This window comes from Pseudomonas sp. JAI111, from assembly GCF_024809425.1.
Taxonomy (GTDB): domain Bacteria; phylum Pseudomonadota; class Gammaproteobacteria; order Pseudomonadales; family Pseudomonadaceae; genus Aquipseudomonas.
In genome coordinates this window covers 960678-1018348 of record NZ_JANUCB010000001.1, presented here as the reverse complement: position 1 = coordinate 1018348, position 57671 = coordinate 960678, and the positions used below count along the sequence as shown (strand labels likewise).

Genomic DNA, 57671 nt, shown 5'->3' with positions numbered 1-57671 from the left:
ATGCGTGCCCTCCATCAGCCCTGCGAAATTACTCAGCATCACACTCGCGGATGCCAAGGATTCACACGCGTTGACCAGCAGGGTTTCGTCGTTTGCATCGGGGGCGACGAGGTAGAGTGTGCTGGGTTTTCGGGGGAGGTCTTGGGAGATGACCGGTTTGAGGTAGTAATCGAGGGCGCGGTCGGCGGCTTCGTTGAGCTTTTTGGGATCGGTGGATTCGTAGGGGGAAACGTCGTCGGTTTCGGGTGGGTTCGGGGTGATCTTGGGCATGGTAAAACTCCTACAAAAAATGGAGCCACCAAGACCTGTCGCTAAACAAGTAAAGGTGGCGGCTGCACGCAGGTTAGCGAACCGGGTGTAGGCGCCCGGCAGACCCGAAGGTCTCCCGCGCACAGCCGCCATAACATCAATCGCAGATATCAATAATCTGCGAGAGAGTTGGGAGCGCTGTTGCGCCTACATAGGTTCGGGTCGCTAAACCCGATCGCTGATTTGTCAGCGACCGGGAAACAATAGAGCCCGGCCTTTAGGCGCACAAGCCGGCGGATTCTGGCGCAGTCGTAGGCAACGACGCAAGGATGTGTAGTCTGAGTGAGTATCTGGAGATGTCTTTTAAACATCACCGTTTAATTATCACTCCAGTGATAAATAGATACGTCCCCTAAGCTGAGTTCTGAGGGTGGATACCGTGTGACCTGAAACGAAAAAAACCGCCATTCCTGTTCAGGGAATGGCGGGTTTTTTGTTGTTCGTTCGATCGTTCCCACGCTCTGCGTGGGAATGCAGCAAGGGACGCTCTGCGTCCCAAAAGCGGACGCGGAGCGTCCGGGGGAGGCATTCCCACGCGGAACGTAAGAACGATCGAACTTATACGCGTCTCATTTTGAAGTAGTCGAACACAATGAGATCCATTACAGGGGTGATGATTTCGATGCTCCAGATGTAGTTATGCCCGGCAGTCGAATATGTAATCAGCTGAGGATTAAAGTTGTTGGGAAGATTCATGTGGTGGAGGAGATTACCTTGTTCATCCCGGTAGATAACCGAAAGGTTGTTGAATTGCGCGAATCGGCAGTAGAAACTGACAAAGGAGTAACTCCAGTTGAATTGGATGTGCATGTGTTGCGTAGTGCCACTTGCCTGCCAATGCATCTCCAGCACCTGCCGGTAGCACTGATCCGGTATTTGAGGATAAGGACCTGTGATGACATTGGCTAATGGAGTGATCCCCATATAGCCGTTCCCTGCGCGGAATGTAATGGTCATGCTGTCCAGCACGATTTGCCCACCGGGTGCGATGAGTTGCGTAGGGCGATGATCAAAGTCTTCCGACAAGATGGGTTTCAATGCGCGAATGGTATATCGGCGCAAGGTAAAGGTAATGGCTTTGTTGATGTCGGCGCTTTTATCAAATGCCACCAGGAACTTGGCTTCCAGGATACTGCCGTCGGCAAGTTGTCTGTAAAAACTCTCGGGAATAGTTAAATCGAAGCGCCCTTGGTTAATCCAGACCTGGTGAACGGCATTCTTCGGAAAACTCAGCAGTGTTGTAGCGATGTCCTCCCCGCTGGCGTTCTTGCCACTCAGAATTAGCCATACAGGTTGAAACAGGGCAATCAGCGGCCACACCAGGCAACGGATCGTAGCCGGGCCCGTCAGATTGGTGACATCCAGTTCAGGTCCTACTCCGCTATTCTCGGCCTGGAGAATGGTCGGGGCCGGCAGACGGCTGTCAAAGTCGGCAATGGCCAACACCATCAGTGACAGTGGCTTGGAAGGTGATGAAACGCCCCTTCTGATCACGTTGTAGATGACGGTCACTGTCAGGCCCAGACAGTGGGCGACTACCGAAACCGGAATGCTGATGGCCAGGCCGGCACTGACCAGAGTGGCCGGCGACGTATAGGAGCCTTCAGGTGAGGTGCCGGTTGGCGCGATCCAGCTTACGGTGATCTGATCGCCATCGACAAATGTATTGGCCGGCACTTGGCAGGTCAGTGTGTACTGAGCCGCAAATGGCTCCAGTGTTTTGCCGTTCGACGCTTCCTTCACGGTAGGGGCCAGCAGCGTCAACGCGGCCCGGATGGTATATTCCCGGCGCGGAAAGCCGACCATCCTGGTCTTGTCTGCCACGCCGTTGAAGTTCACCCCGAATCTAACCGTCATGACGCTTTGATCCGCCAGGGTCTTCAACCACGCGATGGGTGCCTGCGTGATTAACGCTGAAGGCGGATATTTATGCGCTTGGCCGGTCCATAGCACGTACTCGGTGGCATTGCCGTTTGGCAGGAAGCCGTCATAGCGCAGCCAGACACCCTGTCCATACGCTTGCAAGAACCACTGGTCCACGCTGAATTTTTCATTGCCCGCCAGTTTGGAAGCATCCAGTTCCTTAGTCATTACGCCGGCGATTGTGGGTGTTGGCAGGTCGCTGCTTTCCTGAGGGATGAGTTGCACCGACAGATTCAAATCGCCCGAGACGTACGTTTTTCCGCCTTGAGTAATGGTGTAGAACACCCTCACGACGGTGCCCAGGCAGAACGCCACTACCGAGTTTGGAATGCGGATAATCAGACCGGCACTCACCAAGGTGGCTGGCGAGGTATGGGAACCACCGGACGGCGTTCCGGCTGCTGCGATCCAGGACACGGTTAGCCGGGCATCCGGTTTGAAGGCGGGGTTGGTCGGCACCACAATGGTCAGTGTATTTCGAGCCTTGAACGGAATAAGGATCTTGTCGTCGGCCTCGTTCACGCGAGGTGGCAGGGGCGTTCCGATCACTTCCTCGCCAAACATCAATTGCAGCAAATTGGAAAACACCTCCACTTCTCCCGGGTTAGTCACCGTGCATTGCACGGTCAACGGGGTGTTGGCATAGGGGGCGATGTATTTGGCGGGCACATGAAAGATGACGGGCTGGGTCGGGTCGGTGACGATCAATTTAAAAATGAACAGGGCTTTAATCCCGTCCTGATCCGTGGTTTGCCAGTTGAGATTGACAATTGCGCCTATTTTCAATGGCCAGTATTTGGCGACCTGCACCGTGGCGGTGGCGGTGTCGACCGGTAGCTTGTTGTCCACCAGCGGATCGACAATCGGCAAGCCCAAGGGCAGGGATGAGCCGCTGAACGTGGCGTCGGCGGGTTTCGAGAACTGGGTCTTGCCGGCTCTGATCAGTTGGTAGGACGCCCGCGCCGAACCTCCAATCAGGTTGCGCACCCATTCATTCTCAACCGCAAAGTTCATGCTCCTGCTGGCGGCAGTGAGGGTGCGACGGAAAGTCTGGATAACCGGGTCGCCGCCTTTGGTGAGCCCTTCCAGCACTAGCTCGATCAGATCTTTCGCTGCAAATACCCCGGTGATCAGGACATTCAGGGGGCCGTCCATAAGCCCGTCGTGATTCACCACATTGTCCAGATCAGCCTGTTCAAAAATCGGCGCGGTCAGCAACACCGTGCCGGGTTTGGCCGTGAGAAAGAGCGCATCCGACCAGCCGCTGGTGTTTTGCACCCTGTCGATCACTTCCCAACGCACCACCAGACTGTTGGTGGGCATCAGGCTGGCGAGCATTTGCGGTGTCAGTTCAAAAACAATGTCACCCAACACGGTGACGGTGTGTTCCAGAAGCAGTGTTCCAAAGGCAAGCACTACCACGTCACCGATGGACTGGTTGAAGTACGCCAGCACGGTCACGAACATGCCTTCGTCGATCACGGTCTGATCGATGATGCTTTCCGAGGCGACGGGCAATTTCAGGCCCTGATTGAACGGCTTGCCCCCGTCCGTGTCCGCTTCGCCCGGCGCCGGGTACTTGTAAAACAGCGGAACGGGTGGCGATCCCTCGGTGCCGTTCCCGCTCACGCGCGTAACATCGAACCACAGGGGCAGGTTGTTGGCCTGGAAGGGCAGAAACCTGCTTTCCATGACATTAGAGGCAATGTAGAAGGGAATGTTTTTCGCGTTGCCGTTTGCATCGAAATGCGCTTCGGTAACCGAGAACTCTGCGACGGGAGCGTTTTTTGTTTCGATGTACACCTTGATGTCGTCGCCGATGGCCATGCTCTCATAGGCCAGGATATAGACCAGCAATCCGTCACGATCACATGTGCACCATGTTGATGTTGATTCCCAACGCACCGTCGCTCTGCAGTTTGTAGCCAGGCGGGTAGGGAGGGGCGACCGCTAGCACGCCGATGCCGCGTTCGGGCGGGAAGACGACGACTTGTCCATTGGCGGCGGGGTCAGCGTTTGTCATGGGGCTGTTCATGAATGCGTACCTTCCAGAGAGGCGCCCGGCCTCCCGATTGGGCGGCACCGATATGGAAGGATTAGAGCGTCGCCGCGGATGTTTGCCTACTGTCAGATCTGACAGGTACTCCCTGCTTTAAGACGAACGGTAATCCCCCTCACATCGGCTCCGGCGGCCCGATCAACCTCCCCATCACTCCAAACAATCCCAGCTCTCGAATCACCTCCAGTTCCCCTTTGGTCTCGACCATCTCCGCAATCAATGGCAAATCGATGCTGTTGGTTGCCCTATAGATCGCATCGATGAACAGCCGCTTGTCAGGCTGCTCGTCGATGTGACGGATGTACGCCCCATCTATTTTCAAATACGCCAGGCCCAGCTGGGTCAGATTGCCGATCTGGCTGAAGCTGCCACCGAAATGCTGCAATCCGATGCGATACCCGGTGTTGAGCAGGCTATGGCTCAGGCGCTGCAATTCTTCCGGCGGCGGCAGTTGGCGTTCGTCAATTTCCAGGATCAGCAGGGGGGCCAGTTCGGGCAGCGATTCGAGCATGTCGATGATCTGTCGCAGTTGCACCGGGTCGCGCAGCGTGTTGCCCGACAGGCTTAACGCCAGCGGCCATCGATTGACGACGAGGTATTCGAGGGTGGCTTCGAGCATCGCCAGATCGAAGCGCGCCGACCAGCCAAGACGCTCGATCCACGGCAGAAAATGCCCGGCGGGTATCGCCTTGCCCTGTGGGTCGAGCAGGCGCGCAAGGACTTTGTGGTGCAGCACCTGGCTGGTGTCGGCGCATTGCACCACGGGTTGGAAATACAATTGCATCTTGCCTTCGGTCAGCGCGTCGTCGATCCAGGTGCGCCAGTCGTGTTGAGCGTGGTTTGGCGTGGTATCTGTGTGAGCCAGGTGTATCCATGGGCGTTCTGGATGTTGCTGGGCCTGGGTCAGTGCCTGATCGAGGCGCAGGAACACGTCGCTGGCCGGTTCGCCGGGGTGATAGGCGACCACGCCCAGATGCGCCACGGGCATGCAGTCGCTGGCGCCGGTCAGGCGCAGGTTTTCCAGGGTGGCGCTGATTTCCGAGGCCAGGCGAGCCGCGTCCGTGCTGTCCAGACCGGGTGCCAGCACGCAGAATTCACCGCCCCGATTGCGCGCTGCCAGCCAGGTGCGCCGGGCTGGAACCTGAGTCAGACGCTTGAGCAATTCGCCGACGGTCCTGATCAGCGCATCGGTGCGCTGACCACCGAGGCGTTGGTTGAGTCCGATCAGATCGTTGATCCGCAGCATCAGCAGATGGCCGTCGCTGCTCTGTTCGCCGACCAGTAAATGATCGGCCAGTTGCTCATCCAGCAAGCGCCGGTTGGCCAGTCCAGTGAGGCCGTCCTGATAGGACTCGGCACGCAGTTTTTCACTGCGCGCGGCCTCTTCGGCGAACAGCGCCTTGAGCTTTTCGACCATCTGGTTCATCGCCAGCACCACGCGTTTCAATTCGGGTGTGCGTGGCAATTTGGGCAGGCTCAGGAACTCGCGTTTGCTGATGGCTTGGGCTTGTTTGACCATTTTGTCCAGCGGGCGTAATTGCCGACGTAGCAGCCAGCCACCGAACACGGCGCTGAGCAATCCGCAGATCAGCAACCAGATCAGGCTACCGAGTGTGCTGTCCCAGAGTTTGGCCAAGGCAAACTGCGGATTGCTCAGCACTTCGACTCGCGCCACCTGTTCCCAGCCACGCATGACCAGTGCATCGCCGCCTTCCGGGCGCAGGTTGACCAGGCTCACGAACCAACCGGGGACGCCCTCGATGTGCGTCGCTGCGTTGCGCTCGACCAGCACCTCTCCATCGACGATGTTGACGACGCGGATGCTGCGGAAATAGCCACTGTCGAAGATCGAGCTGACCATCAATTCAGTCATTGCCGGATCGTCGATCTGCTCCGTCAGCGACAAGCCCAGTGCGGTGGCCGCGTCCTGGGCGTGGGAGCGCAACTGGCCGAGCATTTGTTCGCGCGAGCTTTCCAGGCTGACAAAAAAACTGCCGCTGAACGCCACCAGCAAGAACAGACAAATGGCGATGAACAACTGTTTGCGCAGTGACATACAACGCTCCTTGCGATGGCCGCTAGCCTTCGCCCACGGCGAACCCTTCAGCCTGCATCTTTTTCAGCACGTCTTGCCAGCGCGACAGCTTTTTCGAGTCGCTGCTGCGCTTGCCGCCATTGGCCCCGGGTAAATACAGGCCTTCTGCGTTGAAGGCGTACACCGGCAACAGGTCTTTGCGTTGGGAAGCGGGGCGGATGTCGCCGATCAGGTTGTCCAGCACCAGCGGTTCGGCCGCAGGGTTGCTGTAGAAGGTCAGGACCATGTGCGCCTGGTTCTGGGTCAGGGCCTTGACGTAGGTGATGCGCAGCTTTTCGCTGGGAATCCCGAGTTGGCGCAAACTGAAATATTTCGCCAGGGCGTAGTCTTCGCAGTCGCCTGCACCCTTGATCAGTGATTCTTCCGGCGTGGCCCAGTAATCGGTCTGACGCCAGATGCGGGTGTCGTCCTGGAAACTCAGTTGTTGATTGAAAAAGCGATTGACCGCGTCCAGTTGCTCGCGCTCGGGCTGGTTGGCTTCGCTTTTGAGCATTTGACTCCAGGCCTCGATTCTTCCTTGGGCAGCGCCGAGCGGGCCGTAGCGCTTTTCGGCGGTCTGCAGAATCTGTGAAAACTCCCAGTTGGCCCAGACACTGCCCAGTCCCGTCAGTAGAAAACCCGCCAGCAGCAGCCATCCGCCGAGCCGAAATCGGAGCGCTGGCCATCCTGGACTACGCCGGCGACGGGACATGTCTGGCTGCTGCTCGGGTGCAGATGACTGAAGTCTAGGCGCAGTTCTTTAAAAAGGTGGGGTGATCGTCGGGTCAGTCCGCGGATCAGGGCTCAGGATTTGCGCAGGGTTTTCTGTCTGAGGATATAGATCGTGACCAGCACCGCGCTGGTCAGCATGAATCCACGGGCCCACGGCAGTGGCACCAGATAGCAGGAAAACAGGATGCTCACCCACATCAGCCCGATGGCGTAGACCTTGCCCTTGAGCGGAATGCCGTTGCCGTCGAGGTAGTCGCGAATCCACGGGCCAAGCTGCGGGTGCTCGACCAGCCACTGGTAAAAACGTGGCGAACTGCGGGCGAAGCAGGCGGCCGCCAGCAGCAGGAACGGGGTGGTGGGCAACACCGGCAGGAAAATCCCGATCACCCCCAACGCTACGCTCAGCCAGCCGATGGCCAGCAGCACGTAACGCAACATCAGGGAGCGGTTGCCTATGGGGTTGTCCATAGGCAAAACCTTAGTGGTGACGTGGCTTGAGGATCGCCGGTTTTTCGTCTGGCGCCTGGCACAGCAGGTACAGCGCGGTCAGCGCTTCCGGGATCTGTACGATCATGTCGTCCATGAGGTTGGGGTCTTTGGCGATGTCTTCGAACTCAGGCTGTTCGTCGAACAGGCCCGAACCGACCATGATCGGCAGCAGCATTTCGCTGACTTCGTCTTCGGCGGTTTCGAACCAGGCCGCTTCGCGCAGGAACACGCCTTCCATGAAGCCGATGCACCAGCCGCGCAGGTCGGAATCGTCCGGATCCTCGCCCAGGTCCAGCTCGCACGGCAGCTCGAATTCTTCATCGGAGGCCAGTTGGCGAGCGATGTGCGCCTTGAGCGCGAGCAGGGTGGATTCGATGGCTTCACGCTCGGTGTCGTCGGCGTAATGCGGCTCTTCGGCGAAAAGGGCGTCGATCCATTCACGATCCGGAACCACTTCGGAGCAGATCGACAGCGCGGTGAGGTAGCCGTGGGCGGCCACATAGTCCAGCGCCTCGTCATGCAGTTCGTCGGCGTCGAGGAAGACTTGCAAACGGGTTAGTTGCTCAGCGAAGGACATTAAAGGGCTACCTTGGGAATTAACAGATGCGGGAATTCTAGGCCTTCTTGAGCACACAGGCCAGCCGCGCGGCATATTTGCACCCCGGAACACCACAATCCCTGTGGGAGCGGGCTTGCTCGCGAAGGCGTCGTGTCAGGCAGCATTGATGTCGACTGACACTCCGCCTTCGCGAGCAAGCCCGCTCCCACAGGTTTTGCATTGCGTTAGCGTCACGTGTCTTCTCAGCGGCACCCTTTGAGGAGGAGGCCTCGGGTATACTCGCGCGTTTTGTGATGCCCTGCTGGCGTCGCGGCTGAAATATGAAGCGTCATGCAACGCGCACTTACGATTTGTCGGTGCAGCTTTCGTGGTTCTGAACCAGCCTTGCAGGGATGTTTCGGTGATTTTTGGAGTTTTTATGCTCGAGCAGGCTCAACGCGTCCTCAAGGACATCTTCGGCTACGACAGTTTCCGTGGCCGTCAGGGTGCAATCATTGAGCGCGTGGCCAGTGGCGGCGACGCCTTGGTACTGATGCCTACCGGTGGCGGCAAATCCCTGTGTTTCCAGGTGCCCGCGCTGCTGCGCGAAGGCCTGGCCGTGGTGGTGTCGCCGTTGATCGCATTGATGGACGATCAGGTTGCCACCCTCGAAGAACTGGGTGTCGCTGCCGCCGCACTGAACTCAACGCTCAGCGCCGAGCAGCAGCGCGACCTCGCCGCGCGGATCAAGCGCGGCGAAGTGAAGATGCTGTATCTGGCGCCCGAGCGACTGGTCCAGCCACGGATGCTGGCCTTCCTGCAAAGTCTTGAAATCTCCCTGTTCGCCATCGACGAAGCGCACTGCGTGTCCCAATGGGGCCACGATTTCCGTCGCGAATACCTGCAACTGGGCCAGTTGGCGGAGTTGTTCCCCAACGTTCCGCGCATAGCCTTGACGGCGACTGCGGACAAACGCACACGTGAAGAAATCGTCGACCGGCTGCATCTGCACAATGCCGAGCGCTTTCTGTCGAGCTTTGACCGCCCCAACATTTTCTACCGCATCGTGCCCAAGGAGCAGCCACGCAAGCAGTTGCTGGCGTTCCTCGCCGAGCGCCGCAGCGATGCCGGCATCGTCTATTGCCTGTCGCGCAAGAAAGTCGACGAAGTGGCAGTGTTTCTCAGTGAACAAGGCTTCCCGGCACTGCCGTATCACGCCGGTTTGCCCAACGACACCCGCGCCCATCACCAGAAGCGCTTCCTCAACGAGGAAGGCCTGATCATGGTCGCCACCGTGGCGTTTGGCATGGGCATCGACAAGCCCAACGTGCGCTTTGTCGCTCACCTCGACTTGCCGAAATCCCTTGAGGCGTACTACCAGGAAACCGGTCGCGGCGGCCGTGATGGCCTACCGGCGGATGCCTGGATGGCCTACGGCCTGCAAGACGTGGTGATGCTCAAGCAGATGCTGCAAAACTCCGAAGGCGATGAGCGTCACAAGCGTCTGGAGCAGCACAAGCTCGACGCCATGCTCTCGCTGTGCGAAGAAACCCGCTGCCGTCGCCAGACCCTGCTGGCCTACTTCGACGAAGACATGCCCGAGCCGTGCGGCCATTGCGACAACTGCGTCGACGGCGTGCAGACCTGGGACGCCACCGAGCCGGCCCGCCAGGCGCTTTCGGCGATCTACCGCACCGGCCAGCGTTACGGCGTCGGGCATCTGGTGGATGTATTGCTGGGCAAGGACAACGAAAAGATCCGCAGCTTCGGCCATCAGCATCTTTCGGTTTATGGTGTCGGCAAAGCGCTGGGCGAGAGCGAATGGCGCTCCCTGTTCCGCCAACTGGTGGCCCGTGGCCTGGCCGACATCGACCTCGAAGGATACGGCGGCCTGCGTCTGAGCGACACCTGCCGGCCATTGCTCAAGGGCGAAGTGACCCTGGAGTTGCGCCGCGACCTCAAACCGCAAACCACTGCCAAAAGCAGCAAGAGCCAGGCAAGCCAACTGGTGCGCGGCGAAGAGCGCGAACAGTGGGAAGCCTTGCGCGCCTTGCGTCGCAAGCTCGCCGAAGAACATGGCGTGCCGCCTTACGTCATTTTTCCCGACTCGACCTTGCTGGAAATGCTCCGCAGCCAGCCGACCTCGCTGGCGGAAATGGCCACCGTCAGTGGCGTCGGCGCGCGCAAGCTGGAGCGTTACGGCGAAGCCTTCCTCGAAGTGTTGGGTGGACAGGTCGAGGCGCCGAAAGTGGTGGCCGACGTACGCCACGAGCTGATCACCCTGGCCCGGGCCGGCATGACGCCGCTGCAAATAGCCGGTCAGCTGCAATGCTCGGAAAAGAATGTCTACACCATGCTCGCCGAGGCCATCGGCAAACAGCAGTTGTCGCTGGAACAGGCGCTGGATCTGCCGGAAGAATTGATGGGCGAAGTCCAGGACGCATTCCTCGACGGCGAGGGCGAGTTGCCGCCGGTCTCGGAGATCGCTGCGTTGTTTGCGGGGAGAGTGCCGGAAGGGGTGTTGTACTGCGTACGGGCGGCGCTGCAATCTGAATTTGAGGTTTAAGTGACCGGTCAGGGTGGTGTAACGATTCACTACAGACCAGTCCTTGCCTCGAGCCAATGGTCATGCTTAGCTGACTAATAATTAGTTTTCTCTATTTCAGTCTGATCATGAGTGTTTTATGCCGTTAACCGATCAACACCGTTTTGGCATGCAACTGGCCCAGATGTCGCGTGGCTGGCGTGCCGAACTGGACCGCCGTCTGGCAGGCCTCGGATTGTCCCAGGCTCGCTGGCTGGTGCTGCTGCACCTGGCGCGTTTCGACGAAGCGCCAACCCAACGTGAACTGGCGCAAAGCGTCGGCGTCGAAGGGCCGACCCTGGCCCGATTACTTGATAGCCTGGAAAGCCAGGGACTGGTCCAGCGCCAATCGGTACTGGAAGACCGTCGGGCGAAGAAGATCGTCCTGTGTGCCCCGGCCCGTCCCCTGATCGAACAAATTGAAACCATTGCCAATCAACTGCGCCGCGAACTGTTCGAAGGCGTGGATGAGGCGGAGTTGAAGATCTGCATGCGCGTTCACGGGCACATTCTGGCGAACCTGGAAAAGTCTTGAGGCATAACCGCGTGTCAGCTTTTTGAGATACCCCGTTGAGCGGACTATAAAGAACTACTAGGCAATATCGTGTTCGTACCGGATGTGCGAACACGTACAGGTTGGTTCTGGTTATCTAAGGGATGCACATGCTCGAGAGTTGGCACGTTGTTTTGCGGTGTTGCGCCAGGCTGCTTCTGGTCGGTGGTGCTGTCACTTACTCGGCATTGGCCCCTGCGCTGGGATTGGGTGAGATCACCCTTCATTCCGCGTTGAATCAGCCGTTGCGTGCCGACATTGCCTTGGTGGATGTCGGCAGTCTGGAGGAGGGCGAGCTCTCCGTCAGCCTGGCGACGGCGGATGAGTTCAGCCGCGCCGGCGTCGACCGGGTGTTCTTCCTCAACGATTTGAAGTTCACACCGGTGTTGCGGGGCAACCGCAGCCTGATCCGGGTGACCTCCAGCAAACCGGTCAACGAACCCTTCCTGAATTTCGTGGTGCAGCTTAATCAGCCCAACGGGCGTTTGCTGCGCGAGTACACGGTACTGATCGATCCACCGGGTTCACCCGGGATCGTGCCGGACGACGATGTACCCGTCGCCAATCAACCAAACTCTCCCTTCCCGAGCGTCAAACCGGCCACTGCGTCAGCACCGGCGGCGAAGAAGTCCGCGACGGCGCCCAAGGTCGATCCACTTGTCGCGGCCCCTGTGAGCGATCCCGTTGCCGAGCAACTGGCCGCCAGCATTTTGCAAAACCAGCAACTGCAAAAGACCGTCGATGAGTTGAGCGCGAAGCTCAAGGCTCAGGACGAGCAGGCCGCTGGCCAGAAAAAACAGGTGTCCGAACTGCAAACCCAACTGGCTGAGATCAAGCAGGCTCCGCCTGCAGCACCAGTCGCGATAGCGCCTGCTGCCCCGGTCGTTGTTGAAGAGACCGACAGCCAGTGGCCGCTGATCATCGGCTTGCTGGGGTTGATAGCGTTGGTGTTGCTGGGGCTGTTCGTTCGCCGCCGACAACAGCGCGGTCAGGTATTGGCGCCGGATCCAGCCGCTTTACCGCCACGCCAGGAGCCGGTGCTCGATCGAGCGGCTGCTGCGGTGGAAAACGCTCCACCGCCCGCAACATCTCCCGAACCTCATGAAGAAACGGCGGCGGGTGATGTGCTGGAAGGCGTTGGCATCTACCTGGCCTATGGCCGATATTCCGAAGCCGCCGGTTTGTTGCGAGACGCCTTGGCCAAGCAACCACAGCGCACGGACCTGGCGGTGCAACTGTTGGAGGTCCTCGGCAAGCAAGGTGATGTTCGCGCCTATGAGGTGCAGGAAAACAGCTTGCGTGACGCCGGGTTCGACCCTCAGGAACTTCAGGACATGCGCGCCCGTCATCCGAAACTGAGTGCGATGCCGGTGCTGGTGCCGGTGCTCGTGCCTGCGGCGGCGGCAAACATCGTTGCGGTGAAACCCGAAAGCGCGCCCGCCGACGAATTCCGGTTGAACCTGGACGACCTGTCGATGGATGCGAATTGGGATCTGGTCAGCCCCTTCGAAACAACCAAACCTGCCAATGCACCGCCCAAGGCCGCTGAGCCCGCGTTCGCTTCAAATCTGCACGTATTGCCCGATGTGTTCGAGATGCCCGACGAGATCACCCTGGACGAACCCGAACTCGAATGGGTGCCCGAACCTGACTCACAGTCACTGGATGACGACTTTCTCGACACGTTCAGCGACAGCGGACAATCGCTGGAGCTGGAACCCCTCAACCTTGAACCCCTGAACCTTGAACCGCCCAGGCCGACCAGCGCCGGCAAGCTGGAACAAGCCCAGAACTGCATCGACGACGGTGATCTGGACAGCGCCATCGAACTGCTCAACGAGTTGCTTAAAGACGGTGATGAGCCGCTCAAGCAGACCGCCCGGAGTCTGTTGGCCGGAATCCGCTGAGCAACTAAACTGGCGGCGCACTCAGGTTCAGGAATTCGGCTCATCATGACCACGCAAAAACCGGAAATCGTCATCACCTACTGCACGCAATGCCAATGGCTGTTGCGCGCGGCCTGGCTGGCGCAAGAACTGCTCAGCACCTTTGGCGATGACTTGGGCAAGGTTTCGCTGGTGCCCGGCACTGGCGGTGTCTTCCACATTTTCTGTGACGAGGTGCAGCTCTGGGAGCGCAAGGCTGATGGTGGTTTCCCGGAAGCCAAGGTGCTCAAGCAGCGGGTCCGCGATCAGATCGATCCTGATCGCGACCTGGGCCACAACGACCGGACTCAGTGAGAGGCGGCCTCGGCCACCACGGTTTTTTTACTGGAGCCGCCTGACAATCTGCTGGAAACCACAATTGCGACGATGATCAATGCTCCGCCGATCAGCATGCGCAGCGTCGGGTTTTCATCGAACAACAGCCACGCCACGGTGATCCCGTAGACCGGCTCCAGGGCGAACACCACGGCGGCGGTGCGCGCCTTGATGACCGCCAGGCTGGCGACGAACAAACTGTGGGCAACCCCGGTGCAGAATACGCCGAGCAGACCGATCCACAGCCAGTCGATAGTGCGCACGTCGCTCAATAGCGGTGCTGCCACTGGTAGCAGGCACAGGGCAACCACCACGTTTTGACACAGCGCGGCCTGCACCGCCGGGATTCGTCCGGAGCTGGCGCGGTTGGTCAGTGACAGCAGGGCGAACAGCAAGCCTGAACCGACGGCCCAGAGCAGGCCCACGGTGGCACCACTCGCCAGATCGAAATCAGGCGTGACCAGCACCAGCCCGACACTCACCAGCACGACCAGGAGGATTTCGTTGGCGCGAATCCGCTCACGGAAAATCAGCCCTTCGAGAATCACGGTAAACGCCGGGAAGCTGGCGAACCCCAGAGTCGCAATCGCCACGCCCGCGACTTTCACCGCAATGAAAAAACTCACCCAATGCCCCGCCAGGAGCAAGCCGCTGAGCAGCAGGCGGCGCCAGTCCTGCGCTTCGAGTTTCTGCCAGCGTGTGTTGCTGGCGAACCGTGCGAAGAATGCCAATGCCAGCACGGCAAACGCGGCCCGACCAAAAACGATGACCGAGGGGGAGGCGGCAGCGAGTTTGCCGAACACACCAGTCAGGCCAAACATCAGTGCGCCGATATGCAGGGCGCCAAGGGCGGTACGCGGAGTCATTGCAATCCTTGATAACGGTAGTGAGCCAAGCCGACAGACATCGGCAGCTGCTCATTATTTAATCGTGCAATGCCGGCCATGTCTGTCGCCAGACTATCGTCCTTTGTTGCCAGACTCGCGGCGCAGTTCGCCCGGCGTCGCACCGAACTCGCGCAACACCGCCGCAGCGAATGCGCTCTGGGAACTGTAACCGACCCGACTGGCGATCTCGCCGACAGGCAGCGGCGAGTCACGCAGCAATCCCACCGCTATATGCAGCCGTCGACTGCGAATGTAGTCCATCGGCGTCTGCCCGCATTCCGCGACAAACCGCGCGTGCAACCGAGCGCTCGACAAGCCGGCGATGCGCGCCAGATCGGCGACCTGCAGCGGATAAGCCGCATACTGATCGATGTGCGCATTCAGGGCGGCATACGGCAAGCGTCGACCGCCCACGACGTCTGGCTTGGCGTTGTTGAGGCTGGCCAATAACAGCACCGCGCCTTGCTGGGCAATCAACGGATCACTGACCTGACTGGCCGCAAGCCAGCTCACCAACTGACTTTGACCGGCGTCCAGCGGCAGGCGACCGGCGTTGTCGAGCAGGCGTCGACTGGCCTCGGCGTGATCGCCCAAGGACTGCGAAATCCATTGGTCGCTCGGCACATCCAGCACCAGGCAGCGACTGCCATTGCTGCTGCCGCAGGCGTGATGGAAGCCGGACGGCACCACCACGAAACTCTGTTGCACCACTTGGCTGCCACGCCCGCCGACTTCAAAGTCCAGCGCGCCCGAGAGCCCGAACACCAGTTGTGCGTGGTCGTGGCTGTGGACGATCAGGTCTTCGGTGTACTGGCGTAGCGTGAGGATCGGTCTCATCGCAGGTCTCCCGGGCAAGATGCGGTCAGTCTACACCGCCAGGGTGCTGTCACAGGACTGACTCGGCACTGTCATGGGCCATTAACCCGACCGGCGCAAGCTTGCCAAAATCTGTCCTGAGGGTTTACCCATGACCAGCGCCGAGCTCGCCAAACCCAGCCGTAAGCAACGTGTGCGGACCTTGTGGATTTCCGATGTGCACCTGGGCACCCGGGATTGCCAGGCCGAACACCTGTCGCAGTTTCTGAAGGGTTATCATGCCGACAAGATCTACCTGGTCGGCGACATCATCGATGGCTGGAAACTGCGCAGCGGCATGTACTGGCCACAGGCGCACACCAATGTGATCCGCCGGCTGCTGACCATGAGCAAGCGCGGCACCGAGGTGATCTACGTCACCGGCAACCACGACGAATTCCTGCGCCGTTATTCGAAGCTGATGCTGGGCAACATCCAACTGGTGGACGAGGCGGTGCACGTGACCGCCGATGGCCGCCATCTGCTGGTGATCCACGGCGATCAGTTTGACGTCATCACCCGCTATCACCGCTGGCTGGCCTTTCTTGGCGACTCGGCCTACGAATTCACCCTGACCCTCAACCGCTGGCTTAATCACTGGCGCGCCCGTTATGGCTATGGCTACTGGTCACTGTCGGCCTACCTCAAGCACAAGGTGAAAACGGCGGTCAGTTTCATCAGCGATTTTGAAGAGGCCATTGCCCACGAATGCGTGAAGCGCGAATTGCACGGCGTGGTGTGCGGGCATATTCATCATGCCGAAATCCGCAAGGTCGGCGGGGTGGATTACCTCAATTGCGGGGATTGGGTGGAGTCGTGCACGGCGTTGATCGAGCATTGGGACGGGTCGATCGAGTTGTATCGGTTGGCGGATGCACAGGCGCGGGAGGCTGAATTGAAGGCGCTGAAGATTGCCGAACCGGCTTGAAATTTGCGGTGACCGGGCTGGCCCCATCGCGAGCAGGCTCACTCCCACATTTGAACTGAGGCGGTCACAAATAGTGTGTCCACTGGAAATCCAATGTGGGAGTGAGCCTGCTCGCGATGGACCGCGCAGCGGTCCCGCTGGATCTATCAGGCGGGCGAATGCTGCTCCATCGCCGCCTTGTAGATCGAATGTTTAGGCTGCGCAAACAAGCGCTCCATCATCGGCTCGAAGAAACTCAGCGGTAACGTCTCATACGCCGGATCAAACGCCGCCGCATCGTACTTGGCGCAGAACTCAATGGTTGCCTGATACTGCGGATGTTCGCTGAATTGCTCGCGCAGGTGCCGGTCCATCCCCAGATGATGGAAGAAGTAATAGCCCTGGAAGATCCCATGCTTCTCCACCATCCACAGGTTCTCGGCGCTGACGAACGGCTTGAGGATCGCCGCGGCAATGTCCGGATGGTTGTAGGAGCCCAGCGTGTCCCCGATGTCGTGCAGCAGCGCACAGACCACATATTCTTCATCGCGGCCGTCGCGCCAGGCACGGCTGGCGGTTTGCAGGGAATGGGTCAGGCGATCCACCGGGAAGCCGCCAAAATCACCCTCCAGTAATTTCAGGTGCGCCACGATCCGTGTCGGCAGCTGCCTCGCATAGGCACTGAAGTCCGCGGCGATGATCGCCCAGTCTTCCTGCGTGCCATCCTGCATGTGGGTGAAACGAGCGCTGGCATTCATCAGCTATCCTCTTGTTCTAAGCGAATGGGACATTTTGAGTGTAGGACTTGGATCCAATTCTGCACTGGCCACGCAGGACGCTTTTATGACTAGGGGAGCCTAGAGCGGCACCCGACCCAGCACCATGTCGCGGTACATGACGAAGTCACCGAGCAGGCTGTAAAGCGGGTGCTGGAAGGTCGCCGGGCGGTTCTTCTCGAAGAAGAAATGGCCAACCCAAGCGAAGCTGTAACCGGCTAACGGCAAGGCGAGCAACAACAGCCACGCGCCTTTGCCAATGGCCAACGCCAGAATGAAAATGACCAGGCTGGTACCGACAAAATGCAATCGTCGACAGGTGCTGTTGCTGTGTTCGCTGAGGTAGTACGGGTAAAACTCAGCGAAACTGTTGAAACGTCTGATGTTTTCCACGACTGCGATCTCTGTGGTTGTTGTTCTGATTGCAAGTTGTTCTGCGGGTAGCTTATTTGAGTCTAGAGTGATCAATGGCGTCAGCCAGTGACAATAGGCGCCACTTTAGTATCCTTCGAAAACTTGCCGCGTTAGACGGCTCACCAATCAGTAAGTAAACGCCATGAGCGAACGTACGACTTCTGCAAGCTGGGCGATGGGGATTGTCAAAGCACTGGAGATGGACGGCCTGGATTGCCGGGTGCTGTTCAAGCAGCTGGGGCTCGACTACGCGGCACTGGATGACCCCGATGCGCGCTTCCCGCAAGACTCCATGACACGACTGTGGCAGCGCGCGGTCGAGCTGTCCGGCAACCCCGCGATCGGCCTGAACATGGGCAAAGTGGTGCGCCCGGCGTCCTTTCATGTCGCCGGTTACGCGCTGATGTCCAGCCGGACCCTGGCCGAAGGCTTTCAACGACTGGTGCGCTATCAGCGGATCATTGCCGAAAGTGCTGACCTGAGCTTCCGGCTTCTGGATGAAGGGTATGCGCTGATTCTGACGGTCCATGGCGACCACCTGCCACCGACCCGACAAAGTGCCGAAGCCTCGCTGGCCTGTGCGCTGGCGCTGTGCGGCTGGTTGACCGGGCGCACGCTGCAACCGCGCAAAGTGCTGGTGCAGGGCGATCAGCCGAGCAATCTCGAACCCTATAAACAAGCATTCCATGCGCCCTTGGTGTTCAACGCGCCATATGACGCCTTGATCTTCGAGCGCGCCGACATGGAGGCGCCGCTACCGACCGCCAACGAGGCGATGGCGCTGCTGCACGACCGGTTTGCCGGTGAGTATCTGGCGCGGTTTTCCGAGAGCCGGGTGACCCACAAGGCGCGGCAGGTGCTGTGCCGTTTGCTGCCTCAGGGCGAGCCCAAACGCGATACCGTGGCGCAGACGCTGCACTTGTCGCAACGGACCCTGCAGCGACGCTTGCAGGAAGAAGGCACGAGTTTTCAGACATTGCTGGATGACACGCGACGGGAACTGGCCGAGCAATACCTGGCGCAGCCCACCATGACCCTGCTGGAAATTGCCTACCTGTTGGGGTTTGCCGACCCGAGCAATTTCTTCCGCGCCTTCCGCCGCTGGTTCGATGCCACGCCCGGCGAGTACCGGGCGCGGCTGATGGAAGCGCCCGCGCCTGTCAGTGGCGCCAGAACGCAGGAATACACAGAACAAACACCGTAATGATCTCCAGTCGTCCCAGCAGCATGCCGAACGAGAGAATCCACTTGGCGGCGTCCGGCAGGGTGGCGAAGTTGCCCGCCGGGCCGATGGTCTCGCCCAGGCCCGGACCGACGCCGGAGACGGTACTGGCCGCGCCGGTCAGGGCGGTCATCCAGTCCACGCCGAGCAGCGACAGCAGCAATGCGATCACGCAAATGGTGATGGCGAAGAAGAACGAAAACGTCAGGATCGAACGCACGATTTCTTCGTCGAGACGGTGACCGTTGTACTTCTGCTTGATCACCGCGCGCGGGTGAATCAGCTGATTTAGGTTGGCCTTGAGCAGGATATAGGCGACCTGGAAGCGGAAAATCTTGATCCCGCCGGCTGTCGAGCCCGAGCAGCCGCCGACAAAACCCAGATAGAAAAACAGCATCAGCGAGAAATTGCCCCAGAGGCTGTAGTCCCCCAGTGCAAAACCGGTGGTCGTCACCACCGACGTCACGTTCAGGGCCACATGGCGCAGGGCATCGAGCCAGTGCAGTTTGGTGGTCCACCAATACCAGGTGCCGAGCACCAGCCAGGTCACCAGCAACATGCCGAGCAAACCTTGAACTTGCTGGTCCTTGATCAGTGCCCGACGGTTACCGCGCAAGGTGGCCACGTACAGGGTGAACGGCAGGCTGCCGAGGATCATGATGACGATCGCCACCCAGTGCACCGCCGGTTGTGTCCACTTCGCCAGCGACTGGTCGGACGTGGAGAATCCGCCGGTGGAAATGGCTGACATCGCGTGGTTGATCGCATCGAACAGGCTCATCCCGGCCCACCAGAACGCCAGGCTGCCGAAGATGGTAATGCCGACGTAGGCCGCCACGATCAGACGCGCCACCATGTGCGAGCGGGGCATGATTTTTTCGGAACGGTCCGACGACTCTGTCTGAAACAGCCGCATGCCACCGATGCGCAGCAACGGCAGAATCGCGACCGCCATGCCGATGAAGCCGATGCCGCCGATCCAGTGCAGCAGCGAGCGCCACATCAGGATGCCGGGGGACATGGTGTCCAGGCCGGTCAATACCGTGGAGCCCGTAGCGGTGATGCCGGACATGCTTTCGAAGAACGAGTCGGTGTAGCTGATGCGCTGAGTCAGCAGAAATGGCAGCGCAGCGAAGATGCACACCACCACCCAACTGCTGACGGTCAGCAAGTACATGTCTCGCGGACGCAGGTGTACGTGTTCGGGGCGACCGGGGATGACCAGCGCGAGGCCGGCGACAAAGGTGATCATGCTCGCCCAGAGGAACGATGGCAGGTCACTGGTGCGTTCGAAAATCACCAGAGTGGCCATGGGCACGACCATGGCGATGGCCAGCGTGATCAGGAAGATGCCGATGATGAAACCAATAGTCCGTAAGGTCGGCAACGCCATGAAGTCCGCTCTGGCTGATAATGGGAAAGGCGCCATTCTACCCGTGGGGCCTGCTATGTAAACCGGCACTCCTGAGGTGGTTACCGCTAGAATAGCCAAACATTTTTTACAGGAGGTGGCCGATGCAGGCTCTCGACGCTTTGCTCAACCGTGTTTCCGTTCCACGACTGATCGACCCGGCACCCACCGCAGAACAACGCGAAGTGCTGTTCGCCGCCGCGATGCGCGCACCCGACCACGGCCACTTGCAGCCTTGGCGCTTCCTGACAGTCGAAGGCGCGGCGCGTGAGCAGATGGGCGAGTTGCTGGCTGAGGCGGCGAAGCTGCAGGACAGCGACGTGTCGGAAGCGGCGCTGGACAAGGCGCGTAATGGTCCATTGCGCGCGCCGTTGGTGGTCGTGGTGATCGCGCGGTTGCAGGATCACATCAAGTATCCGAAGTCCGAGCAATTGCTGGCAGCTGGATGCGCGGCCCACGGGATTTTGCTGGCCGCGTATGCGCAAGGCATTGGCGCGGTGTGGCGCACAGGTGATCTGGCCTATTCGGCGCATGTCGCCAAAGGGTTGGGGTTGGCGGAGGGTGAACAGGTCATCGCGTTTCTCTATCTCGGCACGCCGCAGAAAGAACCGCGTGTGGCGGAGAAGGTTGATCTGGCCGAATTCGTCAGCGCTTGGCCTGGTCAGTAAAGATCGTTCCCCACGCTCTGCGTGGGAATGCAGCCCGGGACGCTCTGCGTCCCATTGGAACGCGGAGCGTCCCTTGAGGCATTCCCACGCGGAGCGTGGGAACGATCATCAGCGCGTTCTCTATCTCCGTCAGTTAAGAGGTGACTCCGGGCACCAACGGTAATTCCAGGCTGGCGATAAACCCGCCATCCGGGTGGTTGGCCAGCACCAGGGCCCCGCCATGTCGTTCTGCCGCCCGGCGCGCAATCGCCAACCCGAGGCCATGTCCGGGTGCTGTTTGCCCGGGAGCCCGGTAGAACGGTTCGCCCAGCTGACTCAAGTGCCCGGCATCGACCCCCGGCCCATGGTCACGCACGCTGACCACGATCCGCTCGCCCTGACGCACCGCCTGCATTTCAATCGCCTGACCCACCGGGTTGAATCGCTGAGCGTTGCGCAGCAGGTTATCCACGGCGCGTTCAATCATCGTCGGCCAACCCTTGAGGTTCAGCTGCGGTTCGGCCTCGAGGTGGACGTTCTGCTCCGGCGAACCCAACTGAGCATCCTTTTGCAGAGTGTTGAGCAGGGCATTGAGATCAACGTCTTCAGCGCTGGCGTTGTCTGCATCGACTCGCGCCAACACCAGAATTTCACTGATCAACGCTTCCAGCCGATCGCACTCGCGCGTCAGGCGCGGCGCAAGTTTTTCCCGTTCCTCGGGCGTTGCCCGTTCGGCCAGTGCCAGCGCGATGCGCAGTCGGGCGAGGGGGGAGCGCAATTCGTGGGACACATCGCGCAGCAATTGCCGCTGGCTGCTGATCAGACTTTGCAGGCGCGCACCCATGCGGTTGAAATCGTTGGCCAGCACGCCGAATTCATCGCGGCGGTTGGCCAGTTTTACCAGGCTGTTCTGCTGATACGTGGTTTGCCCCAGATCATGCACCGCGCCGCGCAAGCGACTCAGCGGACGCGTAATGGACAGGGTGACGAACAGGCTGAAAAGGGTCAGCACTACCAGGGCGATACCCAATGCGCTCAACGGCCAGAGCAGGCTTTCGCGGTGCCAGGCGTCCAGTTCAGGGTGTGGGATACGGTAGATCAGCAGGTAGGTGTCGCCGGTTTTGTCGCTGGTGTATTCGGCGGTCAGACGCCGCCATGGCAGGCGCCGATCGTCATTGTTCTGCCGTGCTTCGAAGGCTGCGGCACGACGGGGGAACGTGCCGCGCACCACTGGATCGCCGCTTTCGTTGAGCACTTGAACGTCGATGTGATATTGGCGTTTGCGCTGTTCCAGAATGTCCTGGGCCGCTTCCTCGCCCTGGGATTCGTAGGTTTGCGTCCACTGTTCGGCCAGGTTATTGAGGCCCGGGTGGCGACTGAGTATCCACGCGTCCTGGTTAAGCATGTGCCCCAGCAGAATGGACAGCCCCGCAACCAGGGCGATGGCCAGCCAGAAGCTGGCCAGAATACGCCAGAACAATGAGCGCACAGGAAATCCTCGAACAATCACAAACCAGTGTGGGAGTGAGCCTGCTCGCGATGGCTGTGTATCAGTCAACAAATATTTGCCTGACACACCGCCATCGCGAGCAGGCTCGCTCCCACATTAAAAATTGAGTGGCAAAAGACCCGACGGGTTTAGCCGTCGGGTCCGGAGTTAACGCATTATTGCGCTTTTGGCTGTTGCTGCTGTTGCTGCTGTTGCTGTTGCTGCGCTTTCCAGGCCTTGAACTCAGCCCATTCGGCGCGACGCTCAGCCTGTTTTTTCTGGATTTCGTCGAATTTCTTCTGTTGATCCGGTTTCAGCAGGGCACGCACGTCGGCTTCGGCTTTCTTGTGGTTGGCGGCCATTTCGTCTTTCATGGCTTTCTGGTCGGCTGGCGAGAGTTTTTCCAGGTATTTTTCGACCAGTTGCTTACGCTCGTGCATCTGCTCGCCCATGATCTTGCGGATCTGGTCGCGCTGTTCGCGGCTCAGGTCGAGCTGGCTATACGGGCCTTTGCCGTGCATGCCGTGCATCTGACCGCCGTGGTGCGAACCGTCCATCGGGCCACCCATCGGGCCGGCACCTTCAGGCGCAGCCATGGCAATGGTCGGCAGGGCGGCAGCGAACATCAGAGCGATAAGAGTCTTGCGCATGGTGTATCTCCTTGTCTCGTTCCCGGTACGTTCCGGATGAGTACAGATTACGAGGATCAAGGTAAGCGGCGGTCAGCGCAGCGTAAAGCTTGAGTAAAGACGATTTTGTACTGACCTGACAAATCTTACAGACTGTAGTAATAACCGCGACTACGCAGGGCAACGATGCGTGGACGGCCATCGGGGTGCGGACCGATCTTTTTGCGCAGGTTGCTGACGTGCATGTCCAGGCTGCGGTCGTACAGGGTCAATTTGCGACCGAGGGCGATTTGCGCCAGTTCCTGCTTGTCCAGCGGCTCGCCAGGTTGCTTGAGCAAAGCTTCGAGCAGGCGGCTTTCGGAAACGGTGAGGGTGAATTCCTGTTCGTCGATGCTGACCACACCGCGCACCGGGCTGAAACACAGGTCGCCCAGTTCGAGCTGGCTCGACGCGGCCGCCGGATGGCTGCGGCGCAATACGGCGCGCAGACGGGCTGTCAGTTCCCGCGGGTCGCACGGCTTGGCCAGGTAATCGTCGGCGCCCAGTTCCAGGCCGAGAATGCGATCCAGTGGTTCGCCTCGGGCCGAGAGCATCAGCACCGGCAAGTCGGGATGGTCGCTGCGCAGTTGCTTGAGCAGCTCAAGGCCGCTGCCATCGGGCAGCATCACGTCCAGCACCACGGCTGCCGGAGACGTTTCGGCCAGCGCCCGGCGGGCACTCTGGCCGTCGTGACAGGCGCGGACCTGAAAGCCTTCCTGGCTCAGCCAACTGCTCAGGAGCTCACACAGCTCCTGGTCATCATCAATTAATAACAGCTCGCTCATGACTCACTCAATTTAGCCATTGCCTACGTTTTCTCGTGGCACCGCTGGCGAAGATACCGCAGAGCAGCGCCAAAAGCGCAACTGCGGCGCCAATGACGAACCACTGCTGTTGATCGGTCAGCAGGCGTGGCATCGGGTTGCTGGCCTGGGTTTCCTTGAGTTGCAGCTTGAGGCGCTGATTCTCTTGGCGCAACCGGGTCAGTTGAGCGCTTTCACGTTCGTTATCGGTATTTTGCAGTTGTTTGCTCAGTTCTTCTCGTTGCTGTTCGCTAGCTTTCAAGCGTTGTTGCAACTCGGTGATCTGACTGCCGGCGCTCAATGACAACGGCGTCGAACCGGCGCCCTCGGCGCGTTCCTCACCGTGGACAGGGGCCACAATCGACAACGTCATCAACATCAGACACAACGGACCTTTGCGCATCGCCACTCCTGATTCCAATACGAGTATTGGGCAGGTTGTCGGCCGTCAAACGAGAATAATGAGCGTTGAGAGCGCGATGAACCGTCAAGGTTCACCGCGAGGCAGGACTTTATGGCAGGACTTGCTTGAACGGCTTGACCGAAACGTTGGCGTAGACGCCTGCGGCGACGTAAGGATCCGCATCGGCCCAGGCTTGTGCCGCGCTCAGGGAGTCGAACTCGGCGACGATCAGGCTGCCGGTGAAACCCGCGGCGCCCGGATCATTGCTGTCGACCGCCGGGTGCGGACCGGCCAACACGATACGCCCTTCGCCCTTGAGCACTTGCAAGCGCTCAAGGTGTGCAGGCCGTGCGGCCAGGCGGGCTTGGAGGGAGTCGGCAACGTCTGTGGCAATGATTGCGTAAAGCATGTCAGTCCTCGGTTTTTGGCGTTGTGGTATCGGTGTCATGCAGGTGGCGGGACAGGTAAATGCCCTGGCCGACCAGGAACAGCAACGTCATGCCCAGGCTGCCGAAGACCTTGAAGTCGACCCAGTAGCTCTGGAACGTGAACGCGACGAACAGGTTGGCGGCACCGCAAAACAGGAAAAACCCGATCCAGGCGATGTTCAAGCGCGTCCAGATCGGGTCCGGCAGCGTCAGTGCGTGGCCCATGATGCGCTTGATCAGCAGTTGGTCGCCGATGAAGTGGCTGCCAATGAAGGCCAGAGCGAACAGCCAGTTGACCACCGGCGCCTTCCATTTAAGGAAGGTCTCGCTGTGGAATGCCAAGGTCAGGCTACCGAACACCAGGCAGGCGATGAGGGTCAGCCACTGGCTCTTCTCCAGCTTGCGCTGCTTGATGAACAGCGCGCCGTAAACCACCAGGGAACTGATGATCAGCATCGCGGTGGCGCTGTAAATACCGCCTACAGTCACTTCATGGCCGGCGACGTCGACGACCCGTGGATCGATCTTGAAGACGATGAAAAACAGCAGAAGCGGGATGAAATCGATGAATTGTTTCACAGTGGCAGCCAGAAGCAGGATGTGGCGGCATAATAACAAACATATGGGCGCGCGATAGCGTCAGCTGATTTGAGGTAACACATCCCCGTGAATGTCGATTTGCACTGCCATAGCACCGCTTCCGATGGCGCACTCGCGCCGGCAGTTCTGGTTGCGCGTGCGTACGAGAAAGGCGTGCGAGTCCTGGCCTTGACCGATCACGACACCCTCGAAGGCCTCGATGAGGCCCGCACCGCTGCGTCCGAACTGGGAATGCAACTGGTCAATGGCGTGGAATTGTCCTGCACTTGGGGTGGGGCGACCATTCATGTGCTGGGCTACGGGTTTGATGTCAATGCCGCACCGTTGGTCGAGGCCATCGCCAAATTGCACGATGGCCGCTGGCTAAGGTCCGAAGAAATAAGCCGCAAGCTGGCGCTGAAAGGCATGCCGGGAGCGCTGGACGGTGCCCGGGCCATGCAGCAGGAGCTGGGTGACAGCGGCAATGCCCCGGCCCGACCGCATTTCGCCGACTGGATGGTGCGTGAAGGTTTCGTCAAGGATCGCGCCGAAGCGTTCCGCAAATGGCTGGGCGCCGGCAAGCTGGGCGACGTCAAGCAACACTGGCCGACCCTTGAAGACACGGTTGAAACCCTCAGGGCCGCGCAAGCCTGGGTCAGCCTGGCGCATCCGTGGCACTACGATTTCACACGCAGCAAGCGTCGCCGGCTGATTTCTGACTATATTCAAGCAGGGGGCCACGCTATCGAAGTGGTCAATGGCCATCAGCCCGCCGAACAAGTGGGCAGCCTGGCGATTCTCGCCCGTGAGTTCGGTCTGCTGGTCAGCGCCGGCAGTGATTTTCATGGCCCTGGAGGCTGGTCCGAGATCGGTGAATATCGCCCGCTCCCGGAGGATCTGCCACCACTGTGGTGTCGATTCAAACATGACCCAATTATTGCCGTCGTCTGAACAGGTAGAGAATGTGAGTCAATTTTTCCAGATTCATCCGGAAAACCCGCAAGCGCGCCTGATCAAGCAGGCTGTCGAGATCATCCGCAAAGGCGGGGTGGTGATTTATCCCACAGACTCGTCCTACGCCATTGGTTGCCAGATCGGCGACAAGAACGCCGTGGAGCGCGTGCGCCGGTTGCGCGGGCTGGACGACAAGCACAACTTCGCGCTGATTTGCAGCGACCTGTCGCAGCTGGGGCTGTTCGCCAAGATCGACACCGGCCTGTTCCGCTTGCTCAAGGCGCACCTGCCGGGGCCGTACACCTTCATTCTGAACGCCACCCGCGAAGTCCCGCGCCTGTTGCTGCATCCGAAAAAACGCACCATCGGCCTGCGGGTGCCAAGCCATCCGATAGCCCTGGCGCTGCTTGAAGAGCTCGGTGAGCCGCTGATGAGCGTGAGCCTGATCCTGCCCGGCGAAACCGAACCGATGACCGATCCTTACGAAATGCGCCAGGTGCTCGAGCATCAGGTCGACCTGATCATCGATGGCGGTTTCGGCGGGATCAAGGCGTCCACCGTGATCAACCTCGCCGACGGCGAGCCGGAAGTGATCCGCGTGGGTTGCGGCGACCCTGCGCCGTTCATGGCCGAGGCGTAGATGTCCGCAGTAGAACCCGTTGACAGTCAGGCCGGCGCCCAGCAGGAGCTGCCCTTCGCCATGGTCTATGGCCAGGCGGTCATGGAAATGCCGCTGGACCTGTACATCCCGCCGGACGCACTCGAGGTTTTTCTCGAAGCCTTCGAAGGTCCCCTCGACCTGCTGCTGTACCTGATCCGCAAACAGAACATCAACATCCTCGACATCCCGGTGGCGGAAATCACCCGTCAGTACATGGGGTATGTCGAGTTGATGCAGTCGGTGCGCCTGGAGCTGGCCGCCGAGTACCTGGTGATGGCCGCGATGCTGGCCGAGATCAAGTCGCGGATGTTGCTGCCGCGTGCCGAAACCATCGAAGACGAAGAAGAGGACCCGCGTGCCGAGCTGATCCGGCGCTTGCAGGAGTACGAACGCTTCAAGGCTGCCGCCGAAGGCATCGATGGCCTGAGCCGGGTCGGGCGCGACGTGGTCGTGCCCAAGCTCGATGCCCCCGAAGCCCGGGCGCGCAAACTGTTGCCGGACGTGCGCCTGTCAGAGCTGTTGTTGTCCATGGCCGAAGTCCTGCGCCGTGGCGACATGTTCGAAAGTCACCAGGTCAGCCGCGAGGCGCTGTCGACCCGCGAGCGCATGAGCGACGTGCTGGATCGGCTCAAGGGCGGCGGTTTCGTGCCCTTCGTCGAGCTGTTCACCGCTGAAGAAGGACGCCTGGGGGTCGTGGTGACGTTTATGGCGATCCTTGAACTGGTCAAGGAATCTTTGGTCGAGCTGGTGCAGAATGAGCCGTTCGCGGCGATCCACGTGCGAGCCCGAGCCGAATAACGAGTTGAATCATGAACCTGACTGAACCCCGCGAGCTGGCGCCACTGCTTGAAGCCTTTCTGTTGGCCTCGGGAAAACCGCAATCGCTGGAACGCCTCTTCGAACTCTTCGAAGAGGGCGAGCGACCGGAGCCGCCGGTCTTCAAGAAAGCCCTGACGATTCTGGCCAAGTCCTGCGACGGTCGCGCCTTCGAGCTGAAGGAAGTGGCCTCCGGCTATCGCCTGCAGATTCGCGAAAAGTTTTCGCCTTGGGTCGGACGACTGTGGGAAGAACGCCCGCAGCGGTATTCGCGCGCCATGCTCGAAACCATCGCCCTGATCGCCTATCGACAGCCGATCACCCGGGGCGAAATCGAAGACGTGCGGGGCGTGGCGGTCAACAGTCACATCGTCAAAACCTTGCTGGAGCGCGAGTGGATCCGCATCGTCGGTTACCGTGACGTGCCCGGCAAACCGGCGATGTTCGCTACCACCAAGGCTTTTCTCGATCACTTCAACCTGAAAAACCTCGACGATTTGCCGCCACTGGCTGACTTGCGTGAGCTGGAGCCTGATCCGGTGCTCGACTTCGACGACGCGCCAGTCCCGGCCAGCTTGCAGGAACTGGCCGACGCCAGTGCCGAGCCGGAAGAGCCCAAGGAAGAAACCAGTTTCCATACGCTGTTGCTGGAACTGGACACCATGGAGGAGGGGCTCAAGACCGACTTCGACGACATTTTGCGCGATGGCGCGTTGACTGAGACTGAAGAAGTGCTGGAGCGGCCGGAGCCGGAAATTGAAGTTGAACTTCATCCTGAGCCTGAAGCCACAGTCGAAGAGGAGCCGGAAGAAGAGCGGGAAGACGACGTCCTCGGTGTCGCCGAAGCGCGAGAGAAACTCCTGGCTGCTGTCGCCGCTCTCGAACAATCGAAACCCGAGCCCGAATTGAGCGACGAAGAAGCCGAAGCCCGGGCCTTGGCCGAAGCAATCGAAGCCGAACGCCGCGAATTCGACGACTGACCTCAACCCTGAGAACAATAGAAATCCCTGTGGGAGCGGGCTTGCTCGCGAATGCGGTGGGTCAGGCAACAAAGATGTCGACTGACCCACCGCATTCGCGAGCAAGCCCGCTCCCACAAGGGGTTTGTGTTGTCTGGAGTATTTGATGAGTTCTACCAAAGACCCCTGCATCAGTCTCTGCAAATTCAACGACGACATCTGCCTCGGCTGTGGCCGCAGCAAGCGCGAGATCAGGGCCTGGAAGAAACTCGACAAGGCTGACAAGCGCACAGTGCTCGCGGAGTCGGCGCTCAGGTTGAACAAACTCGGCGGCGCCGTTCGGCGTAAAAGCAAATAAGCAGGCAATCATCAGCTAGTCTCTGATGCGCAAACGCTCCCATGAGCGTATGATTCGCGACCCTTCGGCGATCCCTACGCCCAAGCTCTTCAAAAAAGTAACAGTTTTACATCGCTTCAGGACGCTCAATCATGGGCCGCCTGAACAGACCACACCGGGAGGTGCCCAGATGAGTATCAACGACCAGAAAGACGACCAGGAAATCGGCCCAGCAGGCGAAAAGCTGCAGAAAGTCCTCGCCCGTATCGGCGTCGGCTCGCGCCGTGACGTAGAAGCCTGGATCAGTCATGGCCGCATCAAGGTCAACGGCAAAGACGCCACACTTGGCCTGCGCGTCGACCTGCATGACGCCATCACCATTGATGGCAAGGTGATCAAGCGCGAAGAAGCCGCCGAGTCGGTACGCCGCGTGATCATGTACAACAAGCCCGACGGTGAAATCTGCACCCGTGACGACCCGGAAGGCCGTCCGACCGTGTTCGACAAAATGCCGAAGCCGAAAGAAGGCCGCTGGATCAACATCGGTCGCCTGGACATCAACACCACCGGTCTGCTGATGTTCACCACCGACGGTGAGTTGGCTAACCGCCTGATGCACCCGTCCTACGAAATGGACCGTGAATACGCGGTACGTGTACGTGGTGAAGTCGATGATGAGATGATCGAGCGTCTGAAAGCAGGCGTCGTCCTCGAAGACGGCCCGGCCAAGTTCACCGACATCAAGCAGGCTCCGGGCGGCGAAGGTTTCAACCACTGGTATCACTGCGTGGTGATGGAAGGTCGCAACCGCGAAGTCCGTCGCCTGTGGGAATCCCAGGGCCTGGTGGTCAGCCGTCTGAAGCGCGTGCGTTTCGGTCCGGTGTTCCTCAACTCCGACCTGCCGATGGGTCGCTGGCGCGAAATGAGCCAGTACGAAGTCGACATCCTGAGTGCTGAAGTGGGCCTGACCCCGGTGGCCATGCCGCAGATGAACGCCAAGAGCAAAGACAAGCTTGAGCGTATGCAGCGCAAATCGTCCCGTCCGGTCGGCAAGACCGAGCGCGTGCGTACGTTGCGCCCAGCTGCTGGCGCCCCGGCTGCCGGTCCACGTGCTCCACGTGAGCCGAAGATCGAAGGCGAGCGTCCGGCCCGCAAGCCAGTGGCACCGCGTGCCGATGGCGAGCGCGGTCCACGCACGCCGCGTCCGGCCAATGGCCGCACTGAACGTGGCGAAGGCCGCGGTGCGCCAAGCGGTGGTCGCAGTGATCGCGGTGCTCCAGCAGGTCGCGGTACGCCTGTGGCAGACCGTCCTTCGGACACCAAGCGCCCGGCCAAGCCAGCGCCGAAGAAACGCCCAGGCATCGTTCTGGTCGACAAGGACGCGCCATCGGGCAAGCGTCGCGGTGCACCAGCCGGTTCGGGCCAGCGCCCGGGCTTTGGTCGTCGCAAGCCTGAGTAATCGGTAAGCGCCCATAAAAAAACGCCAACCTTCGGGTTGGCGTTTTTTTTGTCTGTCTTTAAGTAAGGTGGTGACTGTTCTGGCCTCATCGCGAGCAAGCTCGCTCCCACAGTGGATCGCATTTCCATGAGACAACGCGGTCACTTGTGGGAGCGAGCTTGCTCGCGATGAGGCCCGTAGTGACACCGCCTGCTTTGTGGTTAAAACACAAATCGCCCATCAAACACCGGCTCATCATCCAGCGCCAACACGCCGCTGGAAAAAATCAGGTCCAGATGATGGCTGCCCTTGGCCCCGCCACCCAACCCCAGATGCAACCCGCAATGGCGCTCTTCAAACCCGGCATTGCGCGCGTATAGCGCCTTCACGCCTTCGTTGGTGCCAATCCCCAGCTCCTCGATCCGCCGATTCGATGGGTTGGCATCCAGGTATTTGTTGAAGTCATGTTCCAGCCCCGGCACGTCCGTGGCGATCTTGCTGATGGTCGAGTTCTCGATCCACAACTCCAGCGGTGATTCCAATACGCCGTATTTGCGGGCAAACGGGATGGTGCTGAGGAACGTCCCCATAAACTTTACCCGGCCATTAATGGCTTCGCTGTGCGTCGCGATTTCACCGGGGGCCAGGTCAAAGTTGCCGACACCGTTGATGTCGGTCCACTTCTTGATGCTGCTCAGCGGTGTTTCAAACCACGAGCCAAGATCATCTTTGAAACTCAGGGTTGTCGCCTGCGACATGCGCTGGATCAAGTGGCTGTTCAACCCGGCAATACGTTGCGGCGTGACACTGAAAGTGTCGTAGAAGTAATCGCCGTAATCCTTGAACAGCAGCGACTTCTTCCAGTTCTCGGCCATGACGCCTTGCAGCGCGCGGACAAACTCCGGGCCTTCGGGCCGTGGATTGGCAAGGGTGGAAGAGTCATAGAAGAAAATGTACAGGTCGCTGTCGACAATCGCCTGGGCCAGCGTTTCTGTCGGTTCGAGGTCCAGGCGCAGGGTGCTGAAACAAAATGGCTGTCTGCCAGTGGCCTGTTCGACGATGGCACCGGTCAGCGCCTCGTAATCAGCCGTATGGCCCAGCAAGACCTTCGCCGGATGAAGGCCGGCAAGGGCAGGGTGATGTTCGAGGTAGTAAAGGAAATGCGAAATGGCGCGTTGCTTATCCATGTAGTCCTCCCTGACAAACCGAGAAAAGTGGCGGGCACAACCGGCCGGATTATGCCCGCCAGGATGGCTTACAAAGGCCACATCGCCGTGCCGAACGGAACAACCGCGTCGGCTTGCATCATTTCAACGGCGGCTTCATGGGTCGGTGCTTCAAACCAATCGTCCAGTTGCAGTTCAGTGTCCAAGTCTTTTTCAAGTGCTTGCATTGTGAATCTCCTAGATGACTTTTTCGGTAAGTGCAGCGACGCATTTTTCAGTCATTGAATAACGCGCCAACTTGCCGGTTGATGCGTTTCGGCAAGTCGCTGAAAACCTAGTTCAGGGCTTTTTAAATTGCAAAAAAATAATTAAATAAGATTTATTTGAACTTTTTATTCTGTTTTTAGGCGGCGAATTTATTAATAGAAAACAAAAAACTAACTCGACCTTTTCCGTCAGAAGCGTCCCACCGTCAATTTGCAGTCGTCCGGCGAAGGGATCTGATGTGGAATATTTACGTTACGGCTTGTAAAGAAATGCTGACGAAAATGCCCTTCAAACCCCTTGGATTGACGGACACGGCAAGCCTGTAAGGAAAACCTGCCGTCCTGACACCGTTTAACTCGCTTGCAGGGCTCTGGGCGGCTTGTTTCAGGCGCTCCGGAAGGGTGAGATGCGCCCCATGCCTGCCGTGCAGGTGCATAACAAGAAGGAGGCGCAATGAACGCCGTGACTCATCTTCATCTCTCCCCGTGGGGCGATTTAATCGTTGCTCCCGTCGATGACCTGCAAAGGTCTGATCCTATTTATGCAGCCGCCCGAGACGCTCGGGGCGGACACAGGCAATCCCGGCAAATGACACGCTGATCCAGTGGTGTCTGGCAGCAGGGGGTTACAGGTGTACAATGCGCCGCGTTTTACCTGTGACCTCCTGCGCAAATGCGCAAATTTCGAGGCTATCCGCCTTGTTCACTCCGTCGCGTCACGAGCGTGTCGGGTTCGATTTCGTCACAGATAAAAACAAACAGGTGACGCATGACCGTAGTAAATACGCTGAACTCCTGGTGCTTGCGCTGGGGTTTGATCGGCGCTGCTTGAAAGTGCAATTGAGCAGCAACGTCTACTGAACATCATCAAACCTTGCGTGAGACCCTTTTCATGAGTGGACAAAACTCGCATTCAGGCGAGCTGAAACGCGGCCTGAAAAATCGCCATATTCAATTGATCGCCCTCGGTGGCGCGATCGGTACAGGGTTGTTCCTCGGCTCGGCCGGCGTGCTCAAATCCGCCGGTCCGTCGATGATCCTCGGCTATGCCATCTGCGGCTTCATCGCGTTCATGATCATGCGCCAGCTCGGCGAAATGATCGTCGAAGAGCCCGTGGCCGGATCCTTCAGCCACTTCGCGCACAAATACTGGGGCGGTTTCGCCGGCTTCCTGTCGGGCTGGAACTGCTGGATCCTGTACATTCTGGTGGGCATGTCGGAGCTGACTGCCGTCGGCAAATACATCCACTATTGGGCGCCGGACATTCCGACCTGGGTTTCCGCCGCCGGCTTCTTCGTCTTGATCAACCTGATCAACCTGGCCAACGTCAAAGTCTTTGGCGAGGCCGAGTTCTGGTTCGCGATCATCAAGGTCGTGGCGATCGTCGGCATGATCGCGTTGGGCAGCTACTTGCTGGTCAGCGGCCACGGCGGCCCGCAAGCCTCGGTGAGTAACCTGTGGTCTCACGGCGGCTTCTTCCCGAACGGCGTGAGCGGTCTGGTGATGGCGATGGCGATCATCATGTTCTCCTTCGGTGGCCTGGAAATGCTCGGTTTCACCGCCGCCGAAGCTGACAAACCGAAAACCGTGATCCCCAAAGCCATTAACCAGGTGATCTACCGGATCCTGATTTTCTACATCGGTGCGTTGGTCATTCTGTTGTCGCTGACCCCTTGGGACAGCCTGCTGGCTACCTTGAACGCGTCTGGCGACTCCTACAGCGGTAGCCCGTTCGTTCAGGTGTTCTCGATGCTCGGCAGCAACACCGCCGCGCACATCCTCAACTTCGTGGTGCTGACCGCTGCGTTGTCGGTCTACAACAGCGGCACCTACTGCAACAGCCGCATGCTGCTGGGCATGGCCGAGCAGGGCGATGCGCCAAAAGTGTTGTCGAAAATCGACAAGCGCGGCGTGCCGGTGCGTTCGATCCTCGCGTCGGCGGCGGTGACGCTGATCGCGGTGTTGCTCAACTACCTGATTCCGCAAAACGCGCTGGAACTGTTGATGTCGCTGGTGGTTGCGACCCTGGTGATCAACTGGGCGATGATCAGCTTCTCGCACTTCAAGTTCCGCCAGCACATGGACAAGACCAAGCAGACGCCGCTGTTCAAGGCCCTGTGGTACCCGTACGGGAACTACATCTGCCTGGCGTTCGTGGTGTTCATTCTTTGCGTGATGCTGCTGATCCCGGGGATTCAGATCTCGGTGTACGCGATCCCGGTGTGGGTGGCGTTCATGTGGGTTTGCTACGGCATCAAGAACAAACGCAGTGCGCAACATGCCCTGCACGCGGCAAACGTGAAGTAAGCGCAGCACGCAGAAACAACAAACCCGGCCATGTGCCGGGTTTGTTGTTTTATGGGTTTACACAAATCCCCTGTGGGAGCGGGCTTGCTCGCGAAGGCGGTGTGTCAGTCGACATCAACATCGCCTGATTCACCGCCTTCGCGAGCAAGCCCGCTCCCACAAGGGATCTTCGGCGTACCGGGGATCTGATTCGCGGTATCCTGCACGTTCTGAATACGGACGCTTTTCCATGCTGGTGATTTCCAACAATGTGCATCTGCCGGATGCCGAGATCGAGTTGACGGCCATTCGCGCCCAGGGGGCTGGTGGGCAGAACGTCAACAAAGTCTCCAGCGCCATGCACCTGCGCTTCGACATTGCGGCATCGTCCTTGCCCGAGTTCTACAAGGAGCGGCTGCTGGCGCTGCGCGACAGTCGCATCACCAGTGACGGCGTGTTGATCATCAAGGCCCAGCAATACCGCACGCAGGAAGCCAATCGCGCGGATGCGCTGGAGCGGCTGGTCGAGTTGATTCTCAGCGCTACCAAGGTCGAAAAGAAACGTCGTCCGACCAAGCCGACCCTCGGTTCGAAGAAGCGCCGGCTCGAATCCAAGACCAAGCGTGGCAGCATCAAGGCCGGGCGCGGCAAAGTGGATTTCTAGCCGGCGTCGCGTTCTTCCCGATACTTTGGCGCCTGCCGGTACAGGTACACGCTGAGTGCCAATCCGCTCAACGCAGCGAACGCGGCGAACAGGAAGATCGAGGCAAAACCAAAGCCTGCGGCAATCGCACCGGCCAGCGGTCCGGTGATCCCCAGCGACAAATCGATGAACAACGAATAGGCACCGACCGCCGCGCCACGGCTGGAGGCGGGCACCAGGTTGACCGCTTCAACCCCCAGCGCCGGAAATACCAGCGAGAAGCCGAAACCGCTCAATGCCGCGCCGGCCAACGCCCAATGCGCATCCGGTGCGAGCCACAGCAGCAACAAGCCCAGGGTTTCCACCGACAGGCAGGCAATTGCCACGCGAAAGCCGCCGAGGCGGTTGATCAGGTTGCCGAACAGCAGCCGCGCACCAATGAAGCTGGCGCCGAACAGGCTCAGGCACAGCACCGCGTTGTTCCAGTGTTGCGTGGCGTAATACAAGGTGATGAAAGTGGCAATGGTGCCGAAACCAATCGAGCCCAGTGCCAGGCCGCAACCGTGCGGCAGCACCCGACCGAGCACGTGCATGAACGGCAGCCGTTCGCCGACCACAATCGGCGCGGCGGTTTTCGGCCAGGCCAGCGTCAGACCGAGGACGGCCAGCAGCACAATGCTCACCCCCATGCTCCACAAGCCCAACTGACTGACCAACAGCACCCCCAGCGGTGCGCCGACCGCCAGCGCGCCGTAGCTGGCGATACCGTTCCAGGAAATCACCTTGGCGGTGTTCGCCGCGCCGACCCGGCCAATGCCCCAGCCAATCGAACCGGAACCCACCAGGCTTTCCGCGCTACCGAGCACCAGTCGGCCGATCAACAGGCTGATCAGGCTCAGCATCGGCAAGCTTTGGGTCCAGGCAGAGATCAGCATGAACACACCGCTCAAGCCGCAGCCGGCGAGGCCGTACATCACCGCCAGCTTGCTGCCTTTATTGTCGATGATTTTCCCGGCGTAAGGCCGGCTGAGCAGGGTGGCCAGGTATTGCACGCTGATCACCAGCCCTGCGATCACGGCGCCAAAGCCCAGGTCGCTGTGGACGTAGCCGGGCAATACGGCCAGGGGAATGCCGATATTGAGGTAGCCGATGAAGGTGAACAGAACGATGGAAACGACTTGCAGCGTGACCGCCAGGGGGCGCTGGTTTTCAGACATGGGTAAAGGTCCACGGGAAAGCAGGATAGATAGGCTGCTTATGATACCGGCGCGGGCGGCCGAGGGGCGTGGAAAAAGTAAAACTATTTGCCGGGTGGCGTAAGTCAGGTTTTGGTGGGGGCGACCAGTTGCGTCGTGACCAGGGCGGCCAGGGCGTTTTCTTCGCTACCGAAACGGGCGAGCAGCGTGGCTTGTTTTTCGGGGGAAAGGCGATTCCAGATCTCGATCATCTTCTCGGCGGTGCCGATCAGGACGCTGGCTTGGGTTTCAGTGAAATCATCGCTCATGGTGTCGAACTCGCGGTTCAGGCGGTGTGGAAAGCGCATGTTAGCGCTTTCCACACGGTCTGGCATTGCGGGTGTTTCAGTCTTCGCTGTCAGCCTGGCGGCGTTCAGTGGCTTCCTTCGGCTCGGGCTGTTGGGCGCCGGCTTGTTGCGTGGTTGTCTGCTCAGTTTCGTGCAGGCTTGGGAAGGGGAGATTAGGGATCTCGTGCATGTTTCGCGCTCCTCGCAAAGTCTGTTGATAGATCTGGTAGATCCGCGCTTTTACAAAGCTTGGGCAGGATACAGCAGGAGAAATGACAAATAGACTTTTATATCCATTTGTTTCGACGGATGGGATTGTCTAGACAGGTCGAGAGGGGTGACCCAGATGATCGTTCCCACGCTCCGCGTGGGAATGCCTCAACGGACGCTCCGCGTTCGGCTTTGGCTGGGACGCGGAGCGTCCCGGGCTGCATTCCCACGCGGAGCGTGGGAACGATCAGTACGATCAGTGGAGGACGGGGGTTACTTGCAGACTTCGGCAATCGCCTCGGCCAGCAGGTCCAGGCGGGTTGCGTCGATTCCGGCGACGTTGGCCCGGCCGGTGCCAACCATATAAACGCTGTGGTGATCACGCAGCTGTTTGACCTGCGCCGGCGACAAGCCAGTGTAGGAAAACATCCCGCGTTGCACGCCCATGTGCGCAAAGCGCTCACGCAAACCGTGCGGCTCAAGTGCTTCCAGCAGACCGCTGCGCAATTGGGCGATGCGCAAGCGCATGGTTTCCACCTCGTCGGCCCAGAGGCTTTTCAGCTCCGGATCGCCAAGGATGGTCGCGACCACGGCGGCACCGTGATCCGGTGGTGTCGACCACAGGTTACGGGCGATGTTGGCCAACTGGCTGCGGATATCCACCAGCTTCTCAGCGGTTTTCGCACAGACAATCAGCGCGCCGGTACGGTCGCGGTACAAGCCGAAGTTCTTCGAACAGGAACTGGTGATCAGCACTTCCGGCAACGCGTCGGCGAACAGACGGGTCGACCAGGCATCCTGTTCCAGGCCATCGCCGAAACCCTGGTAAGCGAAATCAATCAGCGGCACCAGGTCGCGGCTGCGCACCACATCCAGCACGCGGCGCCAGTCGTCATGGGACAGGTCGAAACCGGTCGGGTTGTGGCAGCAGGCGTGCAGCAGCACCACATCGCCCTTCGGCACTTCGTTGAGAACGGCCAGCATGGCGTCGACATCGAGGCGGTTATCGCTGCCGACGTACGGGTAATGACTGACCTTGACCCCGGCCGCCGCGAAAATGGATTCGTGGATCGGCCAGGTCGGGTTGCTCAGCCACACGCCACGGCCGGGCAGGCATTGGGCAATGAAGTCCGCACTCAGACGCAGCGCGCCGGTGCCCCCCGGTGTCTGGGTGGCGCCAGCGCGTTTTTCAGCGATCAGCGGCGAATCGGTGCCGAGCACCAATTCAATGATCGCTTTGCCGAAGGCGGGTTCACCGTGGCCGCCGATGTAGGTCTTGGTGGTCTGGCGATCCACCAGGCGCTGCTCGGCGAGCTTCACGGACTGGGGAATCGGGGTCAGGCCCTGGGCGTCTTTATAGACACCCACGCCAAGGTCGAATTTGCGCGGATTAGGGTCCTGCGCATAGGCCTCCATCAGGCCGAGAATCGGGTCGCCGGGCACTCGACCTATGGCGTCAAAATGCATTATTTGCGGCCCTCGGCGTCCTTGGCCACTTCGTCAGTGCGTGCGGCCATGATGAAATCGTTACGGTGCAGACCCTTGATGGAGTGGCTCCACCAGGTCACGGTGACTTTGCCCCACTCGGTCAGCAGGCCCGGGTGGTGACCTTCGGCCTCGGAGATTTCACCGACCGCGTTGGTGAACGCCAGCGCGTGCTTGAAGTTCTTGAACAGGAAAACTTTTTCCAGCTGCATGACGCCGTCGCGAACTTCGATGTTCCAGTCGGGGATCTGCTTGATCAGTACCGGCAATTCTTCGTCGCTGACCTGAGGGGCATCGGCGCGGCAGGCTTCGCAGTGGGCTTGGTTCAATGTGGACATGATGAGATTCCTGAAATCTGATTATTGGAATTCGACCGTCAGTACCCCCACGCTAAACCAAAGCGTCGGGTCCTGACAGGCTCACTTGATTCTAAAAGCTGCGGATCAAGCAGCTTTGGGCGGAAATTTGGGAGTGTGCAAGCCCAACTGCATGCCTTGCTTGACCATGCCCATGATGTCTTCATGGGCCAGATCGAACAGGCGCTTGAGGTTCGGCAAGACAAAGTACAGCGGTTGCAGGATGTCTATGCGATACGGCGTGCGCATGCATTCCAGCGGATCGAAGGCTTGATGTTCAGGCTCGTCCGACAGGCAGTAAACGGTTTCTTTCGGCGAAGAGAGAATGCCGCCGCCGTAGATACGCAGGCCTTGCTCGGTATCAACCAGGCCGAACTCGATGGTCATCCAGTACAGGCGCGCCAGATACACGCGTTCTTCCTTGGAAGCCTGTAGGCCAAGTTTGCCGTAGGTGTGGGTAAATTCGGCGAACCAGGGATTGGTCAGCAGCGGACAGTGGCCAAAGATCTCGTGGAAAATGTCCGGCTCTTGCAGGTAGTCCAGCTCTTCACGGGTGCGGATAAACGTCGCCACCGGAAACTGCTTGTTGGCCAGTAATTCGAAGAAGGTCTGGAAGGGGATCAGTGCCGGCACCCGGGCAACTTGCCACCCGGTGGTTTCGCCGAGGACTTTGTTGATTTCGCCAAGTTGCGGAATGCGGTCGTGGGGCAGACCGAGTTTTTCGATACCGTCCAGGTATTCCTGGCACGCACGACCCTCGATCACTTTCAGTTGGCGAGTGATCAGCGTGTTCCACACCGCGTGTTCTTCGGCGGGGTAGTCGATAAAACCTTGCGCATCGGGCTCGCGAGCCACGTATTGCGTCTGCTTCATGCTGCTCTCCTGCTAGGGGATTTCGTTCTTGTTATGTCCTGCTATGGACCTAGAAATACCCCAAGGTGTGCGGCGTTGCAGCAGGTGCCAAGTGTCGAGAGTAGGAAAAATCCGCATTTTCCGTAAAGAATTCGTTACGGTTTACGCGCTATGGCGCAGGTATTGCGATTTGCGGGGTTGAATCGGCCTACACCTGTCACATAATCTTGACGACAAAGTTGGCGCCTGCGCAGAAAATTCCTGGCTCGGGCCCTCGATCACTCCTGTTTCGGGCCTTTTATATGCGCATCAAAGTCCACTGCCAGAACCGCATCGGCATTCTGCGCGACATTCTCAACTTGCTGGTCGAGTACGGAATCAACGTCGCTCGCGGCGAGGTCGGCGGTGAGCATGGCAACGCGATCTACCTGCATTGCCCGAACCTGATCAACATTCAGTTCCAGGCCCTGCGTCCGAAATTTGAATCGATTGCCGGCGTATTTGGCGTCAAACGCGTAGGGCTGATGCCCAGCGAGCGTCGGCATATGGAGCTCAATGCCTTGCTTGGTGCCTTGGAGTTTCCGGTGTTGTCGATCGACATGGGCGGCTCGATTGTCGCGGCCAACCGTGCGGCGGCGCAGCTACTCGGGGTACGGGTGGATGAGGTGCCGGGAATTCCGCTGTCGCGTTACGCCGAGGATTTCGACTTGCCGGAACTGGTGCGCGCCAACAAATCGCGGATCAACGGCTTGCGGGTGAAGGTCAAGGGCGATGTGTTTCTGGCCGATATCGCGCCACTGCAATCAGAGCATGACGACAGCGAGGCAATGGCGGGTGCGGTGCTGACGTTGCACCGCGCGGACCGCGTCGGAGAACGTATTTATAATGTGCGCAAGCAGGAGTTGCGCGGGTTCGACAGCATCTTCCAAAGCTCCAGGGTGATGGCAGCGGTGGTGCGCGAGGCGCGACGCATGGCGCCACTGGATGCGCCGCTCTTGATCGAAGGCGAAACCGGCACTGGCAAAGAGTTGTTGGCGCGGGCCTGTCACCTGGCCAGTCCACGAGGCCAATCACCCTTGATGGCGCTCAATTGCGCCGGTCTGCCGGAATCGATGGCCGAGACAGAATTGTTCGGTTACGGCCCCGGTGCTTTCGAAGGCGCACGGGCCGAAGGCAAGCTTGGGCTGTTGGAACTGACGGCGGGCGGTACGCTGTTTCTGGATGGTGTCGGGGAAATGAGCCCGCGCTTGCAGGTGAAATTGCTGCGCTTCCTGCAGGACGGTTGCTTCCGTCGTGTGGGCAGCGATGAAGAGGTTTATCTGGATGTGCGGGTGATCTGTGCGACTCAGGTGGACCTGTCCGAGTTGTGCGCACGCGGCGAGTTTCGCCAGGATTTGTATCACCGTTTGAACGTGCTCTCTTTGCACATCCCGCCGCTGCGTGAATGCCTCGATGGACTGACGCCGCTGGTGGAGCACTTCCTCGATCAGGCCAGCCGGCAGATTGGTTGTCCGCTGCCGAAGCTGGCGCCAGCGGCGATGGAGCGGCTTAGCCATTACCACTGGCCGGGCAATGTCCGGCAATTGGAAAACGTGTTGTTCCAGGCGGTTTCGTTGTGTGAGGGTGGGACGGTCAAGGCCGAACATATTCGTCTGCCGGATTACGGTGTGCGTCAGCCGCTCGGCGATTTTTCGCTTGAGGGCGGGCTGGATGAGATTGTCGGGCGCTTTGAGAAAGCCGTGCTGGAGCGTCTGTATTCCGAGCATCCGAGCAGTCGGCAGCTGGGTAAGCGGTTGGGCGTTTCGCACACCACCATTGCCAATAAATTGCGTGAGTACGAAGTCGGCAAAGAGCCCGGCCCCTGACTGATCGTTCCCACGCTCTGCGTGGGAATGCCTCAACGGACGCTCCGCGTTCGGCTCTTGATGGGACGCGGAGCGTCCCGGGCTGCATTCCCACGCAGAGCGTGGGAACGATCATATGGCCATCGGCATTTAAGATTGCCGCGAAGCGGCATAACACCGCCGGTTTTTCGTCTTCGATACATTTCCCCAATCCCCTCAAAACCCTTCAAGTCCTTTGTTTGCCGGGCCCGGCGCCGTCAGAAAAAAGTTGGTCTGCAAATTGCTTGTCGCTCAGCAGTACAGCAGTGGGCGGCAAACGTCCGGCATGCAGAGGAACGACTGTGGACAAGTACCTTTATGTGGCAATGACCGGCGCCAGCCAGAATGCACTGGCGCAGAAGGCTCATGCCAACAACCTGGCAAACATCTCCACCAACGGTTTTCAGAAAGACCTGGAACAGGCTCGTTCGATGCCGGTGTTTGGTGACAGCTTTCCGGCGCGTGCCTTTGCCATGACCGAGCGTCCGGCCACCGACTTCTCGTCAGGTTCGATGGTAGAAACCGGCCGTGATCTGGATGTGGCAGTGACCGGCGATGGCTGGATTGCCGTGCAAAGCCCTGACGGCAGCGAAAGTTACGTGCGCACCGGTAGCCTGGACGTTGACGCCCTGGGCGTGCTGCGGGCCGGCAACGGTATGCCGGTGATGGGCAATGGCGGACCGATCGCCGTGCCGCCCGAGCAGAAAATCGAAGTGGGCGAGGACGGCACCATCAGTATTCGTTCGATGGGCGAAGGCCCGCGGGTGATCGCGCAAGTCGACCGTATCAAACTGGTCAACCCTGACCCGAAGAACATGACCAAAGGCTTGGATGGTTCGATCCACACCAAGGACGGCAAGCCGGCGCAAGCCGATGCGAGCGTCAAGCTGGTGTCCGGGTTCCTTCAGTCGAGCAACGTCAATGCCGTGGAAGAAATGACCTCGGTACTGGCCTTGTCGAAGCAATTCGAGCTGCACATCAAGATGATGAACACCGCCAAAGACGATGACCAGGCCATGGCTCGGGTCTTGCAGATCAGCTAATTACCAGAACGTCGCGCCGTAAAACAGGCGCACGAGGAGAATCGAAATGCTTCCGGCTCTATGGGTTGCCAAAACAGGTCTGTCCGCCCAGGACACCAACCTGACCACCATTTCCAACAACCTGGCGAACGTATCGACCACGGGTTTCAAACGTGACCGCGCCGAGTTCCAGGACTTGCTGTACCAGATCAAACGCCAGCCTGGCGCCCAGTCGACCCAGGACAGCGCACTGCCGACCGGTCTGCAAGTGGGCACCGGTGTGCGCATTGTCGGCACCCAGAAAAACTTCACAGCCGGCAGCCTGCAGACCACCGAGCAGCCACTCGACCTGGCGGTCAATGGTCGCGGTTTCTTCCAGATCCTGCAGCCGGATGGCACCACGTCCTACACCCGTGACGGCACGTTCCACCTCGATTCCAACGGTCAGGTCGTGAATGCCAGCGGGTTCGCTCTGGAACCGGCGATCGTCGTTCCGAACAACGCCCAGAGTTTTACGGTCGGTACGGACGGCACAGTGTCCATCACCGTTCCCGGCAGCGCGGCCTCTCAGGTGATCGGCAACCTGCAAACCGCCGACTTCATCAACCCGGCCGGTCTGCAAGCGGTCGGTAACAACCTGTTCCAGGAAACCGCGGCCAGCGGCGCACCACAAGTCGGCACCCCGGGCCTGAACGGTTTCGGTACCACGCTGCAGAACACCCTGGAAGGGTCCAACGTCAGCACCGTTGAAGAGATGGTCAACATGATCACCACTCAGCGCGCTTACGAGATGAACTCCAAGGTGATCTCCACCGCCGACCAGATGCTCTCGTTCGTAACGCAGAATCTGTAATCAAGTCTATGAGGCGGCATGAAGCCGCCTGCAGCACCGTGAGGTAGGGTCATGAATCGCTTTGTATCTGTTCTGGCACTGAGTGGGGTGGTCTCGCTTGCAGGCTGCGTCGCGCCGACGCCCAAGCCCAATGACCCTTATTACGCCCCGGTGTTGCCGCGAACGCCGTTGCCGGCTGCCGCCAACAACGGCTCGATCTATCAGGCCGGTTTCGAACAGAACCTGTACAGCGACCGCAAGGCGTTCCGGGTCGGTGACATCATCACCATCACCCTGAACGAGAAGACCCAGGCGAGCAAGAACGCCAACTCCCAGGTGGGCAAGACCAGCAAGACCAGCATTGGCCTGTCCTCACTGTTTGGCAGTACGCCCAACGTGAATAACCCGGTCGGCAGCGGCGATCTGACGCTGGATGCCAGCTACAGCGGCGACCGCGCAACCAAGGGCGATAGCAAGGCCGGGCAGGGCAACAGCCTCACCGGTTCGATCACCGTAACCGTCGCCGACGTGTTGCCCAACGGGATCATTGCGGTGCGCGGCGAGAAGTGGATGACCCTCAATACCGGTGATGAGCTGGTACGGATTGCCGGCCTGGTTCGTGCCGATGACATCGCCACCGATAACACGGTTTCGTCGACGCGCATTGCCGATGCACGCATCACCTACTCGGGCACCGGTTCGTTTGCCGATGCGAGTCAGCCAGGCTGGTTCGACCGTTTCTTCCTCAGCCCGCTGTTCCCTTTCTAGGTGGCTACGTTGAACTTCAAAAGTCTCATGGTGGCCGCCCTGTTGCTGTCCGCAGCCTTCAACGCTCAAGCTGAGCGTCTGAAGGATATCGCCAGCATTTCCGGCGTGCGGACCAACCAATTGATCGGTTACGGCCTGGTGGTCGGGCTTAACGGCACCGGCGACCAGACGACCCAGACCCCGTTCACCCTGCAGACCTTCAACAACATGCTCTCGCAGTTCGGCATCAAGGTGCCGCCAGGTTCGGGTAACGTGCAGCTGAAGAACGTCGCAGCAGTGTCGATCAGTGCCGAGTTGCCGGCGTTTGCCAAGCCGGGTCAACAGGTCGACATCACCGTTTCTTCCATCGGTAACTCCAAAAGCCTGCGCGGCGGCACCTTGCTGCTGACACCGCTCAAGGGTATCGATGGCAACGTCTACGCCATCGCCCAAGGCAACCTGGTGGTCGGTGGTTTCGATGCTGAAGGTCGTGACGGTTCGAAGATCACCGTCAACGTTCCGTCGGCGGGTCGTATCCCGGGTGGTGCGTCGGTCGAGCGTTCGGTACCGAGCGGTTTCAACCAGGGCAACAGCCTGACCCTGAACCTCAACCGTTCGGACTTCACCACCGCCAAGCGCGTGGTCGACAAGATCAACGATATGCTCGGCCCTGGCGTTGCCCAGGCCATCGACGGCGGCTCGATTCGCGTCACGGCACCTTTGGACCCAAGCCAGCGTGTCGACTATCTGTCGATTCTTGAAAACCTCGAAGTCGATCCGGGCCAGGCGGTGGCGAAAGTCATCATCAACTCCCGTACCGGCACCATCGTCATTGGCCAGAACGTGAAAGTTTCCCCGGCCGCCGTGACCCACGGCAGCCTGACCGTGACCATTACCGAAGACCCGATCGTCAGCCAGCCCGGCCCTTTGTCCAACGGACAGACAGCCGTCGTGCCACGCTCGCGGGTCAACGCCCAGCAGGAAGCCAAGCCAATGTTCAAGTTCGGCCCGGGCACCACCCTCGACGAAATCGTGCGTGCGGTGAACCAGGTCGGCGCGGCGCCGGGTGACTTGATGGCCATCCTCGAAGCATTGAAACAGGCCGGCGCGCTGCAAGCCGACCTGATCGTGATCTGAGGACAGCGACCATGGACATGCGCAAGGCCGGCACACTCAGCACCAGCGATTCGGGGTCCTATTCGGACCTCAATCGCCTGAACCAGCTCAAGGTCGGCGACAAGAACAGCGACGGCAACATGCGCAAGGTCGCGCAGGAGTTCGAATCGCTGTTTCTCGGTGAAATGCTCAAGTCCATGCGTTCGGCCACCGAAGCGCTGGGCAAGGACAACCCGCTCAACACGCCGGCCGCCAAGCAATACCAGGAAATGTACGACCAGCAATTGGCGATTTCCATGTCCCGCGAAGGCGGTGGTATTGGTCTGGCGGATGTGCTGATGCGACAGATGTCGAAGAACAAACCGTTGGCGCCAGGTGAGGCTGAGGCTGCATCTGCGGCGAAACAGGCGGCGGCGAAAGCGGCCGTACAAACCCCGATAGACGCAGGCACGACGGGCACCAATGGTCCGTTGTCGCGCCTCAATGGCCAGCGTCCGTTGTGGGCGTCGCGCTCGGGCAGGGTGCCGACGCACACCGCCGATCACACGAATGATGTGGCGATGCTCAATCAGCGCCGCCTGGCGCTGCCGCCGAAACTGGCGGACCGTTTGCTCGCCGGGCTGGTGCCGTCGGTTACGAACACCGCGGCCACTGCCGCGACCGCACAGACCCGGATCCAGTTACCGCAGAACGCCAAGACCGGCGCCGGCCCGCTGTTCAACGGCGATTGGCTGGCCTCGCAGACGGACACATCGTCAAAGGGGCAGATGCAGATTTATGGTCGGGCCATGGCGCAGATTCCTTTGGCACCCGCGAAAAAAGCCTTCAGCTCCGCCGACGAATTCGTCAACACCATGTTGCCGCTGGCCAAGGAAGCCGCCGACCGCATTGGCGTCGATCCACGTTACCTGGTGGCTCAGGCCGCACTGGAAACCGGCTGGGGCAAATCAGTCATGCGCGCCCAGGATGGCAGCAGCAGCCACAACCTGTTCGGCATCAAGGCCGGCAGCAGCTGGAAGGGTGATTCTGCGCGAGCGATCACCAGCGAATTCCGCAATGGCGAGATGGTCAAGGAGACGGCCGAGTTCCGTTCCTACGATTCGTACAAAGACAGCTTCCATGACCTGGTGACTTTGCTGCAGACCAATAATCGCTATCAAGCTGTGGTGAAGTCTGCCGATAACCCAGAACAGTTTGTACGCGAGTTGCAGAAAGCCGGGTATGCAACCGACCCGGCCTACGCCAGCAAGATTTCGCAGATAGCCAAGCAGATGACGAGTTACCAAAACTACGCTGCGGCGGGCGCTACCACCACGCCTTTATAGGCACAAGGCATAAGGTCTGAACCATGAGTTTGCTCAATATCGGGATGTCGGGTCTGGCGGCTAGCCAATCCTCTTTGTCTGTGACAGGCAACAACATTGCCAACGTCGACACCGCCGGTTATTCGCGTCAGCAAACCGTGCAGAGCACCAAGGCTTCGCAGCAGTTCGGTAATGTGTTCATCGGCACCGGGACGACCCTGGCGGACGTTCGCCGGGTATACAACTCCTACCTCGATGCTCAGCTGCGCACCGCCACCTCGCTCAACAGTGAAGCCTCGGCGTACCAGGCTCAGGCCACGCCACTGGACGCCACGCTGTCCGATACCAACACCGGGTTGACCGGCGTCCTGCAGAAGTTCTTCACCTCCCTGCAGGGTGTTTCGTCATCGGCGACCGACGATACGTCGCGCCAGTCGGTGCTGACCGGTGCCCAGGCGTTGAGCAATCGCTTCAACACCGTCGCCAAACAATTGAATGACCAGAACACCACCCTCAATGGCAGCCTGTCCGACATGGCGACCAAGGTGAACAAGCTGGCCACGTCGATTGCATCGTTGAACCAGAAAATCGGTGAGGTCTCCACCAGCGGCGGTCAGCCGAACGACTTGCTCGACAACCGTAACGAAGCGGTACGTCAGCTGTCCGAACTGGTCGGCACCCAAGTGGTCGAGCGCGGCACCAGCTACGATATCTACGTCGGCAGCGGCCAGCCATTGGTGATCGGCAACACCACCAACTCCCTGGGCACCGTGCCGAGCAAAGACGATCCGTCGCGCATGGCGCTGCAAATGGATCGTGGCTCCAGCACCATCGACATCACGTCGGTGGTCAGTGGTGGCGAAATCGGCGGCTTGCTCTCCTATCGCAAGGACGTGCTCGACCCGTCGCTCAACGAGCTGGGGCGTGTGGCCCTGGTGATGGCTGACCAGATCAACAGCCAGCAGGCGCAAGGCATCGACAAGAACGGTGAATTCGGCGCGGCGATTTTCAACAACATCAACAGCGCCGCGCTGATCAGCCAGCGCAGCATTGGCCAGGCGGGCAACAGCGCCGGCTCGGGCAACCTCGATGTCACCATCAAGGACACCGGCAAGCTGACCACCAGCGACTATCAGGTGACGTTCAGCACTCCCACCGACTACACCGTCAAGCGTTCTGACGGCACCGCCATGGGCGCCTTCAGCACCTTGACCACGCCACCTCCAGTGATCGATGGTTTCAGCCTGTCCCTGAACGGCGGTGCCCTGAGCGCTGGCGACACCTTCAAGGTGACCCCGACTCGCGGCGCCGCAACCAGTATCCAGACGGTCCTGAACGACCCGAAAAAAATCGCGGCGGCAGCGCCATTGAGCGGTGTGGCCAGCTCCAAAGCCACGGGCACTTACACCCAGCCGACGCTGACCAGCACGCTGGACATCTACAGTCCGGCGGCCCAGGCCGACATGCAGACAGGGCTCAAGTATTCGACGCCAGTGAAAGTGACGTTCGGTTCCCCGAGCGGTGGCAGCCAGACTTACAACCTGAGTGACGCCCAAGGCAACCCGTTGGGTAGCGGTACCATTGTTCCGGGTCAGAACAACACCTTGAACCTGACAGTGCCCATGATCGATGCCAGCGGCAACCCGATCATGGGCGGTGCTCCGCCGGTGCAGAAAACCTTCACCGTGCAAACCACGGTGGGTGGTTCGCCAGCCAACGGCGAGAGCTTCTCGATCTCCCTGACCGGTGCGGCATCCTCGGACAACCGCAACGCTCAAGCGCTGGTCGGTTTGCAAACCAAACAGACCGTGGACACCGGTTCGGCGAGCAAGGGCATCAGCCTGACCGACGCCTACAACACGCTGGTGACCAACGTCGGGACCAAAGCCGCTCAAGGCAAGTCGGACAGTGCCGCCACCTCGGCGATCCTGACCCAGGCCAAGGGCGCCCGTGATTCCCTGTCCGGGGTCGACCTGGATGAGGAAACCGGCAACCTCGTCAAATACCAGCAGTACTACACCGCGTCTTCGCAGATCATCAAGGCTGCGCAGGAAATTTTCAGCACGCTGATCAACAGCCTTTAAGGAGTCGTAATTCATGCGCATTTCTACCGCCCAGTATTACGAGACAACCGCTGCCAACTATCAGCGCAACTTCAACAAGGCGATCGCGACCAGCAATGAAGCCAGCAGTCTGACGCGCGTCAACACCGCCGCTGATGATCCGGTCGGTGCCGGTCGTTTGCTGCAACTCGGTCAGCAGAGCGCAATGCTGGACCAGTACAACGGCAACATCAGTTCGACCAAGAGTGCACTGAGCCTGCAGGAAACCACCCTGGATTCCATTGGCACCGCCTTGCAGCGCGCCAAGGAAATCGCCCTCAGTGCCAACAACGGCATCGCTACCGACGACGACCGTAAAGCGTATGCCTCGGAATTGGGCCAGATCCAGCAACAAGTGCTGGGCCTGATGAACTCCAAGGATGCCTCCGGCAACTTCCTGTTCTCCGGTTCGAAAACCGACACCCCGCCTTACTCACAGAATTCCGACGGCACCTACACCTACAACGGTGACCAGACCAGCATCAACCTGGGCATCGGCGATGGGTTGACGGTGGCATCCAACACCACTGGCTGGGACGCGTTCCAGCAGACCATCAATACCAGCCGCACCCAGGCCACCATGACCGCTCCAGCGGTGGATGATGGTCGCGTGGTCCTGTCCAATGGTCAGGTCAGCAACAGCGCAACCTACGACGCCAAGTTCGCCAGCGGTCAGCCATACACGGTCACCTTCTTGAGCAGCACCCAGCTGAAGATCACTGATGGGCTGGGCAACGACGTGACGACCGAAGCCAGCCAGAACGGCGCGTTCAGCAACAGCAACGGCGCCAACCAGGTGGTCAACTTTCGTGGCGTCGACCTGAACCTGAACATCAACCTCAAGCCGGGCGATGTACCGGACACAGTGATTGCCGGTCACACCTTCCAGCTATCGGCCTCGCAGGACTCGTTCAACGCCACGCGCAGCGCCGGCAACGCGTCCACAGCCGTCATCACCGGTTCCGCCATCACTAACCCGGCGGCCTACAATGCTGCGTTCCCGACGGGTGGGGCGGTCCTCAAGTTCACCAGTCCGACAGCCTTCGACCTCTACGCTGCGCCGGTGACCGTCGACAGTCGCCCCGTGTCTTCGGGCGCCGTGGTGGCCGGTCCTCCGTCCACCGCCACTGCTGCGGGCGTGACATTCACCCTGGGCGGTGGTGCACCCGCCGCCAACGATCAGTTCGCGGTCCAGTCCAACAATCACCAGACCCAGAACGTGCTCGACACATTGGGCAAGATGATCAGCGCGATGAGCTTGCCAGTCGATGGCAACACGAACGCCAAGCAGCAATTCCAGGCGGCCATGGAATCGGGCCTCGCGAATCTGGATAGCGCCAGTAACCAGTTGGGCTCGGCCATTACGTCGATCGGTGCGCGCGGTCAGTCACTGGACGATCAGACCACGACTAACCAGAGCCTGAGCCTGGCGAATACGGCGACCCAGTCGTCGATTCGCGACTCCGACCCTGCCGAAGTCATGACGCGCCTGACCCTGCAGCAGACCATGCTGCAAGCCGCGCAACTGGCGTTCAGCAAGATCACTTCGCTGGGGCTGTTCAACAAGATCTGACGGCAACCGGGCGCGCAAGCGTCCGGTGACCGCCGACCGCTGACCCTCCCATATCTACTGTCTTTTTCCGCGGTTCCAAGGGCTCGCTTTTCTGGGCGAGCTCTCGCCGCCTGCGAGTCCGCCGTGAATTCACTCCCTCTTGTCAGCCTTGTCATTCCTGCCTTCAATCCGCGCTTTTTTGGTCGGGCGTTGCACAGTGCCGTGAGCCAGGACTATGGCAATCTCGAGGTCATTGTTTGCGACGATAGCCGTGGCACTGAAATCGAAGAGATGGTCGATTCGTTGAGCGGGCAGACGGATGTCGTTGTGCGCTATGTGCGCAATCCCCGCACGCTCGGACTGGTGGGAAACCTGCAAGTCTGCCTGGAAGAAGCGCAAGGCGAGTTCATCAAGTTTCTTTGCGATGATGACCAATTGTTCGCTACGTGCATTGAGCGTCAGGCACAAGTGCTCATCGATCGTGAAGATGTGAATCTGGTACTGGCCCAGCGGTTGTTCTGGGATGCCGATGATCTGCCTTTGCCTTCGCGGCTTGAAAACACACCGCTTTCCCCGGTGTGCGGGCTGTTCAAGGGTGAAGACCTGCTGGCGATCTTCGAGAATTTCCCGGTCAATATCCTCGGCGGTTTCAGCAATGCCATGTTCCGTCGTGCCGATGTACTGGAGCTGTTGCCGGCCTTGACTCAACCCGGTCATTGTTTTGTCGCGACCCTGGATTTTGCCTTGTACATGTGCCTGCTGCGGCGCGGCAATCTGGTGGTGTCCAATCATGTGTTGAGTGTCGAGCGCCTGTACCCGGAGCGTTTGAGCGGTCAACAATCGATGAAGGATTCGGTCGAGGCCGAGCGGCAGTGGCTGTTGCAAATGCTCAAGGCCCGCAGCGGCGAATCTGCGCCAGCGCCGGGTTGGGTTCGCTACCTACCGCTGACCAAGGCCGACGAGTCGCCCCGGGTTTGGGAAGAGTTACCGCTGAGCCGAACCCTGGGCACCAAGCAGACCACCCAGGACTGGCATGTCGGCATTGCCAGTGTCAGTTTCTCCGAGCTGTACGCCCAGTGGCTGGCGTGCCGCTGTCTCACTGAGGGGCAGCGCACATTGTTGCCCGAAACATTGGTGGGCTGGCCGCGCACGCCAAAAATCGTCCCGATCATTATTGATGAACAGGGCAGCCGCTCAGCGCTGGACCACACGTTGCAATCCCTGGCCGCGCAAGACTATCCACCTGAACTGACACTGGTGTTGTCCTCGGCATGCATGGAAGCCGAGCTGGATGAGCGGATTTTCCGTTTGCCGCTGCAAGATGACTGGCAGCAGCAGATCAATGAACTGTTGCCGCAACTGGACGGGGCTGACTGGTTCTACCTGCAGCGTGCCGGCGATCGCCTGGTGGCGCCGGCCTTGCTGGTAATGGCTGAGCGGATTGCCCTCTCGCGCACGCTGAAGTGCCTGTACAGCGACGAAGGTGGCCTGCGGCAAGGCGAGTCGGCCGAGCCGGCGTTCAAGCCAGACTTTAACCTGGACTTGATGCGCAGCTACCCCTATGTCGGGCGAGCGCTGGCGTTTGACCGAGAAGCGTTCCTGGCGTTGGGCGGTTTTGATTCCGTCTTTGGCGAACTGGCCCCTCACGATGTGCTCTGGCGTCTGGTCGAGAATGACGGCCCGCAAGTGATCGGACACGTTGCCGAAATTCTGCTGGAGTCGCCGTTCGACCTTGCCAAGTGGCTGTCCCAGCCTGAAGTGGTCAATAACAATCCGCTGTTGCTGCAGGCGCACCTGGACCGCATGGGCATCGCACATGTTATTCGCGACGCGGGTTCGACGTTGCTTAACCGGGTTGACTATCACCATGAGGATCGTCCGTTAGTGTCGATCGTCATCGTTGGCAAGGATCAGACCATCGCCATGCAGCGCTGTGTCGAGAGCCTGCTGGAAAAAACCGCCTACAGCGAATATGAGTTGCTGCTTGTCGACAACGGTAGCGAAAGCGCCGAGGCCCACGCGTGGCTGACGGGTATGGCGCAGTTGGGCAGCGAGCGGATTCGTGTGTTGACGTATCCACAGCAAGGCAATGGCGCGGCGGTGCGCAACTTCGCCGTGAAGCAGGCTATTGGCGACTACGTGCTGATGCTTAACCCATACACCGTGATCACTCAGAGTGACTGGCTGGATGAGTTGCTCAATCACGCACAACGACCGGAAGTCGGCGTGGTGGGGGCGAAGGTGTTCAACCCGGATGGACGGGTCCTGCACGCGGGCCTGATTCTTGGTTTGCAAGGGCCGGCAGGCGTGCCGTTTTACGGCGAATCGCTGAACGCTGCGGGTTATATGTATCGCCTGCAGGTGGTCCATGACTTGAGTGCCGTCGGCGCTGATTGCCTGATGATCCGCAAAGCCGTATTTGACGCGGTTGGTGGCCTGGACGAGCAGAACCTGGGCCAGAGCCTCAACGAAGTGGACCTGTGCCTGCGTGTGGGTAAGGACGGTTATCTGGTGGTCTGGACACCTTTTGCCAAACTGGCCCTGGGCGCTCAGCCAGCTGTAACGTTGTCGGAGGCCGAGCAGGCCTCGCGCACTCATGAACAGCAAGTGTTTTACAAGCGCTGGCTGCCGATCGTGGCTCGCGATCCGGCCTACAACGTCAATTTGTCGTTGCACGGCTTGGGCGGTTCGAGCTTCAGCCTTGAGCCGGGCCTGCGTGCCGGCTGGAGCCCGTTCTCGAAATCTCAGTTGCCGACAATTCTTGCACTGCCAGTCAATGCCTCGGCCATCGGTCACTACCGCGTGACGCAGCCCTTGATCGAACTGGAAGCGGCGGGCAGGGCTCACGGACGTATTCACTACAACTTGCCGTCGATCATTGAGGTCGAGCGTCAGTCACCTGACGTAATCATCCTGCAGGGTCGTTACTCCGAAGGACCGATCAACGAGATTCCGGGCCTGATAACCTATTCCAGCGCCCGACGGATTTACGAGCTGGATGACTATGTCATCAACGTCCCCCATCGCAACGCGCATATCCGCAACATGCCGGGCAAGGACGAGATGGAGAAATTGGTACGGCGCGCGATCGGCATGTGCGACCGCGTGGTGGTCTCCACCGACGCGCTGGGCAACGCATTGTCGGACATGCATGACGACATTCGTGTCGTGCCAAACATGCTGGCCAAGCACTTGTGGAGCGACATGCGCAGCCAGCGTCGTACTTCAAAAAAACCTCGGGTCGGCTGGGGCGGCGGCACCAGTCACCACGGCGACCTGGCGGTGATTGCCGACGTGGTTCGCGAACTGGCCAACGAAGTCGACTGGGTGTTCTTCGGCATGTGCCCGGATGATTTGCGTCCGTATATGCATGAGTTCCATGGTGTGATCGGGCTGGACGTCTACCCGGCGAAGCTGGCCAGCCTGAACCTGGACCTGGCGCTGGCACCGTTGGAATTCCACATCTTCAACGACTGCAAGAGCAACCTGCGTCTGCTGGAGTACGGGGCGTGCGGCTACCCGGTGATCTGCACCGACACCGAGGCTTATCGCGGATACTTGCCATGTACCCGAATCAAAACCAACTCCACCGATGAATGGTTGCAAGCGATCCGCATGCACCTGGCCGACCCGGACGCCAGCTACCGCATGGGCGATGAGTTGCGCGAGGTGGTTCTGCGCGACTACGTGTTGCGCGGCGACAATCTGCGCTACTGGGAAAATGGCTGGTTGGCGGACTGATCATCAGCCGCTCCCTGCAAAAAAACAGGCGACCTTGAGTCGCCTTTTTTTTGCGTGTGGGTTGACTGATTGCCGCTGATTTTTCGGTGGGGCTCAAGCTTCTGGTTTGCACTGTCGATAGCTGTCCAGGGATCTGGTTTTTTCACAACAAGGCAAGGAAGAAGACATGGCAGTTATTAACGGAACAAACGGCACGGATACGCTGATCGGCAGTAATGGACATGACGTCATCAATGGACTGCGTGGCGATGACGTACTGATCGGCGGCGCTGGCGCAGACCAGCTCGACGGCGGTACAGGGTTCGATACGGCGGATTATTCCTGGTCCTCGGCCGGCATCAACATCGACTTGCGTAGCGGTATCAGCCTGCCCGGTATAGGCGGCGATGCCGAAGGCGATACGCTGAAAAATATCGAGAAGGTCATTGGCAGCGACTATGACGATACCTTCACCAGTACGCTGGCGGGCCGGACACTTGAGGGTGGCAGAGGTGATGACACCTATATCGTTAACGCTGGCGGCACCAAAATCATTGAGCAGGGTTGGGGGGGAGGGTCAAACGACCAGATTCTCACCAGTCTGTCCCGCTACACCATGGACGACAACATCGAGCGCCTGACCTATACCGGGGCCGGCAAATTCACCGGTTACGGCAATGCCAGCGATAACGTGATCACCGGCGGTGCCGGCAACGATGTGCTGCTCGGCGGCGGTGGTGCCGACCATTTGATCGGTGGCGCAGGTTGGGACACGGCAAGCTACACCGACAGCACCGAGGGGCTGACGTTCGATCTCAAGTACGGCTCCAACACTACCGGTATTGCGGTCGGCGATACCTATACCGACATCGAAGCGATCCGTGGCTCTAACCATGACGACGTATTCATGAACGTTGCGGGTTTCAAGTCTCTGGACGGTGCCGATGGTTTTGACACGGTGGATTACTCGATGTCGCAGCAGGGCATCACGGTCGATATCCGCAATGGCGTGGGCAAGCCTGGCATTGGCGGCGATGCCGAAGGCGTTACGCTGAAAAACATCGAGCACGTCGTTGGCACGATCTGGGATGACGTCTACGTCATCAACACTCGCGGTATCACGATCTCCGAGCGCGATATCTCCGCGAGCAATGACGAAATCCGTACCAGCCTGACCTCCTACACCATGGACGCCAATATCGAAGCGCTGACCTACACCGGGAAAGCCTCGTTCACCGGTTACGGTAATGCTGGCAACAACACCATCACTGGCGGTGCGGGTGACGATGTGCTGATCGGTGGCGAAGGCGCGGACCATTTGATCGGTGGTGCGGGCCTGGACACTGCAAGCTATGCCGACAGTGCGGTGGGTGTGACGGTTGATTTAGTGTCGGGGCAGCAAAGCACCGGTGCGGCGCTGGGCGATACATACACGAGCATCGAGCTTATCCGCGGCTCGAACTACGACGACCATTTTATAGCGAATGACGCGCCGATCGGTTTCGATGGCGGGGACGGTTTCGATACCGTGGATTACTCCTGGTCCAATGGTGCGGTCACGGTCGATATCAGTGACGGCGTCGGAAAGCCTGGCGTGGGTGGCAGTGCTGAAGGTGACACTTTGGCCAACGTTGAAAAGGTCATTGGTTCGTTCGCGGACGACTCCTTCACCAGTTCCATTGGCGGCGTTACGTTCGAAGGTGGCCGAGGCGATGACGTCTACAACATCAACGCCGAGGGCGTGAAAATCATTGAACAGGATTTCCTCGGTGGCAACGATGAGGTGCGCACAAGCCTGGCGGTGACGGCGCTGGACTCATTCATCGAGAAACTGACGTACACCGGCACCGGCGACTTCACCGGTTATGGCAATGATCTGGAGAACACCATTCAGGGTGGCCAAGGTAACGATCTGCTGTTCGGCGGTGACGGTGCAGACGTTTTCATCGGCGGCGAAGGCGTGGATGTGGTCAGTTACGGCGACAGCAGTGTCGGTGTCAGCCTCGACCTGATGACGCGTGAGCAGACTGGTATCGCCTCAGGTGACCAGTACATTGATATCGAGATCCTGCGCGGCAGTCATTTCAACGACACGCTGACAGGCAACCTTATCGCCAGTAATTATTTTGAAGGCGGTCAGGGCGATGACGTCATTCACGGTGGCTGGTTCGCCGATCAACTTTATGGCGGATTGGGGCCTGCGAACGGGCCTTCTGCCGAGGTTGATACGGGCAGCGCTCCCCAGGCCGACATGCTGTACGGCGGCGACGGTGACGACGTTATTGTCACCGCCGTCGATGATCGGGGAAGCTTCGCCTATGGCGAAGGTGGCAATGACAACATCACAGTGGCCAGCGGTACGGCCGATGGTGGTGCCGGCGAAGATGTATTGACGGGCACGGGTAACAATTACGTGTTGCTGGGCGCAGAGGGCAATGATCAGTTGTTCTTGAACGCCGGAGGTTTCGCCAACGGAGGGGAGGGCGACGATACCTATACCATCAATACCAGCAACCTGGTGACGATCCGTGATGATGGTCGGGACATGTTCGGTACTGACACAGTGATACTGAACAACGTTGCCACCGCCGCTGACTTGAATCTGATGCGGGTGGGCGATGATCTTTATCTCTTCAGTCGCGCTGATCAGCAGGCTGTGGTGCCCGACCATGGTGTGAAACTGCAGGATTGGTACGCAGGCGCCAACACCATCGAAAGTTTCAAGGCTGCCAATGGAGACGTCCTGCCGGTTAGTGCGGATGCGTTCAGCATGTTTGGCTGACATCCGCGGACACTCGCCTTCGAATGTTTGGTGCCATTGAAGGTATTTGAGCCGTAACAAGGGGGAATCCGGTCGTGACTGATCCGGGTTCCCCTTTTTCGTTTTGGCCTCGGTGCCTGGCTGTTCTTTGTCATGCATTTGCCGCGCACCACCACCGCCCGCTGGAGTCTTGGAGCTGGCGCGTTTCCTGCAAGTCCCCCTTTATATCGCCATAAAACGAGCACTTGCGGCGTAGCGGGCAGTCCACACGGCGGCGTTGAGCGTTTTATCCAGAAGGCCTGCAAAAGCTTGATACAGCTTGGCTGAGCCCTGTGACGAACAAGAGAGGGTAGAGGATGAAGGCAGTTATTTTGGCGGGTGGCCTGGGCACGCGAATCAGCGAAGAGTCGCACCTCAAGCCCAAGCCGATGATCGAGATCGGCGGCAAGCCAATTCTCTGGCACATCATGAAGCAGTACTCCGCGCACGGAATCCACGATTTCGTGATCTGCCTTGGCTACAAGGGCTATGCGATCAAGGACTTCTTCGCCAACTACTTCCTGCACACCTCCGACGTCACCTTCGACATGTGCAACAACCGCATGGACGTTCACCAGAACTACAGCGAACCGTGGCGCGTCACGTTGATCGACACTGGTGAAGACACCATGACCGGTGGCCGTCTACGCCGCGCCGCGCGTTATCTGGAGGGCGAAAAAGCCTTCTGCTTTACCTACGGAGACGGTGTCTCGGACCTCAATATCGGCGCGTTGGTGGACTTCCACCTGGCCCACGGCAAACTCGCGACCGTCACCGCCGTGCAACCGCCAGGACGTTACGGCGCCCTGGAACGTGACGGTGACAGTGTCAAAGGCTTCATCGAGAAACCACGGGGCGACGGCGGCTGGATCAATGGCGGCTTCTTCGTCCTGTCGCCCAAGGTGTTGCCGTACATCGGCGACGACCAGACTTCCTGGGAAGCAGAGCCCCTGGCGGCACTTGCCAGTGAAAGCCAGCTGCAGGCGTTCCAGCACGACGGTTTCTGGCATCCGATGGACACTCTGCGTGACAAGAATCACCTCGAGGCGTTGTGGCTGAGCGGGGAGGCCCCATGGAAGCAATGGGACTGAGTCCGCAATTCTGGCGCGGCAAGCGGGTTCTGGTCACCGGGCACACCGGTTTCAAGGGCAGCTGGTTGACGCTGTGGCTGCAAAGCCTGGGCGCCAAGGTCATCGGGTTTTCCCTTGATCCGTCCACCGAGCCGAGCCTGTTCGAACTGGCACGGGTGCACGAAGGCATCAACGATCAGCGCGGCGACCTGCGTGACTTGGGTGCGCTGCTTGAAATCATCGCTGAAACCGAGCCAGAGATTGTCTTGCACCTCGCGGCTCAGCCGTTGGTGCGCGAAGGCTATCGCGATCCGCTGGGCACCTATTCCAGCAACGTCATGGGCACCCTGAATCTGCTTGAAGCCATCCGTCAGGTCGGCTGCGTGCGTGCCTGCGTGCTGGTGACCACCGACAAGGTCTACGCCAATCAGGAATGGCTGTGGCCGTACCGCGAAGACGAAGCCCTCGGTGGACACGATCCTTACAGCAGCAGCAAAGCCTGCTGCGAATTGTTGGCGCAGTCTTACGCCGCTTCGTTCTTTCCGGCCGAGAAGCATGCC

General features: G+C 59.6%; 53 protein-coding genes (2 of these 53 cut by a window edge). 27 read left to right on the top strand and 26 right to left on the bottom strand.

The genetic code is table 11. The features are described 5' to 3' along the window. The 7 genes from HNR03_RS04865 to HNR03_RS04835 all read right to left on the bottom strand — a co-directional run. Positions 1-270 carry the 5' portion of a DUF6124 family protein gene (locus tag HNR03_RS04865; RefSeq protein ID WP_259151228.1) on the bottom strand. It extends 87 nt beyond the left edge of the window, so only the first 270 of its 357 coding nucleotides appear in the window; it begins with the start codon at positions 268-270; its stop codon lies off the left edge, out of view. 597 nt (positions 271-867) lie between these two features. Continuing rightward, positions 868-4089: a hypothetical protein gene (locus tag HNR03_RS04860; RefSeq protein WP_259151226.1), complete on the bottom strand. Its 3222-nt coding sequence runs from the start codon at positions 4087-4089 to the stop codon at positions 868-870. Between the two features lie 10 nt (positions 4090-4099). Continuing rightward, complete coding sequence (locus HNR03_RS04855; RefSeq protein WP_259151224.1) at positions 4100-4267, bottom strand: hypothetical protein; 168 nt, start codon at positions 4265-4267, stop codon at positions 4100-4102. A 139-nt stretch (positions 4268-4406) separates the two neighbouring features. Continuing rightward, positions 4407-6347 (bottom strand): cyclic di-GMP receptor LapD, encoded by a 1941-nt coding sequence (lapD, locus tag HNR03_RS04850; protein ID WP_259151222.1) that lies wholly within the window; start codon positions 6345-6347, stop codon positions 4407-4409. A 22-nt stretch (positions 6348-6369) separates the two neighbouring features. Then, positions 6370-7077, bottom strand: coding sequence for a cysteine protease LapG (gene lapG / locus HNR03_RS04845; RefSeq protein WP_259151221.1), 708 nt, complete (start codon positions 7075-7077; stop codon positions 6370-6372). Between the two features lie 92 nt (positions 7078-7169). Continuing rightward, positions 7170-7565 carry a YbaN family protein gene (locus HNR03_RS04840; protein WP_222585181.1) on the bottom strand — a complete coding sequence of 132 codons (396 nt, stop codon included), beginning with the start codon at positions 7563-7565 and terminating at the stop codon, positions 7170-7172. Between the two features lie 10 nt (positions 7566-7575). Further along, positions 7576-8163 carry a YecA family protein gene (locus HNR03_RS04835; protein WP_259151215.1) on the bottom strand — a complete coding sequence of 196 codons (588 nt, stop codon included), beginning with the start codon at positions 8161-8163 and terminating at the stop codon, positions 7576-7578. 400 nt (positions 8164-8563) lie between these two features. On the opposite strand from HNR03_RS04835, the gene recQ reads away from it, so the two are divergent. The 4 genes from recQ to HNR03_RS04815 all read left to right on the top strand — a co-directional run bounded on the left by recQ (position 8564) and on the right by HNR03_RS04815 (position 13501). Beyond that, complete coding sequence (recQ, locus tag HNR03_RS04830) at positions 8564-10690, top strand: DNA helicase RecQ (RefSeq protein ID WP_222585183.1); 2127 nt, start codon at positions 8564-8566, stop codon at positions 10688-10690. A gap of 118 nt (positions 10691-10808) precedes the next feature. After that, positions 10809-11243, top strand: a complete 435-nt coding sequence (locus HNR03_RS04825) for a MarR family transcriptional regulator (RefSeq protein WP_208671801.1) — start codon at positions 10809-10811, stop codon at positions 11241-11243. 128 nt (positions 11244-11371) lie between these two features. Next, entirely contained in the window at positions 11372-13168 is a 1797-nt protein-coding gene (locus HNR03_RS04820) for a FimV/HubP family polar landmark protein (protein ID WP_259151213.1), read from the top strand. A 45-nt stretch (positions 13169-13213) separates the two neighbouring features. Further along, positions 13214-13501 (top strand): SelT/SelW/SelH family protein, encoded by a 288-nt coding sequence (locus tag HNR03_RS04815; RefSeq protein WP_090181428.1) that lies wholly within the window; start codon positions 13214-13216, stop codon positions 13499-13501. On the opposite strand, the gene HNR03_RS04810 is transcribed toward HNR03_RS04815, so the two are convergent. Further along, positions 13495-14388, bottom strand: a complete 894-nt coding sequence (locus tag HNR03_RS04810) for a DMT family transporter (RefSeq protein WP_259151210.1) — start codon at positions 14386-14388, stop codon at positions 13495-13497. The two genes, HNR03_RS04815 and HNR03_RS04810, sit on opposite strands and share 7 nt — an antisense overlap. Positions 14389-14481: 93 nt before the next feature. Next, complete coding sequence (locus tag HNR03_RS04805; protein WP_259151208.1) at positions 14482-15246, bottom strand: AraC family transcriptional regulator; 765 nt, start codon at positions 15244-15246, stop codon at positions 14482-14484. 130 nt (positions 15247-15376) lie between these two features. Here HNR03_RS04805 and HNR03_RS04800 point away from each other — a divergent pair, with 130 nt between their 5' ends. Beyond that, a complete protein-coding gene (locus tag HNR03_RS04800; RefSeq protein WP_259151207.1) occupies positions 15377-16192 on the top strand; it encodes a UDP-2,3-diacylglucosamine diphosphatase in 816 nt (271 codons plus the stop codon). Positions 16193-16338: 146 nt separating this feature from the next. Here HNR03_RS04800 and HNR03_RS04795 read toward each other — a convergent pair whose 3' ends face one another. Both HNR03_RS04795 and HNR03_RS04790 read right to left on the bottom strand, forming a co-directional pair. Continuing rightward, positions 16339-16929 carry an HD domain-containing protein gene (locus HNR03_RS04795; protein WP_259151205.1) on the bottom strand — a complete coding sequence of 197 codons (591 nt, stop codon included), beginning with the start codon at positions 16927-16929 and terminating at the stop codon, positions 16339-16341. Between the two features lie 99 nt (positions 16930-17028). Further along, entirely contained in the window at positions 17029-17340 is a 312-nt protein-coding gene (locus HNR03_RS04790) for a DUF962 domain-containing protein (protein WP_259151203.1), read from the bottom strand. 163 nt (positions 17341-17503) lie between these two features. On the opposite strand from HNR03_RS04790, the gene HNR03_RS04785 reads away from it, so the two are divergent. After that, positions 17504-18565: an AraC family transcriptional regulator gene (locus tag HNR03_RS04785; protein ID WP_259151202.1), complete on the top strand. Its 1062-nt coding sequence runs from the start codon at positions 17504-17506 to the stop codon at positions 18563-18565. On the opposite strand, the gene HNR03_RS04780 is transcribed toward HNR03_RS04785, so the two are convergent. After that, a complete protein-coding gene (locus tag HNR03_RS04780) occupies positions 18522-19976 on the bottom strand; it encodes a TrkH family potassium uptake protein (RefSeq protein WP_259151201.1) in 1455 nt (484 codons plus the stop codon). The genes HNR03_RS04785 and HNR03_RS04780 overlap by 44 nt on opposite strands. A 122-nt stretch (positions 19977-20098) precedes the next feature. On the opposite strand from HNR03_RS04780, the gene HNR03_RS04775 reads away from it, so the two are divergent. Continuing rightward, complete coding sequence (locus tag HNR03_RS04775; RefSeq protein WP_259151199.1) at positions 20099-20662, top strand: NAD(P)H nitroreductase; 564 nt, start codon at positions 20099-20101, stop codon at positions 20660-20662. A 133-nt stretch (positions 20663-20795) separates the two neighbouring features. Here HNR03_RS04775 and HNR03_RS04770 read toward each other — a convergent pair whose 3' ends face one another. The 6 genes from HNR03_RS04770 to HNR03_RS04745 all read right to left on the bottom strand — a co-directional run bounded on the left by HNR03_RS04770 (position 20796) and on the right by HNR03_RS04745 (position 25011). Beyond that, positions 20796-22130, bottom strand: coding sequence for a cell wall metabolism sensor histidine kinase WalK (locus tag HNR03_RS04770; RefSeq protein WP_259151197.1), 1335 nt, complete (start codon positions 22128-22130; stop codon positions 20796-20798). 176 nt (positions 22131-22306) lie between these two features. Next, positions 22307-22780 (bottom strand): Spy/CpxP family protein refolding chaperone, encoded by a 474-nt coding sequence (locus HNR03_RS04765; RefSeq protein ID WP_259151194.1) that lies wholly within the window; start codon positions 22778-22780, stop codon positions 22307-22309. 125 nt (positions 22781-22905) lie between these two features. Next, a complete protein-coding gene (locus HNR03_RS04760; RefSeq protein ID WP_259151191.1) occupies positions 22906-23583 on the bottom strand; it encodes a response regulator transcription factor in 678 nt (225 codons plus the stop codon). 7 nt (positions 23584-23590) lie between these two features. Beyond that, a complete protein-coding gene (locus HNR03_RS04755) occupies positions 23591-24004 on the bottom strand; it encodes a translation initiation factor 2 (RefSeq protein WP_259151188.1) in 414 nt (137 codons plus the stop codon). A gap of 109 nt (positions 24005-24113) precedes the next feature. After that, positions 24114-24413 (bottom strand): YciI family protein, encoded by a 300-nt coding sequence (locus HNR03_RS04750; RefSeq protein ID WP_222585197.1) that lies wholly within the window; start codon positions 24411-24413, stop codon positions 24114-24116. Position 24414: 1 nt separating this feature from the next. Then, positions 24415-25011, bottom strand: a complete 597-nt coding sequence (locus HNR03_RS04745) for a septation protein A (RefSeq protein ID WP_259151185.1) — start codon at positions 25009-25011, stop codon at positions 24415-24417. A gap of 87 nt (positions 25012-25098) precedes the next feature. Between HNR03_RS04745 and HNR03_RS04740 the strand changes: the two genes are divergently transcribed. The 6 genes from HNR03_RS04740 (at position 25099) to rluB (ending at position 30197) form a co-directional block, all read left to right on the top strand. Beyond that, positions 25099-25962 carry a PHP domain-containing protein gene (locus tag HNR03_RS04740; protein ID WP_222585199.1) on the top strand — a complete coding sequence of 288 codons (864 nt, stop codon included), beginning with the start codon at positions 25099-25101 and terminating at the stop codon, positions 25960-25962. A gap of 13 nt (positions 25963-25975) precedes the next feature. After that, positions 25976-26605, top strand: coding sequence for an L-threonylcarbamoyladenylate synthase (locus HNR03_RS04735; protein ID WP_222585200.1), 630 nt, complete (start codon positions 25976-25978; stop codon positions 26603-26605). A gap of 60 nt (positions 26606-26665) precedes the next feature. Beyond that, positions 26666-27424: a ScpA family protein gene (locus HNR03_RS04730; protein ID WP_222590357.1), complete on the top strand. Its 759-nt coding sequence runs from the start codon at positions 26666-26668 to the stop codon at positions 27422-27424. Between the two features lie 11 nt (positions 27425-27435). After that, on the top strand, positions 27436-28422 hold the full coding sequence (scpB, locus tag HNR03_RS04725; protein ID WP_259151181.1) for an SMC-Scp complex subunit ScpB: 987 nt from the start codon (positions 27436-27438) through the stop codon (positions 28420-28422). A gap of 145 nt (positions 28423-28567) precedes the next feature. Next, the gene (locus HNR03_RS04720; protein WP_259151179.1) at positions 28568-28759 is read left to right on the top strand and encodes a DUF1289 domain-containing protein; all 192 of its coding nucleotides are present in this window, start codon (positions 28568-28570) and stop codon (positions 28757-28759) included. A gap of 169 nt (positions 28760-28928) precedes the next feature. Then, the gene (rluB, locus tag HNR03_RS04715; protein ID WP_090181460.1) at positions 28929-30197 is read left to right on the top strand and encodes a 23S rRNA pseudouridine(2605) synthase RluB; all 1269 of its coding nucleotides are present in this window, start codon (positions 28929-28931) and stop codon (positions 30195-30197) included. 200 nt (positions 30198-30397) lie between these two features. Here rluB and HNR03_RS04710 read toward each other — a convergent pair whose 3' ends face one another. Next, a complete protein-coding gene (locus HNR03_RS04710) occupies positions 30398-31363 on the bottom strand; it encodes a leucyl aminopeptidase (protein ID WP_259151175.1) in 966 nt (321 codons plus the stop codon). Between the two features lie 68 nt (positions 31364-31431). Next, a complete protein-coding gene (locus HNR03_RS04705; RefSeq protein ID WP_167360483.1) occupies positions 31432-31569 on the bottom strand; it encodes a hypothetical protein in 138 nt (45 codons plus the stop codon). A 931-nt stretch (positions 31570-32500) separates the two neighbouring features. Here HNR03_RS04705 and HNR03_RS04700 point away from each other — a divergent pair. Together HNR03_RS04700 and arfB are read left to right on the top strand one after the other, a co-directional pair. Beyond that, a complete protein-coding gene (locus tag HNR03_RS04700; RefSeq protein WP_259151172.1) occupies positions 32501-33916 on the top strand; it encodes an amino acid permease in 1416 nt (471 codons plus the stop codon). 229 nt (positions 33917-34145) lie between these two features. Further along, positions 34146-34559, top strand: coding sequence for an alternative ribosome rescue aminoacyl-tRNA hydrolase ArfB (gene arfB / locus HNR03_RS04695; protein WP_090181465.1), 414 nt, complete (start codon positions 34146-34148; stop codon positions 34557-34559). On the opposite strand, the gene HNR03_RS04690 is transcribed toward arfB, so the two are convergent. From HNR03_RS04690 to phhA, 6 genes are all read right to left on the bottom strand, one after another. Further along, entirely contained in the window at positions 34556-35755 is a 1200-nt protein-coding gene (locus tag HNR03_RS04690; RefSeq protein ID WP_259151171.1) for an MFS transporter, read from the bottom strand. The genes arfB and HNR03_RS04690 overlap by 4 nt on opposite strands. Before the next feature lie 104 nt (positions 35756-35859). Next, on the bottom strand, positions 35860-36042 hold the full coding sequence (locus HNR03_RS04685; protein WP_090188525.1) for a hypothetical protein: 183 nt from the start codon (positions 36040-36042) through the stop codon (positions 35860-35862). 76 nt (positions 36043-36118) lie between these two features. Next, positions 36119-36250: a hypothetical protein gene (locus HNR03_RS04680; protein ID WP_010461912.1), complete on the bottom strand. Its 132-nt coding sequence runs from the start codon at positions 36248-36250 to the stop codon at positions 36119-36121. Positions 36251-36543: 293 nt separating this feature from the next. Next, a complete protein-coding gene (locus HNR03_RS04675) occupies positions 36544-37737 on the bottom strand; it encodes an amino acid aminotransferase (RefSeq protein ID WP_405046036.1) in 1194 nt (397 codons plus the stop codon). Beyond that, entirely contained in the window at positions 37737-38093 is a 357-nt protein-coding gene (locus tag HNR03_RS04670; protein WP_060541364.1) for a 4a-hydroxytetrahydrobiopterin dehydratase, read from the bottom strand. Before HNR03_RS04670 ends, HNR03_RS04675 begins: the two co-directional genes overlap by 1 nt. A gap of 105 nt (positions 38094-38198) precedes the next feature. Beyond that, complete coding sequence (gene phhA / locus HNR03_RS04665) at positions 38199-38984, bottom strand: phenylalanine 4-monooxygenase (protein WP_222585208.1); 786 nt, start codon at positions 38982-38984, stop codon at positions 38199-38201. Between the two features lie 281 nt (positions 38985-39265). Between phhA and HNR03_RS04660 the strand changes: the two genes are divergently transcribed. The 12 genes from HNR03_RS04660 to rfbG all read left to right on the top strand — a co-directional run. After that, the gene (locus HNR03_RS04660; protein WP_259151162.1) at positions 39266-40828 is read left to right on the top strand and encodes a sigma-54-dependent transcriptional regulator; all 1563 of its coding nucleotides are present in this window, start codon (positions 39266-39268) and stop codon (positions 40826-40828) included. 320 nt (positions 40829-41148) lie between these two features. Then, on the top strand, positions 41149-41889 hold the full coding sequence (locus tag HNR03_RS04655) for a flagellar basal body rod protein FlgF (protein WP_222585210.1): 741 nt from the start codon (positions 41149-41151) through the stop codon (positions 41887-41889). 46 nt (positions 41890-41935) lie between these two features. Then, the gene (flgG, locus tag HNR03_RS04650) at positions 41936-42721 is read left to right on the top strand and encodes a flagellar basal-body rod protein FlgG (RefSeq protein ID WP_222585211.1); all 786 of its coding nucleotides are present in this window, start codon (positions 41936-41938) and stop codon (positions 42719-42721) included. Between the two features lie 51 nt (positions 42722-42772). Beyond that, positions 42773-43468 carry a flagellar basal body L-ring protein FlgH gene (gene flgH / locus HNR03_RS04645; protein WP_222585212.1) on the top strand — a complete coding sequence of 232 codons (696 nt, stop codon included), beginning with the start codon at positions 42773-42775 and terminating at the stop codon, positions 43466-43468. 27 nt (positions 43469-43495) lie between these two features. Then, positions 43496-44584: a flagellar basal body P-ring protein FlgI gene (locus tag HNR03_RS04640; RefSeq protein WP_167360535.1), complete on the top strand. Its 1089-nt coding sequence runs from the start codon at positions 43496-43498 to the stop codon at positions 44582-44584. Positions 44585-44595: 11 nt separating this feature from the next. Continuing rightward, positions 44596-45888 (top strand): flagellar assembly peptidoglycan hydrolase FlgJ, encoded by a 1293-nt coding sequence (gene flgJ / locus HNR03_RS04635; protein WP_259151160.1) that lies wholly within the window; start codon positions 44596-44598, stop codon positions 45886-45888. A gap of 23 nt (positions 45889-45911) precedes the next feature. Next, positions 45912-47951: a flagellar hook-associated protein FlgK gene (gene flgK, locus HNR03_RS04630; RefSeq protein ID WP_222585214.1), complete on the top strand. Its 2040-nt coding sequence runs from the start codon at positions 45912-45914 to the stop codon at positions 47949-47951. A gap of 13 nt (positions 47952-47964) precedes the next feature. Next, complete coding sequence (locus HNR03_RS04625) at positions 47965-49542, top strand: flagellar hook-associated protein 3 (RefSeq protein ID WP_259151158.1); 1578 nt, start codon at positions 47965-47967, stop codon at positions 49540-49542. A 123-nt stretch (positions 49543-49665) separates the two neighbouring features. Further along, positions 49666-53262, top strand: a complete 3597-nt coding sequence (locus tag HNR03_RS04620; protein WP_259151157.1) for a glycosyltransferase — start codon at positions 49666-49668, stop codon at positions 53260-53262. Positions 53263-53428: 166 nt separating this feature from the next. Further along, positions 53429-56023 (top strand): calcium-binding protein, encoded by a 2595-nt coding sequence (locus HNR03_RS04615; protein WP_259151155.1) that lies wholly within the window; start codon positions 53429-53431, stop codon positions 56021-56023. A gap of 335 nt (positions 56024-56358) precedes the next feature. After that, positions 56359-57132: a glucose-1-phosphate cytidylyltransferase gene (gene rfbF, locus HNR03_RS04610; protein ID WP_222585217.1), complete on the top strand. Its 774-nt coding sequence runs from the start codon at positions 56359-56361 to the stop codon at positions 57130-57132. Beyond that, on the top strand, positions 57114-57671 hold the 5' portion of the coding sequence (rfbG, locus tag HNR03_RS04605; protein ID WP_222585218.1) for a CDP-glucose 4,6-dehydratase. 525 nt of this gene lie beyond the right edge of the window; 558 of the gene's 1083 nt are visible here — the first part of the coding sequence; it begins with the start codon at positions 57114-57116; its stop codon lies beyond the right edge, outside the window. Before rfbF ends, rfbG begins: the two co-directional genes overlap by 19 nt.

What these genes read in the sequence shown, in the direction of transcription:
- HNR03_RS04855 (WP_259151224.1), bottom strand. Translation starts at nt 4,267, where the DNA reads ATGAACAGCCCCATGACAAACGCTGACCCCGCCGCCAATGGACAAGTC.
- lapG (WP_259151221.1), bottom strand. Translation starts at nt 7,077, where the DNA reads ATGTCCCGTCGCCGGCGTAGTCCAGGATGGCCAGCGCTCCGATTTCGG.
- flgG (WP_222585211.1), top strand. Translation starts at nt 41,936, where the DNA reads ATGCTTCCGGCTCTATGGGTTGCCAAAACAGGTCTGTCCGCCCAGGAC.
- arfB (WP_090181465.1), top strand. Translation starts at nt 34,146, where the DNA reads ATGCTGGTGATTTCCAACAATGTGCATCTGCCGGATGCCGAGATCGAG.
- HNR03_RS04700 (WP_259151172.1), top strand. Translation starts at nt 32,501, where the DNA reads ATGAGTGGACAAAACTCGCATTCAGGCGAGCTGAAACGCGGCCTGAAA.
- HNR03_RS04685 (WP_090188525.1), bottom strand. Translation starts at nt 36,042, where the DNA reads ATGAGCGATGATTTCACTGAAACCCAAGCCAGCGTCCTGATCGGCACC.
- HNR03_RS04705 (WP_167360483.1), bottom strand. Translation starts at nt 31,569, where the DNA reads ATGCAAGCACTTGAAAAAGACTTGGACACTGAACTGCAACTGGACGAT.
- HNR03_RS04800 (WP_259151207.1), top strand. Translation starts at nt 15,377, where the DNA reads ATGACCAGCGCCGAGCTCGCCAAACCCAGCCGTAAGCAACGTGTGCGG.
- HNR03_RS04710 (WP_259151175.1), bottom strand. Translation starts at nt 31,363, where the DNA reads ATGGATAAGCAACGCGCCATTTCGCATTTCCTTTACTACCTCGAACAT.
- HNR03_RS04835 (WP_259151215.1), bottom strand. Translation starts at nt 8,163, where the DNA reads ATGTCCTTCGCTGAGCAACTAACCCGTTTGCAAGTCTTCCTCGACGCC.
- HNR03_RS04785 (WP_259151202.1), top strand. Translation starts at nt 17,504, where the DNA reads ATGAGCGAACGTACGACTTCTGCAAGCTGGGCGATGGGGATTGTCAAA.
- HNR03_RS04755 (WP_259151188.1), bottom strand. Translation starts at nt 24,004, where the DNA reads ATGCGCAAAGGTCCGTTGTGTCTGATGTTGATGACGTTGTCGATTGTG.
- HNR03_RS04820 (WP_259151213.1), top strand. Translation starts at nt 11,372, where the DNA reads ATGCTCGAGAGTTGGCACGTTGTTTTGCGGTGTTGCGCCAGGCTGCTT.
- HNR03_RS04690 (WP_259151171.1), bottom strand. Translation starts at nt 35,755, where the DNA reads ATGTCTGAAAACCAGCGCCCCCTGGCGGTCACGCTGCAAGTCGTTTCC.
- HNR03_RS04815 (WP_090181428.1), top strand. Translation starts at nt 13,214, where the DNA reads ATGACCACGCAAAAACCGGAAATCGTCATCACCTACTGCACGCAATGC.
- HNR03_RS04810 (WP_259151210.1), bottom strand. Translation starts at nt 14,388, where the DNA reads ATGACTCCGCGTACCGCCCTTGGCGCCCTGCATATCGGCGCACTGATG.
- flgK (WP_222585214.1), top strand. Translation starts at nt 45,912, where the DNA reads ATGAGTTTGCTCAATATCGGGATGTCGGGTCTGGCGGCTAGCCAATCC.
- HNR03_RS04675 (WP_405046036.1), bottom strand. Translation starts at nt 37,737, where the DNA reads ATGCATTTTGACGCCATAGGTCGAGTGCCCGGCGACCCGATTCTCGGC.
- HNR03_RS04840 (WP_222585181.1), bottom strand. Translation starts at nt 7,565, where the DNA reads ATGGACAACCCCATAGGCAACCGCTCCCTGATGTTGCGTTACGTGCTG.
- HNR03_RS04750 (WP_222585197.1), bottom strand. Translation starts at nt 24,413, where the DNA reads ATGCTTTACGCAATCATTGCCACAGACGTTGCCGACTCCCTCCAAGCC.
- rfbF (WP_222585217.1), top strand. Translation starts at nt 56,359, where the DNA reads ATGAAGGCAGTTATTTTGGCGGGTGGCCTGGGCACGCGAATCAGCGAA.
- HNR03_RS04660 (WP_259151162.1), top strand. Translation starts at nt 39,266, where the DNA reads ATGCGCATCAAAGTCCACTGCCAGAACCGCATCGGCATTCTGCGCGAC.
- HNR03_RS04775 (WP_259151199.1), top strand. Translation starts at nt 20,099, where the DNA reads ATGCAGGCTCTCGACGCTTTGCTCAACCGTGTTTCCGTTCCACGACTG.
- recQ (WP_222585183.1), top strand. Translation starts at nt 8,564, where the DNA reads ATGCTCGAGCAGGCTCAACGCGTCCTCAAGGACATCTTCGGCTACGAC.
- HNR03_RS04640 (WP_167360535.1), top strand. Translation starts at nt 43,496, where the DNA reads ATGGTGGCCGCCCTGTTGCTGTCCGCAGCCTTCAACGCTCAAGCTGAG.
- scpB (WP_259151181.1), top strand. Translation starts at nt 27,436, where the DNA reads ATGAACCTGACTGAACCCCGCGAGCTGGCGCCACTGCTTGAAGCCTTT.
- HNR03_RS04795 (WP_259151205.1), bottom strand. Translation starts at nt 16,929, where the DNA reads ATGAATGCCAGCGCTCGTTTCACCCACATGCAGGATGGCACGCAGGAA.
- phhA (WP_222585208.1), bottom strand. Translation starts at nt 38,984, where the DNA reads ATGAAGCAGACGCAATACGTGGCTCGCGAGCCCGATGCGCAAGGTTTT.
- flgH (WP_222585212.1), top strand. Translation starts at nt 42,773, where the DNA reads ATGAATCGCTTTGTATCTGTTCTGGCACTGAGTGGGGTGGTCTCGCTT.
- HNR03_RS04680 (WP_010461912.1), bottom strand. Translation starts at nt 36,250, where the DNA reads ATGCACGAGATCCCTAATCTCCCCTTCCCAAGCCTGCACGAAACTGAG.
- HNR03_RS04780 (WP_259151201.1), bottom strand. Translation starts at nt 19,976, where the DNA reads ATGGCGTTGCCGACCTTACGGACTATTGGTTTCATCATCGGCATCTTC.
- HNR03_RS04615 (WP_259151155.1), top strand. Translation starts at nt 53,429, where the DNA reads ATGGCAGTTATTAACGGAACAAACGGCACGGATACGCTGATCGGCAGT.
- HNR03_RS04765 (WP_259151194.1), bottom strand. Translation starts at nt 22,780, where the DNA reads ATGCGCAAGACTCTTATCGCTCTGATGTTCGCTGCCGCCCTGCCGACC.
- HNR03_RS04730 (WP_222590357.1), top strand. Translation starts at nt 26,666, where the DNA reads ATGGTCTATGGCCAGGCGGTCATGGAAATGCCGCTGGACCTGTACATC.
- HNR03_RS04670 (WP_060541364.1), bottom strand. Translation starts at nt 38,093, where the DNA reads ATGTCCACATTGAACCAAGCCCACTGCGAAGCCTGCCGCGCCGATGCC.
- HNR03_RS04720 (WP_259151179.1), top strand. Translation starts at nt 28,568, where the DNA reads ATGAGTTCTACCAAAGACCCCTGCATCAGTCTCTGCAAATTCAACGAC.
- rluB (WP_090181460.1), top strand. Translation starts at nt 28,929, where the DNA reads ATGAGTATCAACGACCAGAAAGACGACCAGGAAATCGGCCCAGCAGGC.
- HNR03_RS04625 (WP_259151158.1), top strand. Translation starts at nt 47,965, where the DNA reads ATGCGCATTTCTACCGCCCAGTATTACGAGACAACCGCTGCCAACTAT.
- HNR03_RS04760 (WP_259151191.1), bottom strand. Translation starts at nt 23,583, where the DNA reads ATGAGCGAGCTGTTATTAATTGATGATGACCAGGAGCTGTGTGAGCTC.
- flgJ (WP_259151160.1), top strand. Translation starts at nt 44,596, where the DNA reads ATGGACATGCGCAAGGCCGGCACACTCAGCACCAGCGATTCGGGGTCC.
- lapD (WP_259151222.1), bottom strand. Translation starts at nt 6,347, where the DNA reads ATGTCACTGCGCAAACAGTTGTTCATCGCCATTTGTCTGTTCTTGCTG.
- HNR03_RS04825 (WP_208671801.1), top strand. Translation starts at nt 10,809, where the DNA reads ATGCCGTTAACCGATCAACACCGTTTTGGCATGCAACTGGCCCAGATG.
- HNR03_RS04805 (WP_259151208.1), bottom strand. Translation starts at nt 15,246, where the DNA reads ATGAGACCGATCCTCACGCTACGCCAGTACACCGAAGACCTGATCGTC.